Origin of the sequence: Duganella sp. Leaf126 (assembly GCF_001423125.1) — a bacterium.
Lineage (GTDB): Bacteria > Pseudomonadota > Gammaproteobacteria > Burkholderiales > Burkholderiaceae_D > Rugamonas.
This window is the reverse complement of record NZ_LMNW01000032.1, coordinates 1-57,409: the sequence shown is the minus strand read 5'-3', so window position 1 is coordinate 57,409 and position 57,409 is coordinate 1. Positions and strand designations below refer to the sequence as shown.

48 protein-coding genes, 1 tRNA gene and 1 rRNA gene (1 of these 50 cut by a window edge) are annotated in these 57,409 nt (G+C 65.5%); 29 read left to right on the top strand and 21 right to left on the bottom strand.

All coding sequences use genetic code 11. The features are described from left to right. The 3 genes from ASF61_RS17070 to ASF61_RS17060 all read right to left on the bottom strand — a co-directional run. Nucleotides 1-2,290, bottom strand: the 5' portion of a protein-coding gene (locus ASF61_RS17070) for a S9 family peptidase (RefSeq protein WP_082491775.1). It extends 137 nt beyond the left edge of the window; the window shows 2,290 of its 2,427 coding nt (coding positions 1-2,290); the start codon lies at nucleotides 2,288-2,290; its stop codon lies off the left edge, out of view. A 125-nt stretch (nucleotides 2,291-2,415) separates the two neighbouring features. Then, nucleotides 2,416-4,029: an MFS transporter gene (locus ASF61_RS17065; RefSeq protein ID WP_056158411.1), complete on the bottom strand. Its 1,614-nt coding sequence runs from the start codon at nucleotides 4,027-4,029 to the stop codon at nucleotides 2,416-2,418. Nucleotides 4,030-4,110: 81 nt separating this feature from the next. Beyond that, nucleotides 4,111-4,695, bottom strand: a complete 585-nt coding sequence (locus tag ASF61_RS17060; RefSeq protein ID WP_056158409.1) for a hypothetical protein — start codon at nucleotides 4,693-4,695, stop codon at nucleotides 4,111-4,113. A gap of 428 nt (nucleotides 4,696-5,123) precedes the next feature. On the opposite strand from ASF61_RS17060, the gene ASF61_RS17055 reads away from it, so the two are divergent. The 4 genes from ASF61_RS17055 to ASF61_RS24405 all read left to right on the top strand — a co-directional run bounded on the left by ASF61_RS17055 (nucleotide 5,124) and on the right by ASF61_RS24405 (nucleotide 14,254). Beyond that, on the top strand, nucleotides 5,124-7,181 hold the full coding sequence (locus ASF61_RS17055; protein WP_056158406.1) for a S9 family peptidase: 2,058 nt from the start codon (nucleotides 5,124-5,126) through the stop codon (nucleotides 7,179-7,181). Nucleotides 7,182-7,267: 86 nt separating this feature from the next. Beyond that, nucleotides 7,268-9,910 (top strand): aminopeptidase N, encoded by a 2,643-nt coding sequence (pepN, locus tag ASF61_RS17050; protein ID WP_056158403.1) that lies wholly within the window; start codon nucleotides 7,268-7,270, stop codon nucleotides 9,908-9,910. 415 nt (nucleotides 9,911-10,325) lie between these two features. After that, nucleotides 10,326-11,090, top strand: a complete 765-nt coding sequence (locus ASF61_RS17045) for an NF038120 family PEP-CTERM protein (protein ID WP_056158401.1) — start codon at nucleotides 10,326-10,328, stop codon at nucleotides 11,088-11,090. Between the two features lie 14 nt (nucleotides 11,091-11,104). Further along, nucleotides 11,105-14,254, top strand: coding sequence for a S8 family serine peptidase (locus ASF61_RS24405; protein ID WP_056158398.1), 3,150 nt, complete (start codon nucleotides 11,105-11,107; stop codon nucleotides 14,252-14,254). A 76-nt stretch (nucleotides 14,255-14,330) separates the two neighbouring features. Here ASF61_RS24405 and ASF61_RS17035 read toward each other — a convergent pair whose 3' ends face one another. The 3 genes from ASF61_RS17035 to ASF61_RS17025 form a co-directional block, all read right to left on the bottom strand. Then, entirely contained in the window at nucleotides 14,331-14,771 is a 441-nt protein-coding gene (locus ASF61_RS17035; protein WP_056158395.1) for a hypothetical protein, read from the bottom strand. 18 nt (nucleotides 14,772-14,789) lie between these two features. Next, a complete protein-coding gene (locus tag ASF61_RS17030) occupies nucleotides 14,790-15,944 on the bottom strand; it encodes a hypothetical protein (RefSeq protein WP_229205899.1) in 1,155 nt (384 codons plus the stop codon). A 119-nt stretch (nucleotides 15,945-16,063) separates the two neighbouring features. Next, entirely contained in the window at nucleotides 16,064-17,248 is a 1,185-nt protein-coding gene (locus ASF61_RS17025) for a branched-chain amino acid ABC transporter substrate-binding protein (protein WP_056158392.1), read from the bottom strand. 157 nt (nucleotides 17,249-17,405) lie between these two features. Here ASF61_RS17025 and ASF61_RS17020 point away from each other — a divergent pair, with 157 nt between their 5' ends. Continuing rightward, nucleotides 17,406-18,812, top strand: a complete 1,407-nt coding sequence (locus ASF61_RS17020) for a GntP family permease (protein WP_056158389.1) — start codon at nucleotides 17,406-17,408, stop codon at nucleotides 18,810-18,812. Here ASF61_RS17020 and ASF61_RS17015 read toward each other — a convergent pair. From ASF61_RS17015 to ASF61_RS17005, 3 genes are all read right to left on the bottom strand, one after another. After that, nucleotides 18,754-19,557 (bottom strand): DNA-formamidopyrimidine glycosylase family protein, encoded by an 804-nt coding sequence (locus ASF61_RS17015; protein WP_056158386.1) that lies wholly within the window; start codon nucleotides 19,555-19,557, stop codon nucleotides 18,754-18,756. The genes ASF61_RS17020 and ASF61_RS17015 overlap by 59 nt on opposite strands. 174 nt (nucleotides 19,558-19,731) lie before the next feature. After that, nucleotides 19,732-20,142 (bottom strand): TerB family tellurite resistance protein, encoded by a 411-nt coding sequence (locus tag ASF61_RS17010; RefSeq protein ID WP_056158384.1) that lies wholly within the window; start codon nucleotides 20,140-20,142, stop codon nucleotides 19,732-19,734. A gap of 49 nt (nucleotides 20,143-20,191) precedes the next feature. Next, nucleotides 20,192-21,148: a TerC family protein gene (locus tag ASF61_RS17005; protein WP_056158381.1), complete on the bottom strand. Its 957-nt coding sequence runs from the start codon at nucleotides 21,146-21,148 to the stop codon at nucleotides 20,192-20,194. A gap of 139 nt (nucleotides 21,149-21,287) precedes the next feature. Between ASF61_RS17005 and ASF61_RS17000 the strand changes: the two genes are divergently transcribed. After that, nucleotides 21,288-22,208 (top strand): LysR family transcriptional regulator, encoded by a 921-nt coding sequence (locus ASF61_RS17000; RefSeq protein ID WP_056158375.1) that lies wholly within the window; start codon nucleotides 21,288-21,290, stop codon nucleotides 22,206-22,208. Nucleotides 22,209-22,405: 197 nt separating this feature from the next. Further along, nucleotides 22,406-23,269: a hypothetical protein gene (locus ASF61_RS16995; RefSeq protein WP_156369622.1), complete on the top strand. Its 864-nt coding sequence runs from the start codon at nucleotides 22,406-22,408 to the stop codon at nucleotides 23,267-23,269. A gap of 15 nt (nucleotides 23,270-23,284) precedes the next feature. On the opposite strand, the gene ASF61_RS16990 is transcribed toward ASF61_RS16995, so the two are convergent. Next, nucleotides 23,285-25,963, bottom strand: a complete 2,679-nt coding sequence (locus ASF61_RS16990; protein ID WP_056158948.1) for a bifunctional acetate--CoA ligase family protein/GNAT family N-acetyltransferase — start codon at nucleotides 25,961-25,963, stop codon at nucleotides 23,285-23,287. A gap of 104 nt (nucleotides 25,964-26,067) precedes the next feature. Beyond that, on the bottom strand, nucleotides 26,068-26,523 hold the full coding sequence (locus ASF61_RS16985) for a fasciclin domain-containing protein (RefSeq protein ID WP_056158368.1): 456 nt from the start codon (nucleotides 26,521-26,523) through the stop codon (nucleotides 26,068-26,070). A 231-nt stretch (nucleotides 26,524-26,754) separates the two neighbouring features. Between ASF61_RS16985 and ASF61_RS16980 the strand changes: the two genes are divergently transcribed. Together ASF61_RS16980 and ASF61_RS16975 are read left to right on the top strand one after the other, a co-directional pair. Further along, nucleotides 26,755-27,432, top strand: a complete 678-nt coding sequence (locus ASF61_RS16980) for a DNA-binding protein (RefSeq protein ID WP_056158363.1) — start codon at nucleotides 26,755-26,757, stop codon at nucleotides 27,430-27,432. Nucleotides 27,433-27,714: 282 nt separating this feature from the next. Continuing rightward, nucleotides 27,715-27,924, top strand: a complete 210-nt coding sequence (locus tag ASF61_RS16975) for a DUF2945 domain-containing protein (protein ID WP_056158361.1) — start codon at nucleotides 27,715-27,717, stop codon at nucleotides 27,922-27,924. 57 nt (nucleotides 27,925-27,981) lie between these two features. Here the strand turns inward: ASF61_RS16975 and ASF61_RS22955 are convergent, their stop codons facing one another. Both ASF61_RS22955 and ASF61_RS16970 read right to left on the bottom strand, forming a co-directional pair. Next, nucleotides 27,982-28,146 carry a DUF2256 domain-containing protein gene (locus ASF61_RS22955; protein ID WP_082491774.1) on the bottom strand — a complete coding sequence of 55 codons (165 nt, stop codon included), beginning with the start codon at nucleotides 28,144-28,146 and terminating at the stop codon, nucleotides 27,982-27,984. A gap of 14 nt (nucleotides 28,147-28,160) precedes the next feature. Continuing rightward, entirely contained in the window at nucleotides 28,161-29,579 is a 1,419-nt protein-coding gene (locus tag ASF61_RS16970; protein ID WP_056158357.1) for a sugar porter family MFS transporter, read from the bottom strand. Nucleotides 29,580-29,762: 183 nt separating this feature from the next. Between ASF61_RS16970 and ASF61_RS23805 the strand changes: the two genes are divergently transcribed. Continuing rightward, nucleotides 29,763-30,359 (top strand): PEP-CTERM sorting domain-containing protein, encoded by a 597-nt coding sequence (locus ASF61_RS23805; RefSeq protein ID WP_056158353.1) that lies wholly within the window; start codon nucleotides 29,763-29,765, stop codon nucleotides 30,357-30,359. A 77-nt stretch (nucleotides 30,360-30,436) separates the two neighbouring features. Here ASF61_RS23805 and ASF61_RS16960 read toward each other — a convergent pair. Further along, nucleotides 30,437-30,512 (bottom strand) — tRNA-Phe (locus tag ASF61_RS16960). Nucleotides 30,513-30,589: 77 nt separating this feature from the next. On the opposite strand from ASF61_RS16960, the gene ASF61_RS16955 reads away from it, so the two are divergent. From ASF61_RS16955 to ASF61_RS16915, 9 genes are all read left to right on the top strand, one after another. Then, nucleotides 30,590-31,831, top strand: a complete 1,242-nt coding sequence (locus tag ASF61_RS16955) for an FAD-dependent monooxygenase (protein WP_056158349.1) — start codon at nucleotides 30,590-30,592, stop codon at nucleotides 31,829-31,831. Nucleotides 31,832-31,869: 38 nt separating this feature from the next. Next, nucleotides 31,870-32,604 (top strand): DsbC family protein, encoded by a 735-nt coding sequence (locus ASF61_RS16950; protein WP_056158347.1) that lies wholly within the window; start codon nucleotides 31,870-31,872, stop codon nucleotides 32,602-32,604. A 37-nt stretch (nucleotides 32,605-32,641) separates the two neighbouring features. Further along, nucleotides 32,642-33,100, top strand: coding sequence for a (2Fe-2S)-binding protein (locus tag ASF61_RS16945; RefSeq protein ID WP_056158344.1), 459 nt, complete (start codon nucleotides 32,642-32,644; stop codon nucleotides 33,098-33,100). A 10-nt stretch (nucleotides 33,101-33,110) separates the two neighbouring features. Beyond that, nucleotides 33,111-35,348, top strand: a complete 2,238-nt coding sequence (locus ASF61_RS16940; RefSeq protein ID WP_056158341.1) for a xanthine dehydrogenase family protein molybdopterin-binding subunit — start codon at nucleotides 33,111-33,113, stop codon at nucleotides 35,346-35,348. A gap of 6 nt (nucleotides 35,349-35,354) precedes the next feature. After that, a complete protein-coding gene (locus ASF61_RS16935) occupies nucleotides 35,355-35,924 on the top strand; it encodes an NTP transferase domain-containing protein (protein ID WP_056158338.1) in 570 nt (189 codons plus the stop codon). 15 nt (nucleotides 35,925-35,939) lie between these two features. Next, the gene (locus ASF61_RS16930) at nucleotides 35,940-37,757 is read left to right on the top strand and encodes a M61 family metallopeptidase (protein WP_056158333.1); all 1,818 of its coding nucleotides are present in this window, start codon (nucleotides 35,940-35,942) and stop codon (nucleotides 37,755-37,757) included. 359 nt (nucleotides 37,758-38,116) lie between these two features. Then, nucleotides 38,117-38,413, top strand: coding sequence for a hypothetical protein (locus ASF61_RS16925; RefSeq protein ID WP_056158944.1), 297 nt, complete (start codon nucleotides 38,117-38,119; stop codon nucleotides 38,411-38,413). A 53-nt stretch (nucleotides 38,414-38,466) separates the two neighbouring features. After that, the gene (locus ASF61_RS16920; protein WP_056158332.1) at nucleotides 38,467-40,155 is read left to right on the top strand and encodes a PepSY domain-containing protein; all 1,689 of its coding nucleotides are present in this window, start codon (nucleotides 38,467-38,469) and stop codon (nucleotides 40,153-40,155) included. Then, a complete protein-coding gene (locus ASF61_RS16915) occupies nucleotides 40,148-40,468 on the top strand; it encodes a DUF3325 family protein (RefSeq protein ID WP_056158329.1) in 321 nt (106 codons plus the stop codon). Before ASF61_RS16920 ends, ASF61_RS16915 begins: the two co-directional genes overlap by 8 nt. 28 nt (nucleotides 40,469-40,496) lie before the next feature. Here the strand turns inward: ASF61_RS16915 and trpC are convergent, their stop codons facing one another. The 6 genes from trpC to rpe all read right to left on the bottom strand — a co-directional run bounded on the left by trpC (nucleotide 40,497) and on the right by rpe (nucleotide 46,250). Continuing rightward, nucleotides 40,497-41,297 carry an indole-3-glycerol phosphate synthase TrpC gene (gene trpC, locus ASF61_RS16910; RefSeq protein WP_056158324.1) on the bottom strand — a complete coding sequence of 267 codons (801 nt, stop codon included), beginning with the start codon at nucleotides 41,295-41,297 and terminating at the stop codon, nucleotides 40,497-40,499. 197 nt (nucleotides 41,298-41,494) lie between these two features. Then, nucleotides 41,495-42,538: an anthranilate phosphoribosyltransferase gene (gene trpD, locus ASF61_RS16905; RefSeq protein ID WP_056158321.1), complete on the bottom strand. Its 1,044-nt coding sequence runs from the start codon at nucleotides 42,536-42,538 to the stop codon at nucleotides 41,495-41,497. 36 nt (nucleotides 42,539-42,574) lie between these two features. After that, nucleotides 42,575-43,138 carry an aminodeoxychorismate/anthranilate synthase component II gene (locus ASF61_RS16900; RefSeq protein ID WP_056158317.1) on the bottom strand — a complete coding sequence of 188 codons (564 nt, stop codon included), beginning with the start codon at nucleotides 43,136-43,138 and terminating at the stop codon, nucleotides 42,575-42,577. A gap of 1 nt (nucleotide 43,139) precedes the next feature. After that, complete coding sequence (gene trpE, locus ASF61_RS16895) at nucleotides 43,140-44,642, bottom strand: anthranilate synthase component I (protein ID WP_056158314.1); 1,503 nt, start codon at nucleotides 44,640-44,642, stop codon at nucleotides 43,140-43,142. A gap of 221 nt (nucleotides 44,643-44,863) precedes the next feature. Further along, complete coding sequence (locus ASF61_RS16890) at nucleotides 44,864-45,577, bottom strand: phosphoglycolate phosphatase (protein WP_056158311.1); 714 nt, start codon at nucleotides 45,575-45,577, stop codon at nucleotides 44,864-44,866. 1 nt (nucleotide 45,578) lies between these two features. Next, complete coding sequence (gene rpe, locus ASF61_RS16885) at nucleotides 45,579-46,250, bottom strand: ribulose-phosphate 3-epimerase (protein ID WP_056158307.1); 672 nt, start codon at nucleotides 46,248-46,250, stop codon at nucleotides 45,579-45,581. A 185-nt stretch (nucleotides 46,251-46,435) separates the two neighbouring features. Here rpe and apaG point away from each other — a divergent pair, with 185 nt between their 5' ends. Beyond that, complete coding sequence (gene apaG / locus ASF61_RS16880) at nucleotides 46,436-46,810, top strand: Co2+/Mg2+ efflux protein ApaG (protein ID WP_056158305.1); 375 nt, start codon at nucleotides 46,436-46,438, stop codon at nucleotides 46,808-46,810. Nucleotides 46,811-47,004: 194 nt separating this feature from the next. Then, nucleotides 47,005-48,171, top strand: coding sequence for a murein transglycosylase A (locus ASF61_RS16875; protein WP_082491773.1), 1,167 nt, complete (start codon nucleotides 47,005-47,007; stop codon nucleotides 48,169-48,171). A 12-nt stretch (nucleotides 48,172-48,183) separates the two neighbouring features. On the opposite strand, the gene ASF61_RS16870 is transcribed toward ASF61_RS16875, so the two are convergent. Further along, nucleotides 48,184-48,621 carry a universal stress protein gene (locus tag ASF61_RS16870; RefSeq protein ID WP_056158941.1) on the bottom strand — a complete coding sequence of 146 codons (438 nt, stop codon included), beginning with the start codon at nucleotides 48,619-48,621 and terminating at the stop codon, nucleotides 48,184-48,186. A gap of 106 nt (nucleotides 48,622-48,727) precedes the next feature. Here ASF61_RS16870 and ASF61_RS16865 point away from each other — a divergent pair, with 106 nt between their 5' ends. From ASF61_RS16865 to ASF61_RS16830, 8 genes are all read left to right on the top strand, one after another. Continuing rightward, a complete protein-coding gene (locus tag ASF61_RS16865; protein WP_056158299.1) occupies nucleotides 48,728-49,513 on the top strand; it encodes an enoyl-CoA hydratase in 786 nt (261 codons plus the stop codon). Between the two features lie 11 nt (nucleotides 49,514-49,524). Beyond that, entirely contained in the window at nucleotides 49,525-50,223 is a 699-nt protein-coding gene (locus tag ASF61_RS16860; RefSeq protein WP_056158938.1) for a response regulator transcription factor, read from the top strand. Beyond that, nucleotides 50,201-51,442 (top strand): HAMP domain-containing sensor histidine kinase, encoded by a 1,242-nt coding sequence (locus ASF61_RS16855; RefSeq protein WP_056158296.1) that lies wholly within the window; start codon nucleotides 50,201-50,203, stop codon nucleotides 51,440-51,442. The genes ASF61_RS16860 and ASF61_RS16855 overlap by 23 nt, the downstream gene beginning before the upstream one ends. Before the next feature lie 86 nt (nucleotides 51,443-51,528). Further along, entirely contained in the window at nucleotides 51,529-53,259 is a 1,731-nt protein-coding gene (locus ASF61_RS16850) for a phosphoethanolamine transferase (RefSeq protein ID WP_082491772.1), read from the top strand. After that, the gene (locus ASF61_RS16845) at nucleotides 53,231-53,977 is read left to right on the top strand and encodes a phosphatase PAP2 family protein (RefSeq protein ID WP_082491771.1); all 747 of its coding nucleotides are present in this window, start codon (nucleotides 53,231-53,233) and stop codon (nucleotides 53,975-53,977) included. Before ASF61_RS16850 ends, ASF61_RS16845 begins: the two co-directional genes overlap by 29 nt. Nucleotides 53,978-54,037: 60 nt before the next feature. Further along, a complete protein-coding gene (locus ASF61_RS16840) occupies nucleotides 54,038-55,510 on the top strand; it encodes a DUF2868 domain-containing protein (RefSeq protein ID WP_056158288.1) in 1,473 nt (490 codons plus the stop codon). Nucleotides 55,511-55,518: 8 nt separating this feature from the next. Then, nucleotides 55,519-56,982 (top strand): GTPase domain-containing protein, encoded by a 1,464-nt coding sequence (locus ASF61_RS16835; protein ID WP_056158933.1) that lies wholly within the window; start codon nucleotides 55,519-55,521, stop codon nucleotides 56,980-56,982. Between the two features lie 337 nt (nucleotides 56,983-57,319). Further along, nucleotides 57,320-57,409, top strand: a 16S ribosomal RNA gene (locus ASF61_RS16830); the annotation flags it as partial.

The following is a 57,409-nucleotide window of genomic DNA, read 5'->3' as shown; positions in this document are numbered from 1 at the left end:
TCAGGCGCTGCGCCATGCGCACCGAGTCCTGGTAGAACACGTTGTCGTCGACCATGCCGTGGGCGATCAGGAGGTGCCCCTTGAGCTTGTCGGCGTATTCGATCGGCGACGAGATCTTGTACGCTTCCGGGTCCAGTTCCGGCGTGTTCAGGATGTTGGACGTGTACTCGTGGTTGTAGGTGGTCCAGTCGGTGACGGGGCGCAGGGCGGCGCCGGCCTTGAACTGGTCCGGTGCCCGCAGCAGCGCCATGAAGGTCATGAAGCCGCCGTAGCTGCCGCCGTAGATGCCGACGTTGTTGGCGTCGCCCTGCTGCTTGGCCACCAGCCAGTTCAGGCCGTCGATGTAGTCGTCCAGCTCCGGGTGGCCCATCTGGCGGTAGATCGCGGTGCGCCAGTTGCGGCCGTAGCCGAGCGAGGCGCGGTAGTCCATGTCCAGCACGATGTAACCCTGCTGCACCAGCAGGTTGTGGAACATCTGCTCGCGGAAGTACACGGGATAGCGCTGGGTGACGTTCTGCAGGTAGCCGGCGCCGTGGACGAACATCACGACCGGATATTTCTTGCCGGGTTCCAGCGTGGCCGGACGATACAGCTTGGCCCAGACCGGGTCGGCGCCATGGGTCGAGGGCACGGCGACGATCTGCGGCATCACCCAGTTGCGGGCCTTGTAGGCAGCGCTGCGGGTGTCGGTGAGCGCGGTGGCGGCGCCGCCGGTGGCAGGCACGGTGGCGATCTGCGCCGGCATGTAGGCGCTCGAGTAGCGCACCAGCAGCTTGCGGCCGTCCGGCGACACGGTAAAGCTTTCCACGCCGCCCAGCGCGGTCAGCTCCTTGACGGCGCCGGTGCTGCTGTTGCTGGCGCAGACTTCATAGGTGCCCGGCAGCTTCGGGTTACACAGGAACCAGGCGGTCTTGCCGTCGGCCGACCAGGTGACGTCGCTCGCTTCCCATTTGCCCGACGTGATGGCGCGCGGCGCCGCCTGCGGCGTTTGCGCATCTTTCAGGTACAGGTGGGCGTAGCCGCTTTCCTCGGACTGGAACCACAGCGTGTGGTTGTCGGGCTGCCAGCCGAAGTCGTTGCCGCGGTTGTTCACCCACGCCAGGTCGGTCAGGCGGTGCAGCGGTTGCAGCACTGCCTGGGTCAGATCGACGCTGGCGATCCAGCGGTCCTTGTTGTCGACCGATTGCGCCATCACGGCCACGCGCTTGCCGTCGTCGCTCCAGCGGATCGACTCGGCGCTGCGCTCGAAGCGCAGCGGGCGGTTGCCCTTGAGCGGATCGAGCTTGCGGGCCGCGCGCAGCTCGGCCAGCGGATCGGTGGCGATGCCGGGCAGCGCATCGAAGGACAGGTCGGTTACCTTGCCGGTGGCCACTTCCAGCAGTTTGAGCTGGTGCGGCACGGGGCCGGCGTCGCTCACGCGCGCACGTTCGTCGTCGCTTTCCTCGTAGCCCGATTCGGTCACGTAGCGCGGCATTTTGCCCACGCGGCGCTTGTCGGCGTCCTTGGCGCTGGTGACCACCAGCAGGTAGCGCCCGTCCGGCGACAGCGCGCTCGAGGCGATCACCACTTTCTCGCCCAGGTACACCGGTTTCGGTGCGCGGGTCGGATCGGCGCTGCGCTGTTCGTCGCGCCAGGCGCGGCTGGTGTCGCGGTCGTCCTTGATGCGCGCCAGCGTCGAGAACAGGCGCAGTTGCAGGTCGCGCCGCGACTGGTCGCCAGCGGCGGCTTCAGGCTTGGCGTCCGGATCCCTGGCGGTGCGCAGCACGGCCACCGGCGTCACCAGGCGCTCGCTGCGGCTCCAGCTGAACCAGTCCTGACCGATGCGGAACTGCACGTGCTTGCCGTCTGCCGCGTAGTGCGGATCGGCGGCAGCCGCTGTGCCGCGCACGATCTGGGTCAGCGCGCCCGACGCCAGGTCGCGCTCGAACAGGTCGCCGTTGCGCAGCATGATGGCGCGCGTGTGGTCGCGGTTGTACACCACGTCGGCGCTGTCGAGATTGGCCAGCTGCTGGTCGTCGACCTTTTTGGCGGCGCCGCCAGCGATCAGGTAGGTGTCGCGCAGCGGCGAACCGACACGCTTTTGCTTGTAATAGACCTGGCGGCTGTCCCAGCCCCACCAGGCCGATTCGACCGGCGTGCCGATCCAGTCGGGATCGGCCATGGCCTGGTCCAGCGTGATCGGTGTCGGCGTGGTGCCGGGTGTGGAAGACGGGGCGGCAGCGGCATGGCTGCTGGCAAGCGCGCTGGCCAGGATGGCGGCCAGCGTCGAAGGTGGCAAGACAAAACGCATGGATGGTTCGCTTTGAGGTTGGGTGAACGGAAGCGCCGGTTGCAGCTGGCGGTAACCAGTCGGCGCACCGTATTCTAGCCTAACGGTTTAGTCCGATAAACGAGGCCGCCGATTTGCCGGGGAAGTCAGTGCCGTTCCGAGGTGCGGGTCAGCTTGTCGGGCTGGCCGCTGTGCGATGCCGGCCCGCCGCGCCGGGGCGCCAGCCGCAGCGCCAGCAGGAGCAGCAGGCCGGCTGCCAGGCAGGCGCCCACCAGCGTGGCCAGCAGGGCGGCGGCGTCGCCCCAGGCCAGCAGCCTGACCGCCAGCGCAGGGCCGAGCGCGGCGCCCAGCACGCCCATGCTGGTCACGAGCGCGACGCCGGTGGCCATCTGCGCGCGCGTGAGCAGGTCGGTGACGATGGCCTGCAGCAGCGGCGCGGCGGCAGCCAGGCCGATGGTGGCCAGCGCCAGGCCGGCCAGCGACCAGGCGAGCATGCCGTCGGCGGCAATCGCCAGGCCGAGGCCGCCGGCAGCGAGTACGGTGCTGGCGACGAAGTGGCCGCGCCGCTCGCGCCGGCGATCGGAATCGTGGCCGATGGCGACCATGCCGACCACGCCTGCGAGGCAGACGATGCCGACCATCGTCAACATGCTCACGCTGCCGTCCGCACCGGCGGTGCTTGCCAGCCCGGCCGCGTCTGGCACTGCCGACGGCAGCGCCGGTTGCGTCGATGGTGGCGATTGCCCCGGCTGCCCGATGTGCACCATCTGCACCATGCGCCCCAAGTACACCGGTGGCGCCGCCGGCGTCGATTGCGTCAGCTGCACCGCTGCGCCGGCGCTCCAGCGCAGCAACATGGCTGGCGCCCAGTGCACGATGGCAAAGCCGGCGCAGATCAGCAGCAGGTTGGCGGCGCCCAGCAGCACGATGGTGCGGCTGCACAACAAGCCCCACAGCACGGCCAGCGCGGGCGGCGCCGGGCGGTCATCGACATCCTTGGCGCTGCCGCCGTGGCGCTGCGCTTCGTCGCGCGCCAGGTCCTGGCCCACCATCTGCTGTTCGAAACTGGTGAGCCAGCCGGCGTCGTCGGGACTGTCGTCCAGGTAGCACCAGGCGTACACGCCCAGCAGCAGCGGCAGGGCGGCCTGCGCCAGCAGCAGCCACTGCCAGCCGGCGAAGGGGCCGGGCGATGCACTCGACGTCATCGGCGCAACCGTCGCCATCGGCGCCAGGGTCTTGAGGATGGCGGCGGACAGCGGTGCGGCCAGCATCGCTGCCGCCACTGCGCCGGCGGCAAACACGGCGATGGCGCGGGCGCGCCGGCCGGACGGGAACCAGCAGGTGAGATAAAGAATCATGCCGGGGAAAAAGCCGGCTTCGCACGCGCCCAGCAGGAAGCGGAGCAGGTAAAAAACCGGCGGCGTGGGGACGAAGGCGCTGGCGGCGGACAACACCGCCCAGCTCAGCATCAGACACAGCAGCATCTTGCGCGTCCCCAGCCTGTCGAACAGCAGGCTGCCTGGAATGGCAAACGCGCAGCAGCCGAGGAAGAACGCGGCCATGCCCCAGCTGTGCACGTGGTCGCGCACGGCCGCACTGGCGCCGATGTGGCGGGCGACCAGATCGACATTGACACGGTCCAGCCAGGCGACGGCGCAGCACAGCACCAGCAGCGGCAGCAGGCGCCAGCAGATCTTGCGGTAAATCGCATCCATGCCGGCCGCGCCGCGCAGGTGCAGGAGGGTGGCGCCTTGACTCATGGTGAGATGGCAAGCTGAGTGGGCATGTGGCGATAGTAGCACGCTCAGACAGCCACCCGGGCAAGCACCCGGATGGCGCCGTCAGATGCGCAGATCGACCGGCCGGCCCGCATAGGTGGCGGCGTGGCGCGGACGCAGCGACGGCTGGCTGGCGGCGCCGCTGTCTTCCTGCGCCAGCAGCTGGCGGCCGATCTCGAACCATTCGGCGCTGGAGATGACTTTTTGCGCCAGCGGCAGCAGTTCCTGTTCTTCGCGGTCGAGCCGCTTGAGCAGGTTGTGGCAGTACAGGTCGATAGTGCGGCACAGGAACTGGCACTGGCTGGCGCTGCGCCGCATGGTGCGGCGCAGGCACTTGTTGACGGCATTCAGCGTGGCGCTGCCGCGCCGGCTCAGCGACTCGAGATCGCGGATCAGCGCATCGCAGTTGCGGTCGGCCGTGCGCGCCGCCGCGCGCACGGCCGGCATCAGGCACGCTTCGACCTTGCGCTGATGACGGGCTTCGGCAAACGACGTCAGCTGACGCAGTTGCGATTCGATGGTGACCGGGTCGAGTTCCTGCGGACGGCGCCGGATCGATTGCACGGTTTGCAGCAGGCGGAAGATGAACTGGCGTTCTTTTTTCTGTTCGGCGGACAAGGACAGAATGACATAGGTGGCAGTGAGCATAACGGTTCCCATTTCTGACGTGAGCGTATGACTGAGGCTGCGCTGGGTGGCGTTCAGAGGAGGCGTCCGGCGCGGCGCATCGGTTACCTTAGCGCCGTGTCGGCCTCATGCAACGCCGATTTACACTTGTTCACAACTGTTCAGCAAACAACGCAGAAAACAATGTTGTGGGGTGATCAGTTACCGGCGGGGAAAGCACGTTATTCGCATGACATGCCGGTGGTAGCCATGGAAGGAATGGGAAATTATGCGCCCATTTTTGGCCGCTTGGAATGGGACAGGACGTTGTCATCGAAATATATTTTTGTCGGTCCGGCCCGCCTAAGTAGCATAAAGTAACATTTGCCCGATGCACTATCCGATCTTGGTATGATGTCCGACGGCCGGCTACCAGCCGGACCTTTTTGTTAACAGTCGGAGATCCCCGAATGAGATTACCTGTGCTGATGCTGGGCGCCGCCGTGGCCGTTTCCAGTGCCATGGCCGCGCCGCGCGGCTTTACCGTAGAAGACCTGGTCAAGATGGAGCGCGTGGGCGCGCCCGTGGTGTCGCCCGACGCCACCCGCGTGGTGTACACCGTGCGCACCACCGACATGGACAAGAACCGGGGCAACACCCAGCTCTACCTGCTCGACCTGCGCCAGCCCAAGGCACAGCCGGTGCGCCTGACCCAGGCCGACGCCAGCAGCACCGACCCCACCTGGTCGCCCAAGGGCGACGCCATCTACTTCCTGTCCGCGCGCAGCGGCTCGTCGCAAGTCTGGCGCCTGCCGCTGACCGGCGGCGAAGCGGCAAAAGTCACCAGCCTGCCGCTCGACGTCGACAGTTACCGCCTGGCGCCGCAGGGCGACCGCCTGGCGCTGAGCATGGCCGTGTTCCGCGATTGCGCCGACCTGGCCTGCACCCGGCAGCGCCTCGACGCCCAGGGCAAGAACAAGGCCAGCGGCAAGGTCTACGACAAGCTGTTCGTGCGCCACTGGGATACCTGGGCCGACGGCCGCACCAATGTGCTGTTTGCCGCACCGATCGACGCTGACGGCAAGGTCGGCAGCGAACCGGTGGCGTTGTCGGGCAAGCTCGATGGCGACGTGCCGTCGAAACCGTTCGGCGACAGCGGCGAATACAGCTTCAGCCCGGACGGCAAGACCGTGGTGTTTTCCACCCGCATCGCCGGCAAGACCGAAGCCTGGTCCACCAACTTCGATGTGTACACGGTGCCGGCCACCGGCGGCGAACCGAAGAACCTGACCGCCGACAACCAAGCCTGGGACGCCCGGGCCAGCTATTCACCGGACGGCCGCACGCTGGCCTACCTGGCCATGGACAAGCCGACCTTCGAGGCGGACCGCTTCCACCTGGTGCTGATCGATGTGGCCAGCGGCAAGAAACGCACGGTGGCCGGCCAGTGGGACCGCTCGATCGCCGACTACCGCTGGACCCCTGACGGCAAGACCATCCTGGCCACCGCCGACGACATCGGCCAGCACCCGCTGTTTGCCATCGACGCGGCCAGCGGCAAGGTGCGCAAGCTGACCGGCAACGGTTATGTCAGCGGCTTCGACGTGGTGAAAGACACCGTCGTCATCGCCCGCAACGACCTGTCCTCGGGCGCCCAGCTGTACCAGTTCAAGCTCGGCGGCTCGGGCGAGCAGGCAACCCAGCTCACCCACCTGAACCAGGCCGCGCTGGCCGACGTCCGGTTCGGCCAGTACGAGCAGTTCTCGTTCGCCGGCGCCAACGGCGAGACCGTGTACGGCCACGTGATGAAACCGTGGGACGCCAAGCCGGGCGTGAAGTATCCGGTCGCCTTCCTGGTGCACGGCGGCCCGCAGGGCAGCTTCGGCAACTCGTGGAGCTACCGCTGGAATCCGCAGGTGTACGCGGGCGCCGGTTATGCGACCGTGTTCATCGACTTCCACGGTTCGACCGGTTACGGCCAGAAATTCACCGACGCCATCAGCGGCGACTGGGGCGGCAAGCCGCTCGAAGACCTGCAAAAAGGCCTGGCGGCCGCAGTGCAGAAATTCCCGTGGCTGGATCGCGAGAACAGCTGCGCGCTCGGTGCGTCCTACGGCGGCTTCATGATGAACTGGATCCAGGGTAACTGGTCCGACGGCTTCAAGTGCATCGTCAACCACGACGGCGTGTTCGACACGCGCGGCATGGCGTATTCGACCGAGGAGCTGTGGTTCACCGAGTGGGAAAACGGCGGCACTTATTACGACCATCCGCAAGCGCACGAGAAATTCAACCCGGCACTGTTCGTCAAGAACTGGAAAACGCCGATGCTGGTGGTGCAGGGCGACTTGGACTTCCGCATCCCGACCGCGCAAGGCCTGGGCGCGTTTACTGCCCTGCAACGCCGCGGCATCCCGAGCAAGCTGCTGATGTTCCCGGACGAAAACCACTGGGTGCTGAAACCGGCCAACTCGGTGCAGTGGCACCACGAGGTGATCGGCTGGCTCGATACCTATCTGAAAAAATAAGCGGGTCCTGAAACTGGATTCCCGCGCAAGCGGGAATCCAGTGCCGATGCGCAGTGACGCATTCAAATTCTTCTCATTTCTTCCCCATGAAAAAACACCTGATCGCCGCTGCCCTCGTGCTGGCCTTTGGCGCCGCCCATCCAGTGATGGCTGCTGCTACTGCGACCTCCGCGCGCGCCGAAAACCCCTATCTGTCGCAGCAGGACGCCATGGCCCGTTCGGCCCGCGTCGCAAATGTCGATTACACGCTGCAGTTCGCGCTGACCGGCAAGGAGACGTTTTCCGGCACCACCACGCTGGCCTTCGACCTGAAAGACACGGACCAGCCGCTGACCATCGACCTCGACAAGGCAAACATCGCCAGCGTCACCGTCAACGGCAAGGCTATCACGCCGCAGTACAACCAGTGGTTCATCACCGTGGCCGCGCAGGACCTCAAGGTGGGCCGCAACAGCGTCACCATCGCCTACGAGCGCCTGCACAGCACCAACGGCGAAGGCTTGCACCGCATGGTCGATCCGGTCGATGGCCGGGTGTATACCTATTCGCACTTCGAGCCGGCCGCCGCGCACCAGATGTTTGCGCTGTTCGACCAGCCCGACCTGAAAGGCACGTACCAGGTTACCGTCACCACGCCGGCCGACTGGGTGGTGTCGTCCACCATGCGCGAGTCCGGCGTCAGGGACGTGGCCGGCGGCAAGGAGTGGACCTTCCCCCGCACCAAGAAGCTGAGCCCCTACAATTTCTCGATGCACGCCGGCCCGTACAAGGTATGGGAAGACAACAGCGGCCCGTACCCGATGCGCCTGTTCGCGCGCCAGTCGGTGGCAGCGCAGGTGTCGCCCAAGGACTGGTTCACCTACACGGCCCAGGGCCTGAAATTCTTCGACGACTACTTCGGCGTGCCGTACCAGTTCGCCAAGTACGACCAGCTGCTGGTGCCGGACTTCCTGTACGGCGCCATGGAAAACGCCGGCGCCATCACCTTTGCCGAAGGCCGCTTCCTGCACAAGGAAGCGATGACCGCGGCCCAGCGCGAGAGCCTGGCGTCGGTGATCATGCATGAGATGGCGCACCAGTGGTTCGGCGACCTGGTCACGATGAAGTGGTGGAACGGGCTGTGGCTCAACGAGAGTTTTGCGTCGTTCATGGGCACGCTGGGCACGGCCGAGGCGACCGAGTTCAAGAACGCCTGGCAGAGTTTTTATTCGTCCGGCAAGCAGGCCGCCTACGTGATGGACGAGCGCGTGACCACGCACGCGATCGAAACGCCGGTGCCGTCCACTGCCAACGCTTTCGACAATATCGACGCCATCACCTATTCGAAAGGCGCGTCCACGCTGATGCAGCTGCGTCATCTGCTGGGCGCGGACGTGTTCCGCCAGGGCGTGCACAACTACCTGGTCAAGTACTCGTACCAGAACGCCGAACTGAAGGACTTCATCGGCAGCCTGGGCGAGGCCGCCCACCGCGACCTCACCGGCTGGACCCGCGAATGGCTGTACGAGCCGGGCGTAAACACGATCGAAGCGTCGCTGAGCTGCGCCGGCGGCAAGGTCAGCAGTTTTAAACTGCTGCAAAGCGCGCCGAGCAAGGACATGCCGACCCTGCGCGAGCAGCGCGTGCAGGTGGCGCTGTTCAGGCAGGGCAAGGACGGCATGGCGCTGAGCCGCAACGTCGCCGTCACCTACCAAGGCGCGCAGACGCCGGTGCCGGAACTGGTGGGTGCGGCCTGCCCGGACCTGGTCTATCCGAACTACCAGGACTGGGGCTTTGCCAAGGTGGCGCTGGACCGCAAATCGTTCGCCACCGCGCAGACGTCGCTGGGCAAGGTGGACGATCCACTGCTGCGCGCGATGCTGTGGCAAAGCCTGTGGGACGGCGTGCGCGACGGCAAGCTGCCGCTGAACGCTTTCCTCAAGACCGTGCTGACCAACGCACCGGCCGAAAAGGATTACACGCTGCTCGGCGATATCGCCGGCAAGATCGGCCAGTCCACCTACTATCTCGACAAGATGGGTCCGTCCGCTGCGCGCTACCGCAGCAAGGTCGGCGTGCAGCTCGAAGACATGGCGTTCAAGGCCACCGGGGCGGCCAGCGGCGACAGCAACTTCCAGCGCCGCTGGTTCAACATCTATGTCAATCTGGCCAGCAGCCCGGCGGCGCTGCAGCGCCTGGCCGACATCCTCGACGGCAAGCTGGTGGTGCCGGGCCTGAATGTCAGCCAGGACGTGCGCTGGGACATCGTCACCCGCCTGAACCGCTACGACTACCGCAACAGCGCCGCGCTGCTGGCGGTCGAACAGGCGCGCGACAAGTCCGACAGCGGCCAGGCGGCCGCGCTGGCGGCCACCGTCGTGCGTCCCGACGCCAAGGTCAAGGCGCAGTGGCTGGCCACCATCGGCGACCTGCAGACCAAGCTGCCGTTCTCGCGCATCCGCACTGCCATGGGTGCGCTGTATCCGGCAGAGCAGGGCGCGCTGGCCGAACAGACTGCCGGCGCCCGCCTGGACAGCCTGGCAAAAGTAGACCAGGCCGCCGGTCCGGTGTATATGCGCGCGTATTCGGCGGTGCTGATCCCGGCCGCCTGCACGCCGGCCAGCGTGGCGCGCCTGCAGGCGGCGGTGGCGTCGCAGACCGGCTTGTCGGCCGGCACCCGCCGCGCCCTGCTGGTCACGCACCAGGAAGACCAACGTTGTGTTGCTATTAAGAAAGCGATGACGGAATAATCTATGGCCTGCCGCAGGCAGCAGCTCAGCCGGCGCTTGCGCCGGCTTTTTTATGCCTGCCACCCCCGGCGGCGAAGCGCGACAATGGCGTCCCGATGCGCGCTGAACGGGAGCAGATCGCGCGACATTCTATTTCAAAATGTTAATTTCCACATGACAATTTTGTATGATTACAACGCTTACCGAGCTCTTCAATCACCGGGCCATCCAGCAGCAGAACGTGTACTTTCATAGGAGAATCCGCATTTTATTTTGTCGGTATCAATATAAAAGAATAAAAAATTGTCATGATACGTTACTGCTTCCACAGTTGTTTGTTTATATTCATTGTTACTTCTCCCGAGGGTAGAAACCGGCGCGTGCATGCATGCCGCCGGCGTCGCGCGCTCACCACTTCACTACAAGGGCAACAGAAATGACCTTCATCCAATCGAAACTGCGCCGTCTCACCGCCGCGACCGTGGGCGCCCTGGCACTGATGTCGGCCGTACCGGCCATGGCCGGCGTGATCGATTTCGAGTCGATTGCACCGAGCATCTACGGCGGTACCGATGTCATCACCGAATCGGGCTACAACATGACCGTGATCGACTCGCCCGCTGCGGGCCCGTCGGGCACCGGCTTTGCCGGCGCCATCGGCAACGGCAGCGATCCCTTCCTGTGCACGGTGGCGGCCTGCCCGACCGGCAACGCCAGCCAGTTCTACCTGGGCGTCAACGACGGCAGCCTCAAGCTCGAGCGCGCCGACAACCGCCTGTTCCAGCTGACCGCCATCGACTACGCGTTCCTGGCGCCGGTGGGCGGCCTGGCCAGCGGTTCGTACGGCCAGCTGACCCTGACCGGCAAGCTGGCCAGTGGCGGCGATGTCACGTACGCCTACAATTTCCCGGCCCTCAACAGCCAGGGCAATTCGCCATTCCAGACCCTGTCGCTGACGGGCTTCGGCGGCAGTTATTTCAGCAGCGTCACCATCGGCTCGTGCCTGTTCGATGTGAACGGTGCGTGCGCGAACCCGCTGGCCGGCGCCGAGAACCAGTCGCAGTTCGCCATCGATAACCTGCGCGTGGCGCCGGTCCCCGAGCCGGAAACCTACGCCTTGATGGGCCTGGGCCTGGGCCTGGTGGGCTGGATGTCGCGCCGCCGTACCCGCGCTGCCCGCGCCAACACCATCGCCGCCTGATCGAGGAAACCCTGATGAAACTCCGTCCTATCTGCTCCGCCATCGTCCTGCTGGCCGCCCTGTCCGGTGCTGCCCATGCCGAACAGGTGCGCCGCTCCTACATCGTGCAACTGGTCGACAAGCCGGTTGCCACCTACACCGGCCAGGTGGCCGGCCTGAGCGCCACCCAGCCGACTGCCGGCCAGCGCCTCAATGTCGATGCCAGCAATGTGCAGGCCTATATCAACTACCTGGAGTCCAAGCAGAACGACGTCATCAACACCGTCAGCGCTGCCGAAGTGACCGCCAAGTACGACGTGGTGTTCAACGGCTTCGCTGCGCTGCTGACCGACGACGAAGTGCGCGCGCTCAAGAAAAACACCGGTGTGGCCGCCATCACGGCCGACTCCGAAATGGTGCTCGACACCAGCTTCACCCCGACCTTCCTCGGCCTTGACCAGCCGGGCGGCCTGTGGGACCAGCTCGGCGGCCAGAAGCTGGCCGGTGAAGACATCATCGTCGGCATCGTCGATACCGGCCTGTGGCCCGAGAACCCGGCCTACGCCGACCGCGTGGACGAGAACGGCAATCCGAGCCAGACCGGCAGCAAGCTGGTCTACGATGCGCCGCCCGCGAGCTGGAAGGGCAGCTGCGACACCGGCGAGGGGTTTGGCGCCAACAACTGCAACAACAAGCTGATCGGTGCACGCTACTTCAAGAGCGCCAGCCAGCAGCTGCACTGGACCGAGTTTGCCTCGCCGCGCGATTCGCTGGGCGGCTCTGTCGGCGAAGGCGGCCACGGCAGCCACACCTCGAGCACCGCTGCCGGCAATGCCAACAACAGCGCCATCATCAACGGCGTCAACCTGGGCAAGATCAGCGGCATGGCGCCGCGCGCGCGCATCGCCGCCTACAAGGTCTGCTGGACCGATCCTACCCGCCGCAACAGCTGCGCCACGTCCAACAGCGTGGCGGCGATCAACCAGGCAGTCAAGGACGGCGTCAATGTGATCAACTTCTCGATCGGCCCGTCGGCTGGCGGCGGCGCCTTCGACGAAGCGACCGAGCAGGCCTTCCTGGGCGCGGCGGCAGCAGGCGTGTTCGTTGCGACGTCGGCCGGCAACTCGGGTCCGACCAGCACCGCACCGGCCCCGGCCAGCCACATCAGCCCATGGCTGGCGTCGGTCGGCAATTCCACCATCAACCGCCTGTACGTCGGTGACGTGGTGCTGGCCACCGGCGTCAAGCTGAACGGCGCTTCGAGCAACGCCAACACGCCGAGCTCGCCGCTGATCCTGGCCCGCGACGCCGGCGTGGCCGGCCTCACCCAGGACCAGCTGATCTCGCTGGACCGCTGCTTCGGCCCGGCCGACGGCGTCAGCCCGCTGCTCGACCCGGCCAAGGTGGCCGGCAAGATCCTGGTCTGCGACCGCGGCAGCAACGTGCTGGTCAACAAGAGCGCCAATGCCAAGACCGCCGGCGCGGTGGGCGCGATCATCGCCAACGTCGAAGGCGGCGCAGCAACCATCCTGAACCAGTCGCACTCGCTGTCCACGGTCCACATCACCAAGGAAAACGGCGCCATCCTCAAAAACTACATCGCCGGCAACAGCGGTGCTAAGGCTGCGCTGGGCAACCTGAAGGCGGTCGTCGATCCGAGCGTGGTCGCACCGGTCATGAACGGCTCGTCCTCGCGCGGCCCGAACGTGGCCAACGCCAACATCCTGAAACCGGACATGACCGCACCTGGCACCGACATCCTGGCCGCCCTGACCCCGGACCTGACCCAGGCCCAGCGCGACGCCATCGCGGCCGGCAATCCGGCCCAATCGGTCGAGTATGGCTTCCTGACCGGTACCTCGATGGCCTCGCCACACGTGGCCGGCGTGGCAGCGCTGCTCAAGCAGCGTCATCCGACGTGGACCCCGGCCGCCATCAAGTCGGCGCTGATGACGACCGCCTACGACACCTTCAGCGACGGCCAGAGCGCCACCGTGCCATGGGACAGCACCGCCACCTACGCCGGCACCCGCGCGTTCGGCCAGGGCGCCGGTCACATCGCACCGACCCCGGCTTCCGATCCGGGCCTGGTGTACGACATCGCCCCGATCGAGTACGCACGGTTCCTGTGCGGCCAGGGCCTGGTCTACACGGCTGCGCAGTGCAACAGCATCGGCGGCGGCATCGCAGCCTACAACCTGAACCTGGCCTCGCTGACCGCAGCGAGCGTGCTGGGCGCACAGACGCTGACCCGCACCGTCACCAACGTGGGCGAGACCAACGCCACCTACAACGTCACGGCCACGCTGCCAGGCTTCAAGGTGGAAGTGTCGCCATCGACGCTGACGCTGGCGCCGGGCGCCAAGGCCACCTACACGGCCAAGCTGACCCGCACCACCGCACCGCTCGACACCTGGTCGTACGGTACGCTGACCTGGACCGATGGCGTGCACAAGGTGCGCAGCCCGCTGACCGCGCGCGGCTCCGGCATTGCCGTGGCGTCGAACGTGTACAGCGAGAACGCTACCGGCGCCAAGGTGGTGACGGTCGGTACCGGCTTTGCCGGTGCCTTCAGCACCGTCAAGGGCCTGCTGCCGGCCACCCAGACCACCGGCACCATCGGTCAGGCCAGCGGCGGCGACAATGCCTCGCTGTGCCGCGCCGGCGCCTCGGCTGGCGTCAAGGTGCATACCTTCAACGTGCCTAGCGGCACGCTGCTGACGCGCTTCTCGCTGTTCGATGCGGACAATACCGGTGCGGCGCCCGGCGACTCCGACCTCGACCTGATCCTGCTGCGCGGCACGACCCTGGTCGGTCAGAGCGGTGGCAACACCTCGAACGAAAGCATCCAGCTGGTGGCACCGGCAGCCGGCACCTACACGCTGTGCGTGATCGGTTATGCACCGGCTGGCGGTCAGGCCACCTACAAGCTGTCGAGCTGGCTGGTACAGCCGACCTCGACCGCTGGCAACTTCAAGGTGATGTCGCCGAGCTCGGCCACCCTCGGTGGCACGGCCTCGGTCGGCATGAGCTGGAGCAACCTGGACCTGGGCAAACGCTACGTCGGCGCGGTCAACTACCTGGTGGGCGGCGTCAAGCAGGGCACCACGGTGATCGATCTCGATACCACCGATCCGCTGCCGCTGTTCAAGAACGCGTCCAACAAGGAGAAGTTCGCCTACTAACCAGCAGGCGATCCTGCTGATCAAACCTGCGGCAGCCTTCGGGCGCCGCAGGTTTTTTTTCGTCGGGCGGCGGCGCTTACTGCACGTCGGGCGCCGCGATATTCGCTTTCGGACCGAGCACGCAGCGGTTGGCCTGGCAGCTGGCGCCGGGGGGCGAGACCATCGAGCAGGTGGACATGACCGCCTCGCGGACGTTGTCGGCGCGACGGGCGGCGGCATGTCGGGCCACCAGCTGCTTCAGGGCCGCGCCGTCGTCCTGCTTGCTGGACCAGGCAATATAGCTCTCCGGTCCGCCGCAAGCCTTGGCGCCGACACCGAGCGCGTGGCACTGGCTGCTGTTGTCGCAGACGGCGTTGGCGCTGGCGGCCTGGATCTGCTGCCACAGGCTGTCGATGGTCGCTGCCGACACCGCCGCAGCGGGGGGCGGATCGGCCGCAGGCGGCGCGCTGGCGCAGGCGCTGGTCATCAGCAACAGCAGGCCGGCCGATGCCAGGCGCGGTAACAAAAATGGTGTCATGGTGTGGCTCCTGGCTCGCTACGGTTTTTCGAGGTTCCCTGAATCGACAGGCGCGTTCAGCGGCTCGGTCAGGCGCGCCTTGCGGGCGACGCCGTCAGCGCCGAACAGGATGACGAAGTCGGCATACGCGGGCTGGCCGTCCTGGCCTGCTGCCTGACCGGCAGTGGCCGCCTGCGGATAGCGGTAGCGCCATACCTGCAGGCCGCTGTCGAAGCGTACCACGGTGGCCGGCCCCAGTCCGGCGCGTACGGCAGCCGTGCTGCCATAGCCGGGCGCCAGCGTGGTGACGGGCGCATCGTCCATGTAGTCGAAGGCCAGCAGCGTGTCGTCGGGCCAGGAACTGTCCCACAGCGGAGCGTAGTAGCTGCGGTCGAGCAGCACCTGGCAGTCGCAATACGGCAGCGTCTCCGGCGTTTGCTGGCCGCCCGCGTACAGCAGGTCGAACGGCAGGGCGGCGCGGCGCCCGCCGTGCTGCAGGGTGACGCCAAACACGGGGCGCTCGGCAAAGAACAGGTAGTTGCCGTCGGCCGCGCCGCACACGCGGTCGGGATCGGTCAGCAGACTGTCGAGCCAGGCAAACAGGTGGGCATTGTTCGACAGCAGGCCGGCCGCCACGCCCACCTGGCATTCAAGCCGCAGGTCGCCGAGCCGGCGCATGCCGGCCGGCACGCCCGGGCTGCGCACCTGGGCGCGCCAGGTCAGGGTGCTGGTCTTGCGGCTGGCCACCAGCGCGGCGTCCTGGTCCAGCGCGCGGGCGTCGCGCGGCAGGGTGAACGTGTGGTCGGGCGCCACCGCGACCGGCAGCGACATGGTGTCGCCGACCACGCGCAGCGTCATGCCATCGAGTTCGGTGGTGGACAGGCGCGGCAGCAGCTGGAAGCGCAGCGTGGCCTGCGGCGCCAGCGCATGCAGGCGCTCGAAACGGTCCATGCCGGCGACCATCTTGCGGTAGGACTTGTCCACCGGATCGCGGGTGGTGGCGACGACCACGCGCGCTGGCTGTGCGGCGGACGCGCCGGTGGTGTCGGCCGCCGCCGCAGCAGCCGCAGCAGGCGGCGTTTCGGTGTTTCGGGCGGCCTGCGGCGGCAGCGTGGCCTGGGCGGCGGCCCCGGGCGCCGGGCTGCAGACGGCCAGCGCGAGCAGCCATGCCGGCAATGTCGCCCACTGTTTCAACGATGTCGCTCCCGGCCCCGATGGCGGGCGGCGGCTGGCTAGCATGGTGTCCTCGGCGTGCAGATAAAGCGCGATGGTAGGGCAGCCGGGACCGGGATGGCGCACGGCAGGGCCTCCACTCAGTGCAGGATGTCGATGCGGGTCTTGCGCCCGCCGCGGTAGGTGTACAGGGTGACCGCCGGGTTGGCCAGGTCGCCGTAGCGGTCGAAGCCGATGGCGCCGGTCACGCCCTGGTACTTGATCCTGGCCAGCGCGGGCAGGTACTGCCTGGGCACGGCGCTGCCGGCGGCCTGCATCGCCGTGGCCAGCAGCATCACGGCGTCGTAGGCGTAGGGCGCATAGGTCTGCAGGGGCAGCTTGTAGCGCTGCTGGTAGCGGTCGACGAAGGCGCGGTAGCCGACGTCGTAGTTGCCGGTGACGCCGCCGGCCACGGCGCAGGTGACCTGGTTGTCGGCCATGGCGTCGCCGGCCAGTTGCGGCAGACGCTCGGCGCAGATGCCGTCGCCGCTGAGCAGGCGCACGTTCAGGCCCAGCGTTTTCATCTGCTTGAGCAGGGGGCCGGCCACTGCATCCATGCCGCCGAAAAAGATCAGGTCCGGCTGACGCGCCTTGATCTGGGTGAGGATGGCAGTGAAATCGGTGGCGCGGTCGGTGGTGTACTGGCGGCTGACCGCGTCCGCCGCCGTGCCTTGCGCACGCACGCCCTTGAGGAAGGCATCGACCAGGCCCTGGCCGAATGCGGTGCGGTCGTCGATGACCGCGATGCGGCGCGCCTTGAGCGTGTGCACCGCGTAGCGGCCCAGCACCTCGCCGATCTTGTTGTCATTGGCCACCAGCCGGAACGCGGTCTGGAAGCCCTGGCGCGTGTACAGCGGCGTGGTGGCGGCCGGCGTGATCTGCGGGATGCCGGCCGCAGCGTAGAGACGCGAGGCCGGCACGCTGGTGCCGGAATTGAGGTGCCCGACCACGCCGGCCACGTCGGCATCGACCAGCTTCTGCGCCACGGCCGTGCCCTGCTTGGGGTCGCCGCCGTCATCCTCGACCTGCAGCACGAACTGCACGTTGCGGCCGCCGATCTGCGGGCCGGTGGCGTTGAGATCGTCGATCGCCAGGCGGGCGCCGTTCTCGATGTCCTTGCCGAGGTGGGCGCTGGGACCGGACAGCGGCGCGGCGACGCCGATGCGGACCTGGTTCAGCGGCGCAGGCTCGGTCCTGTCCCGAGCCCTGGTCTGGGTCTGAGTCTGGGCCTGGGCCTGGATCGGCGCAGCCAGGCTGGCGGTGAGCACAAGGAGAAGCAGGCGCATGGGGATCCTGTAACGGTGAGGGCGGCGATAAACGGTGAGGGTGGCGTAATTGCCACAGATTGCCCGTCTCATTATGGCATGGCAGCGATTTTAAGCAGATGAGCTTGTTGCTTTTAAGTCTAGAATATTCGCAGACCAATATTTCAATGGAGGCGGCATGTCATTCCTGATTGTTCTTGCAGCACTAGGTTTCCTGATGCTGGCTGCGTACCGCGGTTACAGCGTCATCCTGTTCGCACCGCTGGCTGCGCTGGGCGCGGTGTTGCTCACCGACCCCGGCGCCGTGGCGCCGGTGTTCTCCGGCATCTTCATGGAAAAGCTGGTCGGTTTCGTCAAACTATACTTCCCCGTGTTCCTGCTCGGCGCCGTGTTCGGCAAGTTGATCGAGATTTCCGGCTTTTCCGAGTCCATCGTGGTGGCCGCCATCCGCTACATCGGCCGCACCCGTGCCAATGCCGTGGTGGTGCTGGTGTGCGCGCTGCTCACCTATGGCGGCGTGTCGCTGTTCGTGGTGGTGTTTGCCGTGTACCCGTTTGCCGCCGAGCTTTACCGGCAAAGCAATATTCCGAAGCGGCTGATGCCGGGCGCGATCGCGCTGGGCGCATTTTCGTTCACCATGGACACCCTGCCCGGGACACCGCAAATCCAGAACATCATCCCCACCACGTTTTTTAAGACCACGGGCTGGGCCGCGCCATGGCTGGGCGTGGTCGGCAGCATCGCCATGCTGACGGCGGGCCTGGTGTATCTCGAGTGGCGCCGCCGCACGGTGATGGCCACCGGTGAAGGCTATGGCGGCAGCGCCGGCGAGGCGGGCAACAAGCCGACCGCTGCGCGCAGCGGCTTGCCGCACCCGCTGCTGTCGATCGCGCCGCTGGTGCTGGTCGGCGTGGTCAACTTCGCGCTGACCAAGATGATCCCGCAGTGGTACGGCGACAGCTATGCACTGACCGGCGACGCCTTGCCCGGCCTGAAGTCGGCGATCAACCTGCCGATCAAGACCGTGATCGGCATCTGGGCCGTGGAAGGGGCGCTGTTGCTCGGTATCGTGTTCGTGCTGGTGACCGCCTTCAACCGCGTGCGCACCGCGTTTGCCGAGGGCACCAAGGCAGCCGTCGGCGGCGCCTTGCTGGCAGCGATGAATACCGCGTCCGAGTATGGCTTTGGCGGCGTGATCGCGGCCTTGCCCGGCTTCCTGGCCGTCAGCAGCGCCCTGAAAAGCGTGCCCGATCCGCTGGTCAATGCGGCCGTCTCGGTGACCACGCTGGCCGGCATCACCGGTTCCGCCTCGGGCGGCATGAGCATTGCGCTCGCTGCCATGTCGGACCAGTTCATCCGCGCAGCCGAGGCGGCGCAGATTCCGCTCGAGGTGCTGCACCGCGTGGTATCGATGGCCAGCGGCGGCATGGATACCTTGCCCCACAACGGCGCCGTGATCACGCTGCTGGCCGTCACCGGCCTGACCCACAAGCAGTCGTACGGCGAAATCTTCGGCATCACCGTGATCAAGACGCTGGCGGTGTTTTTCGTGATCGCGGTGTATTACCTGACCGGGCTGGTGTAGCCGGATACTGCCGCTGGCAGCGCGCGCAGTAAAAGCTGCGCCGCGCCGTCTTGCCCAGGTGGCCGCGCAAAAAGGCGATCTTGCAGCGCGGGCAGATTTTTTTCGTGTGCGCCAGCCAGTGCTGCTTGAGCGTCCCTTCCTTTTTCCAGCCCAGAAAATCGAAACTGTACTCGCGCGCCTGCGCCACCAGTTCGCGCAGCTTGGCCGGCGGGATGTCTCCCACCGTCGAGAGCGGATGCACGCGCACGCGGAACAGCACCTCGTTCTTGATGATGTTACCCACGCCGGCAAAAATGGTCTGGTCGAGCAGGGCGTCGCAGGCCAGCAGGTCCGGCTGGGCGCGCAGCTTTTTCAGCGCCAGCGGCGCCGACCAGGCATCGTTCATGACATCGGCGCGCCAGTCGTATTCGCTGTCGAGGTCGTCGGAAATGGTCTTGACCGCGCAGGTATAAAAATGCAGCGCGCTGCCGTCGTCGAAAAACAGGCTCAGGCGCGGCTTGGCGCGGTCCGCCGCCTTGGTCTCGTTGATCAGGTAGGTGCCGAACATCAGGAGGTGGATCCGCAGCGCGCGGTCGGCCAGTTTGATCAGGAAATGCTTGCCGAAGCTGCGCAGCGCCAGCACCGGCTGGCCGGCCAGTTCGTCCATCGCCACATCCTTGCTGCTGCCTGCGGCGCGGACGATGGTGCGGCCTGCAAACGCTGCGACCTGCTCGCGCAGGATGACGATCGATGGTCCTTCGGGCATGGCGCTCTCCACGGTCAACGAGTCACCGAGTGTGCGCCATGCAATTTGCGCGGGCTGTACGCTGGTGCACCGATGGGCGGTGCGGCGTGCCGGAGCTTGACTGCTGGCCGGCCGGTGCCGGTGGGCAGGCCGCACCCGTGGCCATGCTTGTCGCAGTCTGGGAGCCGCCCGCGCTCAGGCTGCCGACTGCTCCCGGATGAACCGCGATTCGGCCGACCACATGGCGCAGGCGCGCGCCAGCAGCGTCGCTTCGGCGTCGGCCAGCACGCCGTCGGCGTCGGCAATCGCCCACATCGCGCGCAGCAGGCGGCGGCGCAGGTCCGGTTCGGTAATCTCGGCCAGCAGGCTGTCGATGGTGGCCGGCGCCAGCTCCACGTGGCCCTGCTTGACCGAACTGGTGAGCAAGTCGTGGCACAGGTCTTCCAGCAGGCCGTGGAATGTGTCGATGTCGATCTCGATGTGTTCGAGCAGGTGGCTGCGGTTCAGCGCGCGCAGTTCCGACGGCGCCAGTGCGCCATCGACCACCATGGCCAGGGCCACGATGCGGCCAGCGGCGCTGGCGCTGTTTGCTTCGTAATGTCGCATGATGTGCTCCTTTCGATGCGCCGGGCGCTTGCCCGGCATGATTCAGTCATTACTTTTTGCGGGTGGCATACAGGCTGGCGATCACGCTGCCGGCAATCAGCACCGCCACCACGGTCAGCGAGATGTGCACCGGGATGTGCAGCCACGGCAGCAGCAACATCTTCAGACCGATGAAGCACAGCACCAGGGCCAGGCCGTACTTGAGCAGGTGGAAGCGGTCGGCCACGTCTGCCAGCAGGAAGTACAGCGCCCGCAAGCCCAGGATCGCAAACATGTTCGACGTGAACACGATGAACGGATCGGACGTGATCGCGAAGATCGCCGGGATCGAATCGACCGCGAAGATCAGGTCGGTCACCTCGATCAGGATCAGCACCAGGAACAGCGTGGTCACGTAGCGCTTGCCATCCTTGCTGACGATGAACTTCTCGCCATGGTCGGCTTCCGACACCGGCAGCACCTTGCGCGCCCATTTCAGGACCGGGTTGTTTTTCACGTCCGGTTCGTCATCGACCGCCTTCAGCATTTTCAGACCCGTGAACAGCAGGAAGGCGCCGAACACGTACAGGATCCACTTGAACTCGCTGACCACCCAGGCGCCGGCCAGGATCATCACGGCCCGCATCACGATCGCACCGAGCACGCCATAGATCAGCACGCGGCGCTGGTACTCGGCCTTGACGCCGAATGCGGTAAAGATCAGCAGGAAGATGAAGACGTTATCGACCGACAGCGCTTTCTCGATCAGGTAGCCGGACAGGAACTCGAGCGACTTTTGCTCGGCGATTTCCGGACCCACCGTGCCCTTCAGGTACCACCACAGGCCGGCGTTGAACAGCAGCGCCAGGCTGAACCAGCCCAGCGACCAGGCGCCGGCTTCCTTGATCGATACCTTGTGCGCCTTGTTGCCGCCGAAGACCCACAGGTCCAGCGCCAGCATCAGCAGCACGAAGGCCACGAAGCCGGCCCACATGGGTCCCGTGGCAATGTTTTGCAGTTCCGTCATAACGGTCCTCCTTGCATGAATATAGATGTATGTTGTCGATAACCCGTAGCCATGATACGAGCGCACGATTGTTCGTACAATTCGAATATACTTTAGCGAATCATCGAATAATTCGATGTGATTAAGACCTGGAGGCAGCATGGCGACCGGATCGGCCCTCAACTACAAGCATTTGCGCTATTTCTGGATGGTGGCGCGCAGCGGCAGCATCGCCAAGGCGGCCGAGCAGCTGCACCTGACGCCGCAGTCGATTTCGGGGCAGCTGAGCGAGTTTGCCGACGCGCTGGGCGTGGAACTGTTTCGCCGCGTCGGGCGGCGGCTGGAACTGACCGACACCGGCAGCCGCGTGCTGCGCCACGCCGAAGATATTTTCAGCGCCGGCGATGCGCTACTCGACGTGGTGCGCGACCAGTCGGCCACCAAGGCGGGCAGCTTCCGGATCGGGGTGTCCGATTCGGTATCGAAGGCGGTCGCGTGCCGGCTGGTGGCGCCGGCGCTGTCGCTGGCCGAACCGACGCGGCTGATCTGCCGCGAGGGGCGTCTGGCGGCGCTGCTGGCCGACATGGCCATCCACCGGCTCGACATGATCATCGCCGACCGCCCCATGCCCAGCCACCTGAGCGTGCGCGGCTACAACCACCTGCTCGGCGAGAGCGAACTCGGGGTGTTTGCCGCACCGGCGCTGGCGAGCACGCTCACTGGCGATTTTCCCGGCTGCCTGAACCAGATGCCCTTGCTGCTGCCGGGCGAAGACTTCGCCGTGCGCGCCAAGCTGATGCAGTGGCTGCACACCCACGTGCCGCGCCTGCACGTGGTGGGGGAGTTCGACGACAGCGCCATGATCAAGGCCTTCGGCGCCTCGGGCGCGGGCCTGTTCTTCGCCCCGCTGGCGATCGCCGAAACCCTGACCGACACCACCGACCGCGCGTCCGGCATGGTACTGGTGGGAACCATCCCGGCGCTGCGCGAGCAGGTCTACGCGATCACGACCGAACGCCGCCTCAGCCATCCCGCCACGCAGGCGATCAGCCAGGCGGCGCGGCAGACGTTTACGTCGTAGCGGCTACCTGGGTATCGGAGACGGCAGAGGAAAGCTTGCGGACCGCCTTACCATTGGTTGACCGTGTGCGATGGGAAGATGAGGGATCCGAAATAACGGCATTGACGAACGGAATAAATTTCTCGAAAACTAAATGAACAACTTGCGGGGCGTCCGCGTTATCCTGTCAAAATAAATTACCAATGAGGTGCGCCGTCGTGAGGAAAGCAGCTTATATACTGGCCGCATGCGCTGCTGCGTGGCTGGCCTGGCAGGGAGTCCGCGAGTTTGCCCAACCACAGTCTGCTGCTGAATCAACCGCAGCTTTGCCAGCGGTTCGCCAGACGCCGCGCAACGCGCGGCCGCAGCCGGTTGCCCAGGCCTTGATCCCGCCCGCGCCTGCTGTAACATCGATTGAAGACCGGGTCCATGCATTAGCTGCTTCCGGCACCCCCGAGCAGTACCTTGAGGCATTCCGGTTCATCGAAAAATGTCTTCAGCTCGAGCGCGATAAAGAGCTGGCGAACACCGAGCTTCACATCACCAAAACAGACCATGGAGACGAGGTCACGCTGCAAACCACCATGGTCGACAGCCAGGACATCGCAAAAATACGGCAGTCGTGCGCGGGCATGAGTGGCAGAACCAGGATGGACCGGTTCCAGCTGCTCAACTACGCACTGGACCATCATGTGGCTGGAGCGATGGGCATTTATATCTCGCAAGGTCCGAACGGGGATCGCAATGCCGTGCAGGAGCGCCCCGCCGATCCGTTGGTCGCCGAATGGCGCAAGCACGCGCTGGAAAAACTAAAAGCCGGAATCGCATCAGGGGATGTCGACGTGATGTTGTCCTCCACCGTCGATTTTGCCTTGTTAAATGAAGAGCCCAGCCCGTCGGACCGTTATGCGATTGAACTTGCCGCCAACAAGATTATTGGCGAGATCAACCATGACGATGGCATCTTTCCGAGAGCGCAAATCCAGGAATTGTCCAAAGCGCTGAGCCAGCAGCAGCAAGACGATGCGCTGGCCCATGCGGAACAGATCTACCTGAACTGGAAGCGGCGGCAGCACGGATAGACGTTACCAACCGCGTCACAGCGCCTTCGAACACAGCCGGAAATCCGGGTCGTCCTCGTAAGGCCGGATCTGGAAGCCCAGGCTGGCCATCAGTTTCAGCATGCCGCTGTTCTTCACCAGCACCAGGCCGTTGAGTTCCTTCAATCCTTTATCGCGCGCGACGTCCATGATGGCCAGCATCAGCCGCGTGCCCAGGCCCTGGCCGCTGAAGCGGTCGTCGACCACCAGCGAGAATTCGCCGCTGCTGTCGTCGGGGTTGGCGATGTAGCGCGACACGCCCAGGATGCGCTCGGCCTCGACGAAGCCGCCGTCGGCGCCCGGCGTGCGCAGCGTCTGTACCGCCACCAGCGCCATTTCGCGGTCGTAGTCGATCAGCGTGTACTTGGCCAGCATCGGCACCGACAGCTCGCGCAGCGACGAGGCGAAGCGGTAGTAGCGCGATTTTTCCGACAGTCCGCGCACGAACTCCTGCAGCATGAAGGCGTCGTCCGGCTGCACCGGGCGCAGCGTGTACAAACCGCTGCCGCGCAGCGGCCATTGCTGGGTGTACGCGGCCGGGTAGGGCAGGATGGCCAGGTGGTCGTACTTGTGGGCGGACGGCGGCGCGGCGTCGATGACGATGCGCGCATCGACCGCCAGCGCGCCGTACTCGTCGACGATGAGCGGGTTGATATCGACTTCGCGCAGCTGCGGCAGCTCGCACACCATTTCAGACACGCGCAGCAAGATGTGTTCGATCGCCTCGCGCTGGGCCGGCGGCGCGCCGCGCCATTCGCCGAGCGTGTCGGCAGCGCGCACGCGGCCGATCAGGCGCTGCGCCAGGAACTGGTTGAGCGGCGGCAGCTCGGTGGCGCGGTCGGCGATCAGTTCGATCATGGTGCCGCCGGCGCCAAAGCTGATTGCCGGTCCGAACAGGCGGTCGGTGGCGACACCGATGTACAGCTCGCGGCCATGGCGCTTGCCGGCCATCTTTTGCAGCGTGATGCCGTTGATCGCAGCGTCCGGGCGCAGGCGGCGCACGGTGGCCAGCATGTCGTCGTAGGTGTCGCGCACGCCGGCGGCGGTCAGCACGTTCAGCGCCACGCCTTGCACGTCCGATTTATGCACGATGTCGGGCGAATCGATCTTCATCGCCACCGGGTAGCCGAGCTGGCTGGCGATCAGCACCGCCTCGGTGGCGCTGCGCGCCAGCATGGTGGGCGTGATCGGGATGTGGAAGGCCGCCAGCAGCGCCTTCGACTCCATCTCGGTCAGCACCTTGCGCCGTTCGGCCAGCACGCTCTCGATCAGCAGGCGGGCGCCATCGAGGTCGGGGTCGGCCAGCTGCGACAGCGGCGGCGGGGTCTGGTGCAGCAGCTGCTGGTTCTGGTAGAACGAGGCGATATTGGAAAAGCCGTCAACCGCCGCCTCCGGTGTGCGGAAGGTGGCCAGGCCGGCCGTGTTGATCACCTGGCGCGCTTCGAGCACCTGGCTGTCGCCCATCCAGCAGGTCAGCAGCGGCTTGCCCAGGCCCGCGTTGAGGGCGCTGACGGCGCGCGCGACGCCGGCCGGGTCGCCGCCGAGCTTGGGCGAGTAGATCACCAGGATGCCGTCCACCTGGCTGTCGCGCGCGCAGGCCAGCACCGCTGCGCGGTAGGCGTCGGCACTGGCGTCCTCGCCGAGGTCGAGCAGGCTGGAGAGCGTCGCGTGCTCCGGCACCAGCGGCCGCAGCGCATCGACGCTGGTGGTGGACAGGTGCGCCAGCTGCAGGCCCAGCTCGTGGATCCAGTCGGCTGCCAGCACGCCGGGACCGCCCCCGTTGGTGACCACCGCCAGGCGCGGGCCCACGGGCCGGTAGCGCGAGGCCAGGCACTTGGCCGCCGAGAACAGCTGCACGAAGGACTTCACGCGGACCGCGCCGGTGCGGCGCAGCGCCGCATCGAACACCACGTCGCTGAGCACCATGGCGCCCGAGTGGGTCAGTGCCGCCTGCGAAGCGGCCGTGGCGTTGCCGGCCTTGAGCACGATCACCGGCTTGGTGTTGGCCGCGCCGCGCAAGGCGGACAAAAAGCGCCGCGCATGGGTCAGGCCTTCCATGCAGATGACGATGCTGTGGGTGGCCGGATCGGTGGCCAGGAAGTCCAGCGTCTGCGCCAGGTCCACCGCCGTATTGGGGCCGAGCGACACGACAGCCGATAAACCCACGGCGTTCTTGTCGGCCCAGTCGAGAATGGCGGTGGTGAGCGCGCCCGATTGCGAAATCAGCGCCAGGCTGCCGGGCCGCGCCAGCGGACCGGCCACGCTGACGTTCAGGTGCAGGCGCGGGCGCTGGTAGCCGAGGCAGTTGGGGCCGAGCAGGTGGATCTCGTGGCGCCTGGCGATGGCCACCAGCGCAGTCGCCAGCGCCGGCTCGACGCTCGACGACAGGATCAGCGCCGCCCGGCACTGGATGCGGCCCGCCACTTCGAGCGCGAACGTGAGCTGGTCGTGCGGCAGCGCGATCACGGCCAGGTCGGCGCGCGACTGCGCCAAGTCGGCCAGCGTACCGCTCATGCCAATGTCGAGATAGCTGACCGGACCGGTGAAGCCGCCTTGCTCGAGCTGCGCGCGGATGCTGCGTCCATAGGTCGTCTGGCTGTCCGGCTGGTCCTCGCGGCCGGCAAAGACGACGATGGACCGGGGGGCGAACAGCGGGGTAAGGTAGTGGGTATCCATGCGGCGATGATAGCGCATAAATTCGCGCGCCAAGCGCCAACGGCGGCGACGAAAAAAAGCCACCCCCGGGGTGGCAAAGGCGCTGCGGAGAGGGACTGCCGTAATTATTTCGGCATCAGCACGGTGTCGATCACGTGGATCACGCCATTGTCGGCGGCGATGTCGGTCTTGGTGACGTGGGCCTTGTCGACCATCACTGCGTCACCCTTGACGGCGACCTTGACCGAGGCGCCTTCCACCGTCTTGACGTTGCCCGGCTTGACATCGGCAGCCATCACCTTGCCCGGCACCACGTGGTAGGTCAGCACCTTGGTCAGGGCGGCCTTGTCCTTCAGCAGTGCGTCCAGCTTGGCTTTGGGGATCTTGGCGAACGCCGCATCGGTCGGGGCGAACACGGTGAACGGGCCCGGTCCCTTGAGGGTGCTTTCCAGGCCGGCTGCCTGCACTGCCGTGACCAGGGTGTTGAAGGAACCGGCCGCCTTTGCGGTATCGACGATGTCGGCTGCCTGGGCGGCGCCGAAGGCCATGGTGAACGCTGCTGCCATCAAAAATTTCTTCATTGTCCTGCTCCTCGGAGTCATGGTTGAACCGGCGTATGAACCGGCATGTGTGTCAATTTAACCATCGAAACGCCGTGTGTATACCGTGCTCTGCTAGGGTGTGCGTGAAGGGCGGTTCAAATTCGGTTCAGCTGCCACGAGATGCATGCTATTGCTGATGGGAAAACTGCGCGGTTTCGTTTAGACTGTGTGGTTGATCGCGTGGGCGTTTAACGTTTTTCGGAGAAAGTCATGGCAAGTGCAGCAGTTACGTTTGAGGCGGTTGCGGCAGCTGCCGCCGGTGTGCAGGCCAGCGGCCAACCGGTCACCATCGAGGCGGTCAGCGCAGCGCTGGATGCACCGGCGACCATTGCCGTGCACCAGCACCTGGCCGCCTGGCGCAGCACGCAGCCGCCAGCGCCCGTGCCGGCGCCCGAGCTGCCGGCCGACGTGCTTGCCGCGCTGACCGGCTGGGCCAGGCGATATGCGGACGAGGCGGGCGCCGCCAGCCGCGCCGGGCTGGCGCAAACCAGCAGCGACCTCGACGCCTTGCTCGACGCCAGCGCCGGGCTGGAAGCTGAGCGCGACGCCGTGACGGCCGCCCGCGACGAGGCGCTCGAGATCCTGGCCGAGCGCGATGAAACGATCGAGCGCCTGCAGGCCGAGCTGCGCAACGCGCGCCAGATCGCCACCGACGCCCTGGTGGGCAAGGCCAAGGACCAACTGGCCATCGAAGGCAAGGACAGCCAGCTGGCCGACCTGCGCCAGCAGCTGGAACGCAACGTGGCCGCCGCCGCCGCCGATTCCGACCGCCGCCTGGCCGCTGAAATGGAACTGGTCGGCGCCATCACTGCACGCGACAACTTCGCCGCCGAGATCCAGGAACTGCGGGCGCGCCTCGATGCGCGCCAGGTGCGTGGCGCGGGCTGACAGCCTGACAGCGCACCGCAAGGCCAAGATAACTCGCGCCATCAGCCTGGCAGCGCAACGCGACGACGAGACAACGCGAGCCGGCAGCCTGGCAGCGCACCGCGAAGAGGAGATAACGCGCGCCAGCAGCCTGGCAGCGCCCGGCACGGACCAGCCTCGTGGCGTGCCTGTGCCACCACATCACGCCTGCGTGCGGCAGGACGCACAGGCGGGCAGTTGGCGGATGCGTCCGCGCGCCGAACCATGGTCAAATCGCCGTACTCAATCGATACGGGAGCGACCATGAAACACACACTGAAAGTTGGCGACAAGGTGCAATGGACGTCGTCGCAGGGCACGGTGCACGGCACCATCAAGAAAAAGCTGACAGCGCCGACCGACATCAAGGGCCATCACGTGGCGGCCTCGGCCGAACATCCCGAGTACCTGGTGGTCAGCGACAAGACCGGCGCCGAAGCAGCGCACAAGGCCGATGCGCTGAAAAAGGCGTAACCGCCACCGTCGGCCGCTGGCCTGCTGCAGCCGCGGACACTACAGGGCGCCGGCAGCTCAGCCGGCGACCGGGGCCGCGCACTTGCCGGCCCGCCGGCACCGCTCCGAGCAATACCGCACCTGCGCCCAGTCGCGTTCCCATTTCTTGCGCCACGTAAAAGGCAACTGGCAGTGCGCGCACAGCTTGGTCGGCAAATCGGATTTCTTGCGCATCTTGACCATGGCGGGCTCCGGGTCTAGCCGAGTTCTTTTTCCAGGAATTGTTCGAGCCCTTCGAGCGACTTGCCCTTGGTTTCCGGTAAGCAGGTCGCAACGAACATCAGCGACATCACGTTAATGCCGGCGAATACGAAGAACGTCGAGCTGCCGAACTGCGCCATGGCGATCGGGAACAGCAGCGCCACCAGGCCGTTGAACACCCACTGGCACGCCACGGCGGTGCCGGTCAGCAAGCCCCGCACGTGCATCGGGAACAGTTCCGACATCAGCAGCCAGTACACGGGCGAGATCAGCATCTGCATGAACAGCAGGAAGCACAGGATGCACGCCAGCGCCGCGTAGCTTTTCAACAGCCCCTCGGGCATCAGCAGCAGCACGGCGCCGAGCGCAGCCTGGGTGGTCACCACGAAGCCCAGGCCGGTCAGCAGCATCGGCCGGCGGCCGTGTTTGCCGATCAGCCAGATGCCGATGAAGGTGGCGATCAGCGCCACCACGCCATTGCCGATGGTGGCCGTCAGCGCGGCATTGGTGCCCAGGCCGGTCGATTTGAGGATAATCGGCGTGAAATACATGAAGGCATTGACACCGGTGAACTGGGCCACGAAGCCGAGCCCGATGCCGATCAACAGCAGCTTGCGGATCCACGGCGTACCCATCACGGCCGACCAGCCGGCCTGGTCGCGGTCGATCTCGTTGAGCTTGACCATCTCGTCGAGCTCTTTTTCGATTTGCTTGTCGCTCGAACGGATTTTTTCCAGGACCGCGCGCGCTTCGTCCATCCGGTTCTTGCTGGCCAGCCAGCGCGGCGACGGCGGCACCATCAGCATGCCCAGTCCCAGCAGGACGGCGGGCACCGCCGCAATCGCCAGCATGTAGCGCCAGACATCGGGCGACCCGTAGAAATGGGCCAGCGCCGCATTGAGGATGTAGGCGATCAACTGGCCGCTGACGATCATCAGCTCGTTCTGGCTGACCAGCCGGGCGCGCCGGCTGGGGCCGGCCATCTCGGCGATAAAGACCGGCACCGTGGACGAGGCGCCGCCGACTGCCAGCCCGAGCACGAAGCGCATCACGGCCATGACCGCGACCGATGGCGCAAACGTCGTGCCCAGCACGCCGATCAGGAACACCAGCGACAAGCCCATCAGCGTGGTGCGGCGGCCGTACCGGTCGGACAGCTTGCCGGCCATCAGCGAACCGATGGCAGCGCCAAACACCAGCGCCGACGTTACCACGCCGTCGGTAAACGGCGTCAGGCCCAGTCCGCCCTGGTCCAGCGGCGCGCTCATGAAGGGCAGGGCGCCCGAAATCACGCCGGTGTCGTAACCGAAGGCCAGCGCGCCCATGGTGGCGGCAATGGCCACCTTGAAGACGAAGCGGCTTTCTTTGGTGTCCGGCGGCGACGCAGTGGCGGCCGGTGCTGAAGGGGGCGGCATGGGGGATCCTGGCAGTTCTTGAAATTTGTCACATGCACAATAAAAGAAAAGGCCACGGATGTAAGTGCGGTAGCGGACATAGCAGGGATGAACCTGGTTTTGGTGTACGGCCGCGCGCTATCGGAGTTCCTTTTGATAAAAAAACTGGATTATAGTTGCGAGAGTTTTAACGAGGAGACCCTCATGAAATCCGCAGTCAAGACCATCATGCTGTCGATCGCCGCCGTGACAGCCTTGTGCACGAGCCAGGTGGCATCCGCCGCCACCTATACTTACGAATTCACCTGGTCGGGCGACAATCCGTACGGTGCGCCGCCGGCGCAGCCCAGCACGGCCAGGGCGTTTGCGACCGTGGTCGTCGACATGCCATCTGTCGATGGCCTGTTCAGCATGGACCGCATAAAAAGTCTTTCGATGACCGTGCAGGGCACCAGGACCGGCGACGGCCTCTATACCAAGTCCGACTACCACGATTTTTACGTGGCCTACCGCCAGGCGCCGGTGCTGGAGTTCCAGCAGCGCTACGAGCTGTCGAGCTTTGAAGTCTACGGCGTGGCATTCTTCTCGAACGGCAGGGGCGCGCCGAACAACGTTGCCATCGATACCATGGTCAGCGGGCCGTCCGGCGCGCTCGGCGACATGCTGTACCTGACCTCCGAACACGTGACCTGGACCGGCCGCGTCGCCCCGGTGCCGGAACCGGAAACCTATGCCATGCTGATGGCCGGGCTGGGACTGATCGCGTATGCCGCGCGCAAGCGCCGTGGTGGCGCTGCCTGAAAGGCACTGCTTCCCGGTGCTCGGGTACCGATTCGCACAAACAAAAACGCCACCCGAAGGTGGCGTTTGGCAATTCTTGGTGGCCCGGGGCGGAATCGAACCACCGACACAAGGATTTTCAATCCTCTGCTCTACCAACTGAGCTACCAGGCCAAGGACCAGAATTATAGCAGGCTGCCAAAAAAGCGCAAGCGTCAATTTCTGTTGCGGACAAACGCTATAATGGCCCAATGAATAAATCCACGTCCCCGTCCGCCTCCGCGCTGTGCGCCGAGATTTGCATCGTCGGCAATGGTGCGATTGCCAAGACCACGGCGCTGGGCCTGGCGAATGCCGGCCTCCAGGTGATACTGCTGGGGCCAGCGGCGTCGCCCGCCTCGTCGATCCCGTCGATCTCGCCCACGCCGGCAGCGCCGGACGCAGGCTGGGACGTGCGCGTGTATGCGCTCAATCATACGGCGCAGCGGCTGCTGGCGTCGCTGAAGGTGTGGGGCGCACTCGATGCGGCGCGCGTGACGCCGGTCGATGCGATGCTGGTCCATGGGGACGGCCCCCGCCCAGGGGGCCTGGCGTTCGACGCCTACGGCGCCCATGCCGATACCCTGGCCTGGATACTGGAAGAGCGCAACCTGAACCAGGCGCTCGACGCGGCGCTGCGCTTCGCGCAGAACGTCACCGTCGTCGGCGGCCGCGCCACCGGTCTGCAGCGCGGCGACGAGCACGCCACCGTGACCCTGGCCGATGGCAGCAGTATCGCGGCGCAGCTGGTGGTGGGCGCCGATGGCGCCGAGTCGTGGGTGCGCGGTCAGTGCGATATCGGTCTCGATTACCGCAGCTACGGCCAGCGCGGCGTGGTCGCCAATTTTGCCTGCGAAAAGCCGCACCATGGCGCCGCGCATCAGTGGTTCACGGGCGAAGAGGGCATTGTCGCGCTGCTGCCGCTGGCCGGCAACCAGGTCTCGCTGGTATGGTCGGCGCCCGAGGCGCTGGCCGATACGCTGCGCGCCGAATCGGCGCAGCAGATTGCCGACCGCCTGGCCGTCTACGCGGCCGACAAGCTCGGTGCGCTCACACCGTTGCAACCGGAACTGGTGCGCGATTTCCCGCTGCGCCTGATCCGGCCGCACACCATGACCGCGCCGCGCGTGGCGCTGGTCGGCGACGCCGCCCACGTGGTGCACCCGATGGCCGGCCACGGCATGAACCTGGGCTTCGGCGACGTCGCCCAGCTGGTCGAGACACTGGCCGGGCGCGAGCCGCAGCGCGGCGTCGGCGATGCGCGCGTGCTGGCCCGTTACGAACGCGCGCGCAAGGAAGACGTGCTGCTCATGCAGGTCACCACCGACGGCCTGGCGCGCCTGTTCGGCGCCGGCGCCGAGCCGCTGCGCGTGGTGCGCAACCTCGGCATGGATTTGCTCGACAAGATACCGGCGCTCAAGCGCCGCCTGATTTCGCACGCCATGGGCAAGTGATTGTCCTGAAGTGATTGTTCTGATCGATTGGAGAAGTGATGAGAAAGAGTAAGCTGGCCCTGGTAGTGTTGTCGGTGTTGCTGGCCTCGTGCGGCAACGCGCAGGACGCGCAGAAGGCGCCGTCGGAGGAAGCGATCCGCAAGCTGGTCGAGCCGCGCCTGGGCGAGGGCGTCAAAGTCGATTCGGTGAAAGCCACGCCGTACAGCGGCCTGTATGAAATCCGCATGGGCAACGACATCCTGTACACGGACAAAACCGGCACCTATGTGTTCAACGGCCATATCTTCAACCTCACCAACGGCGTCGATCTCACGCGCGAACGCATCGACGAGCTGACCCGCGTGAAGTTTTCCGATCTGCCGCTCGACAAGGCGCTCAAGACCGTCAAGGGCAACGGCGCGCGCGTGATCGCCGTGTTCGAGGACCCGAACTGCGGCTACTGCAAGCAGTTCCGCAAGACCACGCTGACCGAGATCGACAACGTCACCGTGTACACCTTCCTGTACAACATCCTGCGCGAAGACTCGTTTACCAAGTCGGCCGGGGTCTGGTGCGCGTCCGACCGCAACAAGGCCTGGGACGACTGGATGGTGAACGGCAAGCTGCCGCCGGCAGCGCCGGCATCGTGCACCACGCCGAACCAGGAAATCGTCGCGCTGGGCCGCAAGCTCGGCGTCAGCGGCACCCCGACCATCATCTTTACCGACGGTTCGCGCCTGCCCGGCGCGGTCGATACCCGGACCCTGGAAGCGAAGTTCGCCAAATTAAAATAACCGTGCAGCCACTGTCCGTCCTCCGGGAGATTCTCACATGATCACATTGAACATCAACGGCAAGGACGTACAAGTCGATGCCGATCCATCGACGCCGGTACTGTGGGCGCTGCGCGATAACCTGAACATGACCGGCACCAAGTTCGGCTGCGGCGCGGCGCTGTGCGGCGCCTGCACCGTGCACCTGGCCGGCGAGCCGGTGCGCTCGTGCGTGCTGCCGATTTCGGCTGCCGCGGGCCAGCCGATCACCACCATCGAGGCCATGGCCTCCGACAAGATCGGCAAGGCCGTGCAGGATGCCTGGGTCAAGCTCGACGTGCCGCAGTGCGGCTATTGCCAGAGCGGGCAGATCATGAGCGCGACCGCGCTGCTGCGCACCAATAAAAAGCCGAGCGACGCCGATATCGACAACGCCATGAGCGGCAATATCTGCCGCTGCGGCACCTACCAACGCATCCGCGCCGCCATCAAGGACGCCGCCAGCACCATCGCCTGAGGGGACACGCATGCGTACAGAATGGATCGACAGCGACAGCATGGCGGCTGCACTGGCCACGGCGCAGGCGTCAGCGCCGGCTGGCGTCTCGCGCCGCGGCTTCATGAAGACCGGCGCTGCGGCCGGCACTGGCCTGGTGCTGGGCTTTTTCATGCCCGGCGCCGGCCGTTTCGCCAGCGCCCAGCAGGCGCCCGCCAAGGTGGTGGAACCGAACGCCTTCCTGCACATCGCCCCGGACAACACGGTGACGGTGCAGGTCAACCGGCTGGAATTCGGCCAGGGCGTGCAGACGGCAATGCCGATGCTGATCGCCGAGGAACTCGACGCCGACTGGACCAAGGTCCATGGCGCGCTGGCGCCGGCCGGCGAGCAGTACAAGGATCCGGCGTTCGGCATCCAGATCACCGGCGGCTCGGGCAGCATCGCCCATTCGTACACGCAGTACCGCGAAATCGGCGCCAAGGCGCGCGCCATGCTGGTGGCCGCCGCGGCCGAACAATGGAACGTGGCGCCGGCCCAGGTCAAGGCCGCCAACGGCGTGCTGACCGGCCCTGCCGGCCAGCGCGCCACCTTCGGCGCCATGGCCGATGCCGCCATGCGGCAGCCGGTGCCGGCCACGGTCACGCTCAAGGACCCGAACGATTTTAAACTGATCGGCAAGCCGGTCGGGCGCCTGGATGCCCGCCGCAAGGCCACCGGTACCCAGCAGTTCGGCATGGACTTCAAGGCGCCCGACAGCAAGGTCGCCCTGGTGGCGCGTCCGCCCGTGTTCGGCGCCAGGGTGGGCAAGCTCGACGCCAGCAAGGCCCAGGCGGTCAAGGGCGTGCTGGCCGTGCTGGAAGTGCAGACCGACCGTGGCGGCAGCGGCGTGGTGGTGGTGGCCGACGGCTACTGGCCGGCCAAGATGGGCCGCGATGCGCTGGTCATCGACTGGGATGCCAGCGCGGTGGAAAAGGTCAGCAGCGCGCAGCAGCTGGCAGACTTCAAGGCGCTGGCGCAACAGCCGGGCGTCCCGGCGCGCCGTGCAGACACCGCGAAGCTGGCGACCGCACCGAAAAAAATCCACGCCGTCTATGAATTCCCCTACCTGGCGCACGCGCCGATGGAGCCGCTCAACTGCGTGGTCGATCTGCACGCGGACGGCTGCACCGTGTGGGCCGGCAGCCAGTTCCAGACCGTGGACCAGGGCGCGATTGCCGCCACGGCCGGCCTGAAACCGGAGCAGGTGGTGCTGAACACGATGACGGCCGGCGGCGGTTTCGGCCGCCGCGGCGTGCCCACGTCCGACTACCTGGTCGAAGCAGTCAACGTCGCCAAGGTGTGGCGCGCGGCCGGCAGGACCGAGCCGGTCAAGGTGGTGTGGAGCCGCGAGGACGATATCAAGGGCGGTTACTACCGGCCGTCGCACGTGCACCGCGCCGACATCGGTCTCGACGCGAACGGCCATATCGTCGCCTGGGACCACGTGATCGTCGGCCAGTCGATTGCTGCCGGCACCATGTTCGAAGGCATGATGATCAAGAACGGCGTCGATGCCACCATGGTCGAAGGCATGGGCGAGCCGTACGACGTGCCGCTCAACCTGAGCGCCCACATCGCCAAGGCCAATGTGCCGGTGCTGTGGTGGCGCTCGGTCGGCTCCACCCACACCGCCTACGTGATGGAGACGCTGATCGACGAGGCCGCGCATGCGGCCAGGATGGACCCGGTGGCCTACCGCAAGAAGATCATCGGTAAAAAAGGCCGGCGCCACCTTGCCGCGCTGGACCTGGCCGTGGCCAAATCGGGCTACGGCAAGAAGACGCTGCCCAAGGGCCAGGCCTGGGGCGTGGCCGTGCACGAATCGTTCAACACCGTGGTCGCCTACGTGGTGGTGGCGTCGGTCAAAGATGGCGCGCCGAAGCTGCACAAGGTGACGGCCGGCGTGCATTGCAACACTGCCGTCAACCCGCTCACGATCGAGGCGCAGGTGCAGGGCGCAGCGCTGATGGGCCTGGGCATGACCGTGCCCGGCGCCGCCATCACGCTCAAGGACGGCGTGGTCGAGCAGCAGAACTTCAGCGATTACGCGGTCGCGCGCATGACCGACATGCCGATCATCGAGGTCCACATCGTGCCGTCCACCGAGGCGCCGACCGGCATGGGCGAGCCGGGTTTGCCGCCGCTGGCGCCGGCGTTTGCCAACGCGCTGTTCCAGCTCACCGGCAAGCGCCTGCGCAAGCTGCCGTTCGACCTGGCGTCGGCGTAAGTCGGCATGGCGCTGACCGGTATCCTGCTGGCGGCCGGGCGCGGCAAGCGCTTCGACCCGTCCGGGGTGGAAAACAAGCTGCTGCAGCGCGTCGCCGGGGAGCCGGTGGTGGCGGCCAGCGCGCGCAATATGCTGGCCGCGCTGCCGCGCGTGCTGGCCGTGGTGCGGCCCGGCGACGATCGCGTGGCCGTGCTGCTGGGTCGCCTGGGCTGCGAAGTGCGCGTGTGTGCAGACGCCGACCTGGGCATGGGCGAATCGTTGGTCACGGCCATCGACTACACGCGCGGCGCCGAGGGCTGGCTGATCGGCCTGGGCGACATGCCTTGGGTGCGGCCCGCCACCATGCGCGCGCTCGCTGCCGCCATCGAGGACGGGGCCAACATCGCCGCGCCCGTGTACCAGGGCCGGCGCGGCAACCCGGTGGCGTTCAGCGCCTACCATTTACCATTGCTGCTGGCGCTCGACGGCGACCAGGGCGCGCGTGCCATCGTCCATAGCCACCCGGTGCACGAGGTGGCCGTGGACGACGACGGCGTGGTGCGCGACATCGACACCCGCGCCGATTTGACCGACTAAACCATCAGGACTGCGATGAAGAAAACCAGCAAAATCCCGGCCATTACCTACACCATCGTCGGCCACGACCTGGCGGCCCACCTGTTCCATGTGACCGTGACCGTGGCGGCACCGTCCGATACGGGGCAGGTGTTCGCGCTGCCGGCCTGGATACCCGGCAGTTACATGATCCGCGAATTTTCGCGCAACATCGTGCGCATCCGCGCCGAGTCCGACGGCGAGCCGGTGGCGCTGACCAAGCTCGACAAGCACAGCTGGCAGGCGGCGCCGCTGAAAAATCGTGCGGCGTCGCTCACGCTGCATTACGAAGTCTATGCCTGGGACCTGTCGGTGCGCGCTGCCCACCTGGACCGGAACCATGCGTTTTTCAACGGCACCAGCGTGTTCCTGCGCGTGCTGGGCCAGGAAGACACGCCGCACGTGGTCGACATCCTGCGCCCGGCCGATGCGGCAGCCGGTACCTGGCGCGTGGCCACCGCGCTGCCGGAACTGAAGGCCAAGCGCTATGGCTACGGCACCTATGTCGCTGCCAACTACGACGAACTGATCGATCACCCGGTGGAGCAGGGCGACTTCGCGCTGGCCAGCTTCAAGGCGCACGGCGTGCCGCACGACGTGGTGATCACCGGCCGCGTGCCCAACCTCGACCTGGCGCGCCTGTGCCGGGACCTGAAGCGCATCTGCGAAACCCAGATCGCCTTGTTCGAGCCGAAAACCAAAAAGGCGCCGATGGACCGCTATGTGTTCATGACCATGGCGGTCGGCGACGGCTACGGCGGCCTCGAACACCGGGCCTCCACCGCCCTGATCTGCAACCGCAGCGACCTGCCCACCACGGCCGCTGCCAACGGCGACATCGGCGACGGCTACCTGCAATACCTGGGCCTGTGCAGCCACGAGTATTTCCACACCTGGAACGTCAAGCGCATCAAGCCGGCCGCGTTCGCGCCGTACAACCTGCAGGTGGAAAACTATTCGCCGCTGCTGTGGCTATTCGAAGGGTTCACCAGCTACTACGACGACCTGATGCTGGTGCGCAGCGGCCTGATCGCCGAACCGGCGTATTTCAAACTGCTGGGCAAGACCATCGGCAGCGTGTTGCGCGGCAGCGGCCGCACCAAGCAAAGCGTGGCCGAATCGAGTTTCGACGCCTGGGGCAAGTACTACCGCCAGGATGAAAATGCGCCGAACGCCATCATCAGCTACTACACCAAGGGCGCGCTGATCGCGCTGGCGCTCGACCTCAGCATCCGCGCCAAGACCGGCGGCAAGCAGTCGCTCGACGATGTGATGCGCACCTTGTGGCAGCGCTATGGCCGCGACTTTTACCACGGCGGCGGCCGCGGTGTGACGCCGGCCGAGGTCGAGGCGCTGTTCGACGAGATCAGTGGCGGGCGCTTCAAGCCCTTCTTCGACAAGTACATCCGCGGCACCGAAGATGTCCCGCTGGCCAAGCTGCTGGCGCCGTTCGGCGTCAAATATGCGGACGAGCGCAAGTCGTCCAAGCCCAGCCTGGACGCCAACCTGGGCCGCGACGGCAACGACTGCAAGCTCAGCGTTGTGCACGAAAACGGCGCCGCCCACCTGGCCGGCCTGTCGGCCGGCGACCTGCTGGTGGCAGTCGACGGCTTGCGCGTCACCGCCACCAACCTCGAGGCCCTGCTGGCCCGCTACACGGTCGGCAGCACGGTGCACGTCCATGCGTTCCGCCGCGACGAGCTGATGACCTTTGACGTCGTGCTGCAGGGCGAGCGCGTGCCGGGCATTACGCTGACGCCCGATCCGGCGGCAAAGAAATCGGCCGGTCCGTTGCGGCCGAGTGCGGCGCGGTGAGACGGGTATTGTCGTTTAGTCATTGCTGCTGAAGCGGATGCGGGACGCTAGCGCGCGCTGCCCCATCGATACCTCAAGCACGTCGTACCCGCGAAGGCGGGTACCCAATTGCTGCCAAGGTCGTCGCCTCATTGTGCAAATTAGGCCCCCGCCTTCGTGGGGGCGACGATAGGGCGTCCTGTTTTACCGGCGACATTTCGACCAGGCTATGCCACATTCCGGCATATTTACGCCATCCATCAGCTTAAAACGCCGTGTGCCTGCCCGAGAGCGGGCAATCTCGGTCGCAAGAACCTCACCCGCCAGTCCGACATGCTGCTATCATGCGAATAATTCTCATTCGCTAAATGAAGCTCAGCATGGCTACTGCCCCGATTTCCCGCCGCGACATCGTCTCGCGTGCGCTCGCTGCCGTCGTCGGCGGCTATGCCTTCACCTGGGGCCTGGTGGCTTTCATCATGGCCGGGATGGTCGCTGCCGACATGGAGTTTCATGATGCCGAACACCTGTCTGCCATCATCGGCTTCCTGGCATTTCTGGTCATATTCGTGACGGCGTTCGGTGCCCGCCGCATCGGCCGCCTGTGGCTGGTGCTGGCCGGTGGCGCTGCCATCATGACCGCGGCGGCCACCCTGATCCAGAACCAGGTCGCATAAAAAGTCACATATAGAAGTCACTATCAGTCGTCATCCATTTACGGAGTTGTTCGATGCTGCAGAATTTCAGACAGTCGATGGCCTGGGTCCATACCTGGTTCGGACTGGCCCTCGGGTTCATCCTGATCGTCGTATTTTTCTTCGGTTCGCTGTCCGTGTTCGACCGCGAGATCGACCGCTGGGCCATCCCCGCATCGCGCTTCGCGCCGCAGCCGATGCCGTCGTTCGACCAGCTGATGCGTCCCGTGTTCGAGGACATGCAGCCGCTGCCCGATGCGCGCGCGCTGACCGCGCCGCTGGTCAACGGTCCGCTGCCTGAGCATTTCGACAAGGTGCGCAGCTGGTCTGCCTACACCACCCACCGCGACCCGGTGCTCACGCTGTACGCCGGCTACGAGGTACCGAACGCCAAGGATCCGGAAACCCTGATCTACGCCCAGCGCACCGTCGATCCGCGCACCGGGGCAGCCTTGCCGGACGACCGCCTCAAGGTCGGCAGCGGCTTTTTCTACCCGCTGCACTACAGCCTCACGCTGAACTGGAAAAACCTCGGCTACTGGATCGTCGGTTTTGCTGCGCTGATGATGCTGGTCGCGCTGGTTACCGGCGTGGTCATGCACCGCAAGATCTTCCGCGAGCTGTTTACCTTCCGTCCCCAAAAGACCACCCAGCGCAGCATGCTCGATCTGCACAACCTGACCGGCGTGGTCGCGCTGCCGTTCCACTTCTTCTTTGCGTTTACCGGCCTGGTGATCTTTGCCGCCATCTATTTCCCGGTCGGCCACACCCAGCTGCAGGCGCTGCACGACCAGCACGAGCAGCACGAGGCGCTGGAAACGGGGCTGCCGCACGACCCGGCCGGGGTACCTGCCAGGATGGCATCGGTGGACGCCATGGTGAAAGAGGCCCAACGCCGCTGGGCCGAAAAAGGCATGGCAGGCGACGTCGGTTTCCTCAACATCCAGCACGTGGGCGACGCCAACGCCTATGTCAGCATCTACCGCGCCGGCACCGACCGCATCGCGCTGACCGGCGAAGGGATCCACTTCAAGGCGTCGACCGGCACCGTGCTGCGCGAAGATCCGGCGCCGACCGCTGTCGGCCGCCTCAACGAATTCCTCACCGGCCTGCACCTGCAGCACTTCCGCCACTGGCTGCTGCGCTGGCTGTACGTGCTCGGGGGCCTGCTCGGCTGCGCCTGCATCGCCACCGGCTTCCTGTTCTTCGTCGAAAAGCGCAAGCGCCAGCACGCCAAGCAAGGCAGCAGCGGGGCGCGCATCGTCGATGCGCTGGGCGTGACCACGCTTACCGGCATGATGATCGCGGCGCTCGGCATCCTGATCGCCAACCGCCTGCTGCCGGACGTGATGCCGGCCGGCTGGCCGCTGCGCGGTGACATGGAACAGTACTGCTTCTGGGGCGCCTGGCTGCTGGCGATGCTGCACGCGTTCTGGCGCACGGCGCCGGTGGCCGAGGGCCGTATCGCCCCGGCCTGGCGCGAGCAATGCCTGGCGATCGCGCTGCTGGGCGTGGCCGCGCCGGTGCTGAACTGGGTCACCACCGGCGACCATTTGCTGCGCACCATCGGCGACGGCTACTGGCCGGTGGCCGGCGTCGACCTGTTCATGCTCGCGGGCGCGGCGCTGGCGGCATGGGCGGCGCGCCAGCTGCAACTGCGACAGGCGCGCGCCGGCAGCCCGATGTCAGTGAACCCCCCGGTGATGGAGGCAGGTCATGCCTGATGGATTGATGTTATTGCTGGCGCTGGCCGCCACCGTGATCGGCATGGGCTGGCTGGCCCTGTCGATGGACAACCACTGGCAGCAGGTGCGCGGCACTGCCGCCTGCCCGCCGGCCACGGCCCGCTCGCTGCGGATACTGGGCGCGCTGGCGCTGCTGGCGTCGCTGGTGCTGTGCCTGATGGTCGATGCAGCGTCGATGGCGTCGCTGGTCTGGGTGATGAGTGTGGCGTTGGCCACGGTGGTGGTGGCGTTGACGCTGACCTGGCGCGCCAGCGCCCTGGCGCCGCTGCTATGGTGGACCGGCCGCGCCTGAACCGGGCGGCCGGCGTGCGCGCTGCTGCCTAGTTGAACAGGCGCGCCAGCTCGGCGCCCGGGTCTTCCGCGCGCATGAACGCTTCGCCGACCAGGAAGGCGTGCACATTGGCTGCGCGCATGCGTTCGACGTCGGCCGCCACCATGATGCCGGACTCGGTGATCACCAGCTTGTCGGCGGGGATGCGGTCCAGCAGTCCCAGGGTATTTTCCAGCGACACCTCGAAGGTGCGCAGGTTGCGGTTGTTGATACCCAGCAGGCGCGTTTTCAGGCGCAGCGCGGCGGTCAGTTCGTCGCCGTCGTGGGTTTCCACCAGCACGCCCATGCCCAGCTCGTGGGCCACCGCTTCCATCTCCGCCATCAGGCCGTGATCGAGGGCCGAGACGATCAGGAGGATCGCATCGGCGCCCATCGCGCGCGCTTCGTAGATCTGGTAGATGTCGATCATGAAGTCCTTGCGCAGCACCGGCAGCGAGCACGCGGCGCGCGCCTGTTCCAGGTAGGCGCGCGAGCCCTGGAAGAACTGCTCGTCGGTCAGCACCGACAGGCAAGCCGAGCCGTTCTTTTCGTAGGTGCGGGCGATGTCGGCCGGGCGGAAGTCGGGGCGGATCACGCCTTTCGACGGCGACGCCTTCTTGATCTCGGTGATCACGCCGGCCTTGCCGGCATCGATCTTGGCGCGCAAGCTGGCCTCGAAACCGCGCAGGCCGGCGCGCAATGCGGTATCGGACTCGACCTCGTCGCGCAGGCTGGCCAGGCTGCGGTGACGTTTGGCGCTGGCCACTTCGTCGGCCTTTACGGCCAGGATCTTGTTGAGGATATCGGACATGGTTGACGCTCCCTTTCAGGTTGGATCGGATGACTGCCTGTGCGGCGGCGTTGTAACGGCAATGGTCTGCCGCCATGCTTGCGTACGGATCGGCTCACGCCGATGCACGGTTGCCCGCCGGCGCATGGTGGACCGGCGCCACCGGGCGGGGCAATGCGAAAGGGTCAGCGACCCTCCGCGGTGACGCCGCGCCGAGGTTAATCCCGGTTGGCCGCGCCCAGGTTCTGCGTGACCTGCACGAATTGCGCGACTTTTTTCAGCGCCTCGCCCGACGTGATCGCCGCGCGGGCGCGCTGCAGGCCGTCTTCGATCGAGCTGGCCACGCCGGCTGCGTACAGCGCGGTGCCGGCGTTGAGCGCGACGATGTCGAACGCCGGCCCCGGTTCGCCGCGCAGCGCTTCCATCATCTTCGCTTTCGAGTCGGCGGCGTCGGCCACTTTCAGGTTGCGGCTGGCGATCATCGGCAGGCCGAAGTCTTCCGGGTGGATTTCGTATTCGCGGATCTCGCCATCGACCAGTTCACCGATCATGGTGCCGGCGCCCAGCGACACTTCGTCCATGTTGTCGCGGCCATAGACCACGATCGCATGCTGGGCGCCGAGGCGCTGCAGCACCCGCACCTGGATCCCGACCAGGTCGGCGTGGAATACGCCCATCAGGATGTTGGGGGCGCCGGCCGGGTTGGTCAGCGGTCCCAGGATATTGAAGATCGAGCGCACGCCGAGTTCGCGGCGCACGGGCGCCACGTGGCGCATGGCCGCGTGGTGGTTGGGCGCGAACATGAAGCCGATGCCGGTCTGCGCGATCGATTGCGCGATCTGCTCCGGTTGCAGATTGATGTTGGCGCCGAGCGCCTCGATCACGTCCGCGCTGCCCGATGACGACGACACGCTGCGCCCGCCATGCTTGGCCACGCGCGCGCCGGCAGCGGCGGCCACGAACATGGCGGTGGTGGAGATATTGAAGGTGTGGGCGCCGTCGCCGCCGGTGCCGACGATGTCGAGCAGGCCGGTGGTGTCGGCCATCGGCACCTTGGTGGAAAATTCGCGCATGACCTGGGCGGCGGCGGCGATCTCGCCGATGGTTTCCTTTTTCACGCGCAGGCCCATGGTCAGGGCCGCCACCATGGTCGGCGACATCTCGCCGGACATGATCTGCCGGAACAGGTGCAGCATCTCGTCGTGGAAAATCTCGCGGTGTTCGATACAGCGCAGCAGTGCTTCTTGGTGGGTAATGGCCATGACTAGTCTCTCGATGATTGCGCCGGTGAGCTTTGCTTAACGAACCAGGAAGTTCTTCAGCAAGGCGTGGCCGTGTTCGGACAGGATCGACTCGGGGTGGAACTGCACGCCCTCGATGTCGTAATCCCTGTGCCGCACGCCCATGATTTCGCCGTCGTCGGTCCATGCCGTCACTTCGAGGCAGGCCGGCAGCGAGCTGCGCTCGATGGCCAGCGAGTGATAGCGGATTACCGTAAACGGCGAGGGCAGGTCCTTGAACACGCCCACGCCGGTATGGGCGATCAGAGAGGTTTTGCCATGCATGACCTGCTTGGCGCGGATCACCTTGCCGCCGAACGCTTCGCCGATGGCCTGGTGGCCGAGGCACACGCCGAGGATCGGCTTCTTGCCGGCGAAGTGCTTGAGCACCGCGACCGAAATGCCGGCCTGGGCCGGGTCTTTCGGGCCGGGCGAGATGCAGATGCGGTCGGGGTTCAGCGCTTCGATCTGTTCGAGCGTGATTTCGTCGTTGCGGTACACGCGCACATCTTCGCCCAGTTCGCCGAAGTACTGGACGATGTTGTAGGTGAAGGAGTCGTAGTTGTCGATCATCAGCAGCATGTCAGAACTCCCCGTCCAGGCCATCTTGTACTTGTTCGGCAGCGCGCAGCACGGCGCGCGCCTTGGCTTCGGTTTCCTGCCATTCCATTTCGGCGACCGAGTCGGCGACGATGCCGGCTGCAGCCTGCACGTACAACATGCCATCCTTGATCACGCCGGTGCGAATCGCAATCGCCACATCCATCTCGCCGCCGAACGACAGGTAGCCGCAGGCGCCGCCGTAGATGCCGCGCTTGGAAATTTCGAGCTCGTCGATCACTTCCATGGCGCGCACCTTCGGCGCGCCGGTGAGCGTACCGGCCGGGAAGGTGGCGCGCAGCACGTCCAGGTTCGACAGGCCTTTTTTCAGCTTGCCCTCGACGTTGGAGACGATGTGCTGCACGTGCGAGTATTTTTCGATCACCAGGCGGTCGGTGACCTTGACGCTGCCGGTGTCGGCAATGCGGCCCAGGTCATTGCGCGCCAGGTCGATCAGCATCACGTGTTCGGCGATCTCTTTCGGATCGGCCAGCAGCTCGGTCGCCAGTTCGGCGTCGCGCTCGGGCGTGGCGCCGCGCGGACGGGTGCCGGCGATCGGGCGCAGCGTGACCTTTTTTTCGCCGTCAGGCAGTGTTTCGTTGCGCACCAAAATTTCGGGCGACGCGCCGACGATCTGCATGTCGCCGAAATTGTAGAAGTACATATACGGCGACGGATTCAGCGAACGCAGCGCGCGGTACAGCGACAGCGGCGCATCGACGTAGGGCTTGCGCAGCCGCTGGCCGATCTGCACCTGCATCAGGTCGCCGGCCATCACGTATTCGTGGGCGCGGGCTACCGCCTTCAGATAATCTTCCTTGGCAAAGTCGCGCGTGATCTCGGTGCGCACCGAAGCACTGGTGACCGGTGCTTCCACGCCCCGGCGCAGCATCATGCGCAAGTCTTTCAGACGCTGGCGCGCCTTGCTGAACGACTCGGGCTGCGTGGTGTCGGCATACACGATCAGATACAGCTTGCCGGATAGGTTGTCGATCACCGCCAGTTCTTCGGTCACCATCAGCTGGATGTCGGGCAGGCCGAGGTCGTCCTTGGGGCGCTGCGGCGAATTGGCCAGGGTTTTCTCGATGTGGCGCACGGTGTCGTAGCCGAAGTAGCCGGCCAAGCCGCCGCAAAAGCGCGGCATGCCGGGGCGCACCGCGACCTTGAAACGCTGCTGATAGGTCTCGATGAAGTCGAGCGGGTTGCCGTCGTGGGTTTCGATGACGGCGCCGTTCTTGACGATCTCTGTGCGGTTGCCGAAGCTGCGCAGCACGGTGTTGGCCGGCAGGCCGATGAACGAGAAGCGGCCGAAGCGCTCGCCGCCCACCACCGATTCGAGCAGGAAGGTGTTCTTGCCGGTGTTCTGGGACTGGGCCAGTTTCAGGTACAGCGTGAGCGGGGTTTCGAGATCGGCAAATGCTTCCGCGATCAGCGGGATGCGGTTGTAGCCTTCGTTGGCCAGCGATTTGAATTCGAGTTCGGTCATCAAGGTTCTCCAGGGCGCCGCGCGGTCATGTGCATGAAAGGGGGCGGCGCTGATCAAAAAACCTGCCGTGCAGCGGTGCGCACGGCAGCAATACGGCTCGGGCGATCAGCCCTGCCAGGATTGCCAGCGTCGCCAAAGCCAGGCCTCAATCGAGGCAGCTTGGTTGACGGTGTGTTTTTTGGTGAGAGACATTGCGGTCAGTGGTTCAGGTCAGTGGTTCACTAAATAGGTGAAGCAGGCGTCGTTTGCGAGCGTATCAGCTCGGCTGCTTCCAGCAGCGAACCCACTATACCATCGGAATCAATATCCTGTACAGATACGCCGTGATTGTAACCGTACGGTACCGTCAGTACCGGGCAACCCGCAGCCCGGGCCGCTTGCGCGTCGTTCGACGAGTCGCCGATTGCCACCACCTGCGCCGGCTGCAGGCCGAAATCGGCGCACACGGTCAGCAACGGCAGCGGGTCCGGTTTCTTGCGCGCCAGCGAGTCGCCGCCGTACACGAGCGCGAAGAAACGGTCGAGGCCCTTCTGCGCCAGCAGCGGGGTGGTAAACGCGATCGGCTTGTTGGTCACGCAGGCCAGGCGCAGGCCGGCCGCTTGCATCGCCTGCAGGCCTGCCGTCACGCCCGGGTACACGGTGCTGTGCTGGCCGTTGATGGCCAGGTAGTGGCGCTGGTAGGCCTCCATCGCCACGTTGAAGCGCGCTTCCACCGGCGGCGACTGCGGCGCTTCGTTTAACTGCAGCGCCAGCACGGCGCGGATCAGGTTTTCCGACCCCTTACCCACCATCACCGCGATCTGCGCGCGCGTCACCGGCGGCAGGTCCAGCTCGGCCAGCATGGCGGCAAGCGCCACGTGGAAGTCGGGGAGGGTGTCGAGCATGGTGCCATCGAGGTCGATGATCGCTGCGCGGATGCCGGACAGCACGGTCATCTTATGCTCCAACCTTGGCCAGGTTGGCGCGCATGGCGTCGATCACGGCCTTGTAGTCGGGCTTGCCGAAGATGGCCGAGCCGGCCACGAAGGTGTCGGCGCCGGCAGCGGCGGCCTCGGCGATATTGTCGATCTTGATGCCGCCGTCGACTTCGAGCATGATGTCGCGGCCCGAGGCATCGATCAGGCGGCGCGCCTCGGCGATTTTCTTCAGCGCCTGCGGAATGAAGGACTGGCCGCCGAAGCCCGGATTGACCGACATGATCAGGATGATGTCGATCTTGTCCATCACGTGTTCGAGATAGCTGAGCGGCGTGGCCGGATTGAACACCAGGCCGGCCTTGCAGCCGTGGTCGCGGATCAGTTGCAGCGAGCGGTCGACGTGGTCCGACGCTTCCGGGTGGAAGGTGATGATGTTGGCGCCTGCCTTGGCGAAGTCGGGGATGATGCGGTCCACCGGCTTGACCATCAGGTGCACGTCGATCGGCACCTGCACGTGGGGACGGATCGCTTCGCACACCAGCGGACCGATGGTCAGGTTGGGAACATAATGGTTGTCCATCACGTCGAAGTGGATGATGTCGGCGCCTGCGGCGACGACGTTGCGCACTTCCTCGCCCAGGCGGGCGAAATCGGCGGACAGGATGCTGGGAGCGATGCGGTATTGGGTCATGACAGGGGCCGGGGGCGGGCGTAAAAAAGATCCGTCATTTTACGCCGGTCGCGGCCGCTGTGCCGATTTGGCGGCACAGCACGGCAATTACGGGATTTCTCCCACGTCCTCCTTGCATGCGGTGACGATTTGCGGTGCAATGAAGGTCTTGCACGCAATGACAATGTATCTATTAAGGAAAGTTGATGGCCACTTACGAATTCACTGTCTCGGTCAGAACCCAGTACCTGCCTGAACAGTCGGACCCGGAGCGCACGAGTTTCGTGTTCACCTATTCCATCACCATCAAGAATACCGGTACGGTGGCGGCGCAGCTGATCTCGCGCCACTGGATCATTACCGACGCCAACAACCACGTCGAGGAAGTGCGCGGCCTGGGCGTGGTCGGCCACCAGCCGCTGCTGCAACCGGGCGAGCAGTTCGAGTACACCAGCGGGTCGGCGCTGCAGACGCCGCAAGGCTCGATGGTCGGCGAATACTTCTGCGTGGCCGAAGACGGCCACCGCTTCGAAGCCAAGATCCCCGAATTCGTGCTGTCGCTGCCGCGCACCCTGCACTGATTGCTGCGCGCGTTACTGCCGGCGTTTTCCCTTGCGCCCGGGCTTGCTCCTGCCGTGGAACATCGTCCACCAGACCAGGAATACCAGCAGGCCCAGCGCCACGCACACTTCCAACAACAATATCCACATACCGACTCCCGATGAATGTTCCCCGCCGTAGTCTACTCGTTCCGGCGAGCCTCCCCCTGCTTGCCATGCTTGCCCTGGCCGCCTGTACGTCCACCCCGATTCCACCCGACCAGTCCGCCAAACCGGCGCCGACCGTGAAGCCGCCGCCGGCGGTGGTGCCGCCGGCCACCACGCCGGCCGCACCGGCCACTGCGGCCAAGCTGCAACTGGTGCCGTCCACGTTTGCCGCCTTGCCGGGCTGGGACCGCGATGACGTGCGCGCGGCCTGGCCTGCCTTCATGGCCTCGTGCACCACGCTGGCCAGACAGGCCAACTGGAAGGAGTCGTGCAGCATCGCCCGCACCGTCAACGGCAACGACGACCAGGCCATCCGCACCTTTTTCGAGGCCTTCATGGTGCCGCACCAGGTGGTTGCGCCCGATGGCGCCACCGACGGCCTGGTCACCGGCTACTACGAGCCGCTGCTGCGCGGCGCCCGCAAGAAGGGCGGGCCGTACCAGACCCCGCTCTACAAGGTACCCGACGATATGATCACCGTCGACCTGGCCAGCGTCTATCCCGACCTGAAAGGCATGCGCCTGCGGGGCAAGCTGGTGGGCAAGAAGCTGGTGCCGTATCCGAGCCGCGCCGAGATCGATACCGGCGAACTGAAGGGCAAGGAATTGCTGTGGGTCGACGATCCGGTGGAAGCGTTCTTCCTCGAAGTGCAGGGGTCGGGCCGGGTGCAGCTGACCGATACCCAGGAAACCGTGCGCGTGGCGTATGCCGACCAGAACGGCCATCCGTACAAATCGATCGGTAAATACCTGGTCGAAAAGGGTGAGCTGCGGCTGGACCAGGCGTCCGCGCAAGGCATCAAGGCCTGGATTGCCGGTCATCCGACCCGCATGCAGGAGCTGTTCAACGCCAACCCCAGCTATGTTTTCTTCAAGGAGGAGCGTCTGCCCGATCCGAAGGTGGGCCCGAAAGGCGCGCTGGGCGTGCCGCTCACGCCGCAGCGCTCGGTGGCGGTCGATCCCACCCAGCTGCCGCTGGGCGCGCCGATCTTCCTCAACACCACCCAGCCCAACACCGACGTGCCGATGCAGCGGCTGGTGATGGCGCAGGATACCGGCGGCGCCATCCGGGGCGCGATCCGCGTCGATTATTTCTTCGGCTTTGGCACCGAGGCGGCCGAGAATGCCGGCCGCATGAAGCAGCGCGGCAACGTGTGGGTGCTGCTGCCTAAGTAGCGCCGGCCAGTATCAGCGCAGCACCAGGACCGGCAGCGTGGTGTGCGACAGCACCTTGTCGGTCTGGCTGCCGAGCAGGAATTTGTCGAGCCCCGTGTGGCCGTGCGTGGCCATGATGATCAGGTCGCAGTTGAAGCGTTTCGAAGCTTCGATGATTTCCTCGAACGGCACGGTGGACGTGGAGATGATGCCTTCGAACGGCACGCCCGCGATATTGGCGGCGGCAGCCAGCTTGTCGATGTGCTCGCGCGCGGCATCCTGCATCTGCAGCGAAATATCGCCCACGTCGATGAGGCCGCCGGTGTCGCCGATCGGCGTCATCGCCATCGGTTGCACCACCGTGATGCCGACCATGCGGGCCTGGTGCAGCATGGCAAACTGCACTGCCGTGGCCGTGGCTTTTTCTGACAGCTCGGAGCCGTCGGTAGGGAAAAGTATCGATTTGAACATCTGGCGCTCCAGTTGGTATTTGATAACCATCAGCCTAATGTCTCGCCGCGTTTCCTGTCGCACGCTATACAATCCATCCCTGACCTATGCCACCGTGGAGAACATCATGCAACACGCACAGTATGCAGACCTGATCGTCGAAGTGCACGGCAAGACCGCGCTGATCCGCCTGAACCGTCCCAAGGCATTGAACGCGCTCAATGACAACATGATGAACGAACTTGGCGAAGCCTTGCGCCTTTTTGACGCCGATCCGGCGATCGGCTGCATCGTGCTCACCGGCAGCGACAAGGCGTTTGCGGCCGGCGCCGACATCGCCGCCATGGTCGATTACACGTACGCCGACACTTACCGCGACAATTACATCAGCCGTAACTGGGAGCATATCCTGCGCGTGCGCAAGCCGGTGATCGGCGCGGTGGCCGGATTTGCCCTGGGCGGCGGCTGCGAGCTGGCGATGATGTGCGACTTCGTGGTGGCGGCCGACAGCGCCAAGTTCGGCCAGCCCGAAATCAAGATCGGCGTGCCGCCCGGCGCCGGCGCCACCCAGCGCCTGCCGCGCGCCATCGGCAAGGCCAAGGCGATGGACTTGCTGCTGACCGCGCGCACCATCGATGCCGCCGAGGCCGAGCGCATCGGCCTGGTGTCGCGCGTGGTGCCGGCCGACAAGCTGATCGAGGAAGTGCTGGCGATCGCAGCGCACATCGCCGCCATGCCCACCTCGGTGGCGATGATGGTCAAGGACGCCGTCAACCGCGCCTTCGAAACCCCGCTGACCGACGGCGTGGCCTACGAGCGCCGCCTGTTCCAGGCCGCCTTCGGCACGCCGGCGCAAAAAGAAGGCATGCAGGCGTTCCTGGCCAAGCGCCCGGCCAATTTCGAAGGACTGTAATCTTGCAGAGCATGCGCATCCTGATCGTCGAAGACAATCCCGACATCCTGGCCAACCTGTACGCCTTCCTCGAACCCAAGGGCCATGTGCTCGACTCGGCCGCCAATGGCTATGCCGGACTGGCGCTGGCGGCCCAGCACGACTACGACGTGATGGTGCTTGACGTCATGCTGCCCGGCATGACGGGGCTGGAGCTGTGCCACAAGGTGCGCACCGAGCTGCGCCAGTCCACGCCGGTGCTGATGCTGACCGCGCGCGACACGGTGCAGGACAAGGTGGCCGGCTTCGACAGCGGCGCCGACGATTACCTGATCAAGCCGTTTTCGCTGGTCGAGCTCGAAGTGCGGCTGCACGCCCTGGTGCGCCGCGCGCGCGGGCAGACTGCCGGCGCTGCCGTGCTGACGGTCGGCGATCTGCGCTTCGATACGGAAAAATTCGAGGTCGAGCGCGCCGGCACGCCGCTGGTGCTGACCCGGACCGGCTACATCATCCTCAAGTGCCTGATGAGCCAGGCGCCCAAGCTGGTGCCGCGCGACATGCTGGAACAGCAGGTCTGGGGCGACGACCGTCCCGACAGCGACGCCCTGCGCACGCACATCCATGCGCTGCGCCAGGTGCTCGACAAACCCTTCGACTTTGCCATGCTGCGCACCGTGTCCGGCATCGGCTATAAACTGCTTGCCACCGATGCTGCCCTCGCCAAAAATTAAATCGCTGCGCCGCCGCATCGTCATTGCCTACCTGCTGTTTGCTGCCGTTGCCAGCCTGTTTTTCGCCATCATTGCCGCCGTGGCGGTCGAAGGCATCGAGGTCAAGCTGGTCGACGAGCGGCTCGAGGAAGTGGCGGCCTGGGCTGCGCCGCGCCAGGCCAGCGGCCTGCCGGTGGAAATGCCGGCCGGCCTGAGCTTCTTCCACGATGCCGAGATTCCGCAATCGCTGCGCGGCCTGCCGCAGGGCGCCAACGAGATCACGGTCGATGGCGTGGACCTGCACGTGCTGGCCGGGCGCGACCCGTCGGGCGACTACGTGGTGGTGGACCACGCCAGCGCCTACGACAAGATCGAGCTGGTCGTCTACAGCATGTTCGCGATCGGCTTTGCCGGCTTCCTGGTGTCGTCGCTGATGTTCGGCGCCTTCATCGGCAACAGCGTGGTACGCCCGATCATGGACCTGGCCACGGCCGTGCAGGCGCGCCGCACCGACCTGCCGCAGCAGGACAGCCAGGACGAGCTCGGCATCCTGGCCCGCGCGTTTGCCGCGCGCACCACCGAGCTGACCGAAGTGCTGGACCGCGAACGCTTCTTTACCGGCGACGTCAGCCACGAGTTGCGCACGCCGCTGACCGTGATCAGCGGCGCGGCCGAGGTGATCATGGCGCAGGCGCCCGGCAATCCGGCCATTCAGGCGGCCTCCGAGCGCATCTACCGCGCCGCGCGCGATGCGTCCGATTCGGTAGCAGTGCTGCTGCGCCTGGCGCGCTCGCCCGAACGGCTCGAAGCGACGCCGATTTCGGTGGCTGCCGTGGCCGCCGAGGAATGCGCACGCAGCCAGTCGCTGCTCGGCGACAAGCCGCTGACCTTGTCTTACGCGGGCGGGCCGGACTTCACCGTCACGGCTCCGCGCGAACTGATGATCGCCGCAGTCGGCAACCTGGTGCGTAACGCCTGCCTGTACACGGCGCAAGGCGAAGTAGTGGTGCGCCTGCAGGGGCGCTCGCTGTTCGTCGAAGACACGGGGCCCGGCCTGCCGCCGGCGGCGCGCGCGCGCGTGCTGCATGAGGCGGCCCCGGCCGGCACCAGCGGCTCGTCCGGCACCGGCCTGGGCCTGGGGCTGGTCCAGCGCATCTGCGCTTACCTGGACGCCAGCCTGCATTATTGCGAACGGGCAGGGGGCGGCAGCGTGTTCGAAATCCGCTTCCCGTCAATGTAAGTTGGTTTAACGCAATTTTAACAGGGCCGTGACGATGATTTGACTGGCAGGTTAGTAAGCTGGAGGCACACTTCCGGAGCCTCGTTTTGAACGTTTATCACCTGACCTTGCGCCTGCCACTGGCGCTGCGCACCAATGTATTGCCCCGACTGCGGGCAATCACCTTGCAGCCGCTGCAACTGACGCTGGCCGCCTCGGTGCTACTGGTGCTGGCCTACAACTTTGCTTTCTGGAAAACCTTTGTGCTGGCCACCGGCGGTTTCCAGCTGTCCAACATCCCGCTGTACCTGGGCGCGTTTGCCATGCTGGCGCTGGTGTTCAATGCCTGTTTGAGCCTGGTCGCCTTCCGCTACCTGCTCAAGCCGGTCCTGATTGTGCTGTTCTTCCTGACCGCAGGCGCCAGCTATTTCATCAACCGCTATGGCATCGCGATCGACGCCGCGATGGTCCAGAATGTGATGGAAACCGATGTCCACGAAGCAAAAGAGCTGCTGAGCTGGGATTTGCTGCTGTCCATGCTCTTGCTCGGCGCATTGCCGTCGCTGGCGGTGTACCACGTCCGGCTGCGCTATCCATCGGGATTCCGGGCGGTGGTCACCAATGCCATCGTGCTGCTGCTGTCGGTCTGCGCGGCAGGCGTGCTGATGATGACGTTCTTTAAAACCCTGGCCCCGGCCGTGCGCGAATACCGCGAAATGCGCTTTCTGCTGACGCCCACCAACGTGATCCAGGCAACCAACAGCTATGTCAAGCACCATTACGCCAAGCCGCTGGTGGTGGCGCCGATGGGCCGCGACGCCATGAAAGGCAAGCTGTGGTCGCAACCGCCCGACCATCCGGTGGCCGGTTTTCACGGGCCGCGCCGCACGGTCACCATCATGGTGGTGGGCGAAACCGCGCGCGCCATGAATTTTTCGCTCAATGGTTACCGCCGCGAGACCAACCCGCTGCTGTCGCATCAGGCCGGGCTGATCAATTTCAGGAATGTGCATTCATGCGGGACGGCCACCGCCATTTCCGTGCCCTGTCTATTTTCCGGCATGACTCGCGAAAATTATTCGGAAGACAAGGCCAAGGCCCAGGAAGGTTTGCTCGACGTGATCAGCCATGCCGGCATCGACGTGCTGTGGCGCGATAATAATTCCGGCTGCAAGGGCGCGTGCGACCGCGTGACGTTCGAGGACATGTCGCAGGTGACGCCCGGCGATCCGTTCTGCGGCAAGGACGAGTGCTACGACGAGCGCATGCTGCAAGGTTTGCCTGACATCATCCGCAACGCCAAGCGTGACCTGGTGATCGTGCTGCACCAGAAGGGCAGCCATGGACCGGCCTACTGGAAGCGCTACCCGCCGGCGTTCCAGCGTTTCGGCCCGGTCTGCGAGAGCAACGAACTGGAAAAATGTTCGCGCGAGTCGATTGTCGCAGCCTATGACAATACCATCTTGTACACCGATGATTTCCTCAGCAAGACCATCGACCTGCTGCGCGCTGCCGGTGCCGAAAACAATGTCGAGACCGCGATGATGTATTTCTCCGACCATGGCGAATCGCTGGGCGAAAAAAATATGTATTTGCACGGCGCGCCGTACATCATTTCGCCCGAAGAACAGCGGCATATTCCGTTCATGCTGTGGCTCGATCAAAACTTCCGCGACCGCTTCAATATCGACCAGCGCTGTCTGGAAGCGCGGCGCGACCAGGAGTTCTCGCACGACAATGTGTTCCACTCGTTCCTGGGCATGTTGAACATCAATACCGCCGTCTATAACCCGCAACTGGATATGTTCCATGCCTGTACCCTCGCCAACCAGCCTTGACGCCCACGCCCGACGCCCCCGCACCGCGCTGCTGCGGCCGGTGGAATGGGCCTTGCTGATTGCCGCGCTGCTGATACTGTGGATCGGCAATGTCACCGACATCGACCTGGCCCTGGCCGACGCCATGTTCGACCGCGCCCGCAATGTCTTTCCCTGGCAGCACGCGTGGCTGGCCGAGCGCTTCAATCACGAACTGCTGAAAACCGCGCTGCAACTGCTGGGCGTCACGGTAGTGGTAGTGACGCTCTGGGATCGCTTCAGGCCGTTTCGCAGCTGGACCATGGCGCGCCGCACGGGGATGCAGGTGCTGGCCTGGTCGGCGGTCCTGGTGCCGGCCGTGATCAGCCTGCTCAAACGCTTCAGCACCTCGCATTGTCCGTGGGACTTGCAGCGCTACGGCGGCAGCGAGCCCTATGTGCGGCTGCTGGAGATGATGCCTGCGGGCATACCATCCGGCCATTGCATGCCGGCCGGCCATGCCTCGAGCGCGCTGTGGCTGCTGGCGGTGGCCGTGTTCTGGCTGCCGGCGCGTCCGCGCATGGCGGCGGCGGTCGGCGCCATCATGCTGGCGTTCGGCTTTGCCGTCGGCTGGCTGCAGCAGCTGCGCGGCGCCCATTTCCTCACGCATACGCTGTGGTCGATCTGGGTAGCGGTCCTGATCGTCTATTTGCTGTATCGGATACTCGGCGCACGTAACAGGCGTGCGGCGTTGGCCTGATTGCATAAAGTACGTCACAATTCCCCGCATGACGTTGTTTGACTAATAACGGGGATTTCCATGAACGAGCAAATCGCGCGCGATGTGGTGATGGTCCGCGCCATCGAGACCACCGATCAGAACAAAGAAATTCTCAGCGAGGACGACCGCCTGTATGCCAGTCGCAGCGCGCGCGAACTGGCGCAGTGGCAAGCCTCCGGCAAGCATGCCGAAGTCACCGGCGACGACTTCCTGCAACAGCGCTCCGAGCTGCTGCTCAAACGCCTGGCCGAACGCAATCCCGCCTTTGCCAGCTTCGCCAGGCGCCGCTACGGTCTGCAGGGCCTGACCTGGGCGCTGCCGCTGCTGGCCCTGGTGCTGGGCGTGGCGCTGGACCGGATCACCGATCCGCATCGTGTCGATCTGCTGTCCGCGCCGCTGTTATTGATCCTGGCCTGGAACGTGGTGGTCTACCTTGGCTTGTTGATCAGCCTGTTCATCCCGTCGCGCACCCACGGCTGGCCCAAGGAGGGCATGGTACGCCGCCTGAGCGTGGGCAAACTGGCGCTGCCGCGCAAGATGCCGCCCGTGCTGTCCACCGCCTTGCTCAGCTTTATGGGCGAATGGGCACAGCTGAGCGCCAAACTGACGGCCGCGCGGCTCAACCGCACCATCCATTTGAGCGCAGCGCTGTTTTCCGTCGGCGCGGTCGCGTCGCTGTACGCGCGCGGCTTGCTGGCCCAGTACGGCGCCGGCTGGGAAAGCACCTTCCTCGATGCCGCGCAGGTACACAGCCTGCTGTCTTTCCTGTTCGCACCGGCGATGTTCGTATTTCATCTGCAAGGATTTACCCTGGCCGAGATCGAGGCGTTGCGCTTCCCGCAGACCACGGCGGCCGAGGGCGGGGCGCGTTGGGTGCATTTGTATGCAGCCACCATCTTCCTCATCGTCGTACTGCCACGCCTGCTGCTGGCGCTGGCCTACCACCTGCGGGCTGCGCATCTTGCCGCGCGTTTCCCGCTCGACCTCGACCATCCTTATTTCCGCCGGCTCAACGAGACCATCGGTGTTGCCAGCGGCGGCCTGTTGCGGGTCCTGCCCTACAGCTTTACGGTGGACGAGGCCCGTCACCAGGGCCTGGTGCAGGTGGCCGTGATGGCTTTCGGCGAGCAGGGCCGCATGATGTTGCGCCCGTCGAGCGCCTATGGCGAGGAGGCACGCGAAGTATTGCGCGAGGTCGATCTGACCGATCCCAACGTCAATATCACGGCGGTCCTGTTCAACCTCACGGCCACTCCCGAGAAGGAAAACCACGGCGCCTTCCTCGACTATCTGGTCAGGTCTTCTCCGCGCGGCATTGCCGTGCTGCTCGATGAGTCGAGCTACGTCGAGCGCACGGGCGACCATCCGGACGACCGCGCCCGCCTGGCCGAACGGGTGGCGCTGTGGCAGCAGTTCTGCCACTTCCATCATACGCGGGCCACGGTGGTCAACCTGCTCCATCCCGCCGCGCATCCGCTGCCTGCCGGCTTGCCGGTGTCGGCGCCGCAATGAGCGCGGCCATGCATCACGACGCGGTGCAGATCCAGTTTGCCCTGATTTCGCACACCAACAACGGCAAGACCACGCTGGCCCGCACGCTGGTGGGCGTCGATGTGGGCGAGGTGCGCGACGCTGCCCATGTCACCATCTTTGCCGAGTCGCATACCCTGCTGACCACGCCGCAAGGCGACTCCTTGCAACTGTGGGATACGCCCGGATTCGGCGACTCGGTCCGGTTGCTCAAGCGCCTGGGGCAGGGCGGCAATCCGATCGGCTGGTTTTTGCGCGAGGTGATCGACCGCTACCGCGACCGGCCGTTCTGGCTCAGCCAGCAGGCCATGCGCACGGCGCGCGAGTCGGCCGACCTGGTGCTGTACCTGGTCAATTCGTCGGAAGACCCGCGCGACACCGGCTACCTGCCGGCGGAAATGAAAATCCTCGAATGGCTGGACAAGCCGGTGGTCGTGCTGCTCAACCAGGTCGGCCGGCCACGCCCGCTGGCCGACGAACATGCCGAGCAGGAGCGCTGGCGCCAGCACCTGCGTCAGTATCCGGCCGTGCGCCAGGTACTGGCGCTCGATGCCTTTGCCCGTTGCTGGGTGCACGAGCGGGTGTTTTACGACACCGTCGGCAAACTGCTCGCGCCAGCCTTGCAGGCTGGCTATGCGCGCCTGTTTGCGACCTGGCAGGCGCGCAATGCTGAACGCTACGATCGCGCTGCGCAGTTGCTGGCAGCGCAACTGTCGACTGCTGCCTGCGACAGCGAACCGGTCGTGGAAGAAAACAGGAGCATGTTCAAGTCCGCGCTCAAGGTGGTCGGCATCGGCAAGAACGAGGAGCAGCAGCGCCAGGACCGCGCGATGGCGATGCTGGTGGCGCGCCTGAACCAGGTGTCGATCGAGAGTACGCGCGAATTGCTGATCCTGCACCAGCTCGACCCGACCGATGCCGGCAAGATCAACGAGCGCGTGCGCGAAAACTTTGCCGTGCGCGCACCGATCGACAAGGCGCAGGCCGGCCTGCTCGGCGCCATGTTGTCGGGCGCAGCGACCGGCCTGTCGGCCGATGTCATGGCTGGTGGCCTGACCCTGGGTGGCGGCGCCATCATCGGCGGCGTGGTGGGGGCGCTCACGTTTGCCGGCGCCGCATGGGGGTTTAACGCCAGCACCGATCGCAAGGTCGCTGCGGTCCAGTTTACCGACGCCTTCATGCGCAACCTGGTCGTGGTTGGCGTGTTGCGCTATCTGGCTGTCGCGCATTTCGGACGGGGACGCGGCAATTTCGTCGAGAACGAGGCGCCCGCGTTCTGGCAGGAAGAAGTGGAGCAGGTCGTCAACCAACACGACGCCGCACTGGTGGCGTTGTGGACCGATCTGCGGCGCGAAAAATCCGCCGTCGCAAGTAGCCGCGCTGCGGTACTGATCAAGCACATCATGTCCGCCGCCCTGGTGCGACTGTATCCGGACGCCGCCGGCACCTTCTGAAAAAAGTCCCTTGCCAAGCCGGTTCCGGCTTGGCTATAATTCGCCCCCTCGCAGAACAACACACGCCAATGTGAAGTGAAGCAGGAAAAAAAGAAGGTTGACGTAAGCAGCGAAACGCTTCATACTCTCCTTCTCGCTGACAAACAAAACGATTTGTCAAGTGCGAAAGTCACAAGAGTTCGGTTCTTTAAAAATTAACAGTCGATAAGTGTGGNTAACTTATCAAATGTTCACAAGAAGTAATGAAATAGGCGCTATGAAAATAGTGGCCTGTCAGTATTTTGAGTGAGCGACCCGTCGCAAGACGGTGCCGAGAAATCGGCAAACAACAGAGATTAAACTGAAGAGTTTGATCCTGGCTCAGATTGAACGCTGGCGGCATGCCTTACACATGCAAGTCGAACGGCAGCGCGGGGCAACCTGGCGG

Bases quoted from the DNA above. Each gene is read 5' to 3' on its own strand.
- ASF61_RS17065 (WP_056158411.1), bottom strand. From the start codon at position 4,029: ATGAGTCAAGGCGCCACCCTCCTGCACCTGCGCGGCGCGGCCGGCATG.
- ASF61_RS17060 (WP_056158409.1), bottom strand. From the start codon at position 4,695: ATGCTCACTGCCACCTATGTCATTCTGTCCTTGTCCGCCGAACAGAAA.
- ASF61_RS17055 (WP_056158406.1), top strand. From the start codon at position 5,124: ATGAGATTACCTGTGCTGATGCTGGGCGCCGCCGTGGCCGTTTCCAGT.
- pepN (WP_056158403.1), top strand. From the start codon at position 7,268: ATGAAAAAACACCTGATCGCCGCTGCCCTCGTGCTGGCCTTTGGCGCC.
- ASF61_RS17045 (WP_056158401.1), top strand. From the start codon at position 10,326: ATGACCTTCATCCAATCGAAACTGCGCCGTCTCACCGCCGCGACCGTG.
- ASF61_RS24405 (WP_056158398.1), top strand. From the start codon at position 11,105: ATGAAACTCCGTCCTATCTGCTCCGCCATCGTCCTGCTGGCCGCCCTG.
- ASF61_RS17035 (WP_056158395.1), bottom strand. From the start codon at position 14,771: ATGACACCATTTTTGTTACCGCGCCTGGCATCGGCCGGCCTGCTGTTG.
- ASF61_RS17025 (WP_056158392.1), bottom strand. From the start codon at position 17,248: ATGCGCCTGCTTCTCCTTGTGCTCACCGCCAGCCTGGCTGCGCCGATC.
- ASF61_RS17020 (WP_056158389.1), top strand. From the start codon at position 17,406: ATGTCATTCCTGATTGTTCTTGCAGCACTAGGTTTCCTGATGCTGGCT.
- ASF61_RS17015 (WP_056158386.1), bottom strand. From the start codon at position 19,557: ATGCCCGAAGGACCATCGATCGTCATCCTGCGCGAGCAGGTCGCAGCG.
- ASF61_RS17010 (WP_056158384.1), bottom strand. From the start codon at position 20,142: ATGCGACATTACGAAGCAAACAGCGCCAGCGCCGCTGGCCGCATCGTG.
- ASF61_RS17005 (WP_056158381.1), bottom strand. From the start codon at position 21,148: ATGACGGAACTGCAAAACATTGCCACGGGACCCATGTGGGCCGGCTTC.
- ASF61_RS17000 (WP_056158375.1), top strand. From the start codon at position 21,288: ATGGCGACCGGATCGGCCCTCAACTACAAGCATTTGCGCTATTTCTGG.
- ASF61_RS16990 (WP_056158948.1), bottom strand. From the start codon at position 25,963: ATGGATACCCACTACCTTACCCCGCTGTTCGCCCCCCGGTCCATCGTC.
- ASF61_RS16985 (WP_056158368.1), bottom strand. From the start codon at position 26,523: ATGAAGAAATTTTTGATGGCAGCAGCGTTCACCATGGCCTTCGGCGCC.
- ASF61_RS16980 (WP_056158363.1), top strand. From the start codon at position 26,755: ATGGCAAGTGCAGCAGTTACGTTTGAGGCGGTTGCGGCAGCTGCCGCC.
- ASF61_RS16975 (WP_056158361.1), top strand. From the start codon at position 27,715: ATGAAACACACACTGAAAGTTGGCGACAAGGTGCAATGGACGTCGTCG.
- ASF61_RS22955 (WP_082491774.1), bottom strand. From the start codon at position 28,146: ATGGTCAAGATGCGCAAGAAATCCGATTTGCCGACCAAGCTGTGCGCG.
- ASF61_RS16970 (WP_056158357.1), bottom strand. From the start codon at position 29,579: ATGCCGCCCCCTTCAGCACCGGCCGCCACTGCGTCGCCGCCGGACACC.
- ASF61_RS23805 (WP_056158353.1), top strand. From the start codon at position 29,763: ATGAAATCCGCAGTCAAGACCATCATGCTGTCGATCGCCGCCGTGACA.
- ASF61_RS16955 (WP_056158349.1), top strand. From the start codon at position 30,590: ATGAATAAATCCACGTCCCCGTCCGCCTCCGCGCTGTGCGCCGAGATT.
- ASF61_RS16950 (WP_056158347.1), top strand. From the start codon at position 31,870: ATGAGAAAGAGTAAGCTGGCCCTGGTAGTGTTGTCGGTGTTGCTGGCC.
- ASF61_RS16945 (WP_056158344.1), top strand. From the start codon at position 32,642: ATGATCACATTGAACATCAACGGCAAGGACGTACAAGTCGATGCCGAT.
- ASF61_RS16940 (WP_056158341.1), top strand. From the start codon at position 33,111: ATGCGTACAGAATGGATCGACAGCGACAGCATGGCGGCTGCACTGGCC.
- ASF61_RS16935 (WP_056158338.1), top strand. From the start codon at position 35,355: ATGGCGCTGACCGGTATCCTGCTGGCGGCCGGGCGCGGCAAGCGCTTC.
- ASF61_RS16930 (WP_056158333.1), top strand. From the start codon at position 35,940: ATGAAGAAAACCAGCAAAATCCCGGCCATTACCTACACCATCGTCGGC.
- ASF61_RS16925 (WP_056158944.1), top strand. From the start codon at position 38,117: ATGGCTACTGCCCCGATTTCCCGCCGCGACATCGTCTCGCGTGCGCTC.
- ASF61_RS16920 (WP_056158332.1), top strand. From the start codon at position 38,467: ATGCTGCAGAATTTCAGACAGTCGATGGCCTGGGTCCATACCTGGTTC.
- ASF61_RS16915 (WP_056158329.1), top strand. From the start codon at position 40,148: ATGCCTGATGGATTGATGTTATTGCTGGCGCTGGCCGCCACCGTGATC.
- trpC (WP_056158324.1), bottom strand. From the start codon at position 41,297: ATGTCCGATATCCTCAACAAGATCCTGGCCGTAAAGGCCGACGAAGTG.
- trpD (WP_056158321.1), bottom strand. From the start codon at position 42,538: ATGGCCATTACCCACCAAGAAGCACTGCTGCGCTGTATCGAACACCGC.
- ASF61_RS16900 (WP_056158317.1), bottom strand. From the start codon at position 43,138: ATGCTGCTGATGATCGACAACTACGACTCCTTCACCTACAACATCGTC.
- trpE (WP_056158314.1), bottom strand. From the start codon at position 44,642: ATGACCGAACTCGAATTCAAATCGCTGGCCAACGAAGGCTACAACCGC.
- ASF61_RS16890 (WP_056158311.1), bottom strand. From the start codon at position 45,577: ATGACCGTGCTGTCCGGCATCCGCGCAGCGATCATCGACCTCGATGGC.
- rpe (WP_056158307.1), bottom strand. From the start codon at position 46,250: ATGACCCAATACCGCATCGCTCCCAGCATCCTGTCCGCCGATTTCGCC.
- apaG (WP_056158305.1), top strand. From the start codon at position 46,436: ATGGCCACTTACGAATTCACTGTCTCGGTCAGAACCCAGTACCTGCCT.
- ASF61_RS16875 (WP_082491773.1), top strand. From the start codon at position 47,005: ATGCTTGCCCTGGCCGCCTGTACGTCCACCCCGATTCCACCCGACCAG.
- ASF61_RS16870 (WP_056158941.1), bottom strand. From the start codon at position 48,621: ATGTTCAAATCGATACTTTTCCCTACCGACGGCTCCGAGCTGTCAGAA.
- ASF61_RS16865 (WP_056158299.1), top strand. From the start codon at position 48,728: ATGCAACACGCACAGTATGCAGACCTGATCGTCGAAGTGCACGGCAAG.
- ASF61_RS16860 (WP_056158938.1), top strand. From the start codon at position 49,525: ATGCGCATCCTGATCGTCGAAGACAATCCCGACATCCTGGCCAACCTG.
- ASF61_RS16855 (WP_056158296.1), top strand. From the start codon at position 50,201: ATGCTGCCCTCGCCAAAAATTAAATCGCTGCGCCGCCGCATCGTCATT.
- ASF61_RS16845 (WP_082491771.1), top strand. From the start codon at position 53,231: ATGCCTGTACCCTCGCCAACCAGCCTTGACGCCCACGCCCGACGCCCC.
- ASF61_RS16840 (WP_056158288.1), top strand. From the start codon at position 54,038: ATGAACGAGCAAATCGCGCGCGATGTGGTGATGGTCCGCGCCATCGAG.
- ASF61_RS16835 (WP_056158933.1), top strand. From the start codon at position 55,519: ATGCATCACGACGCGGTGCAGATCCAGTTTGCCCTGATTTCGCACACC.